Origin of the sequence: Mesorhizobium sp. LHD-90 (genome assembly GCF_030929505.1) — a bacterium.
Taxonomy (GTDB): Bacteria; Pseudomonadota; Alphaproteobacteria; order Rhizobiales; family Rhizobiaceae; genus Kumtagia.
On sequence record NZ_JAVFVV010000025.1, the window covers coordinates 1 to 57,671 of the forward strand.

44 protein-coding genes, 1 tRNA gene and 4 pseudogenes (1 of these 49 running past the window's edge) are annotated in these 57,671 nt (G+C 63.3%); 22 read left to right on the forward strand and 27 right to left on the reverse strand.

The window, feature by feature from the left end; genetic code table 11:
• The 3 genes and pseudogenes from RB623_RS26165 to RB623_RS26175 all read left to right on the forward strand — a co-directional run.
• Positions 1-739, forward strand: a pseudogene (locus RB623_RS26165) (HlyD family secretion protein); the annotation flags it as partial.
• A gap of 194 nt (positions 740-933) precedes the next feature.
• Entirely contained in the window at positions 934-2,367 is a 1,434-nt protein-coding gene (locus tag RB623_RS26170) for a DUF3300 domain-containing protein (protein WP_374121746.1), read from the forward strand.
• A gap of 22 nt (positions 2,368-2,389) precedes the next feature.
• The gene (locus RB623_RS26175) at positions 2,390-3,385 is read left to right on the forward strand and encodes a DUF2950 domain-containing protein (RefSeq protein WP_308060059.1); all 996 of its coding nucleotides are present in this window, start codon (positions 2,390-2,392) and stop codon (positions 3,383-3,385) included.
• Positions 3,386-3,606: 221 nt separating this feature from the next.
• On the opposite strand, the gene ydiK is transcribed toward RB623_RS26175, so the two are convergent.
• Complete coding sequence (gene ydiK / locus RB623_RS26180) at positions 3,607-4,677, reverse strand: AI-2E family transporter YdiK (RefSeq protein WP_308060060.1); 1,071 nt, start codon at positions 4,675-4,677, stop codon at positions 3,607-3,609.
• 104 nt (positions 4,678-4,781) lie between these two features.
• Positions 4,782-4,960 (reverse strand): annotated as a pseudogene (locus RB623_RS26185) (IS630 family transposase); the annotation flags it as partial.
• A 159-nt stretch (positions 4,961-5,119) separates the two neighbouring features.
• Between RB623_RS26185 and RB623_RS26190 the strand changes: the two are divergent.
• The 8 genes and pseudogenes from RB623_RS26190 to RB623_RS30385 all read left to right on the forward strand — a co-directional run.
• A complete protein-coding gene (locus RB623_RS26190) occupies positions 5,120-5,416 on the forward strand; it encodes a hypothetical protein (protein WP_308060061.1) in 297 nt (98 codons plus the stop codon).
• 768 nt (positions 5,417-6,184) lie between these two features.
• A pseudogene (locus tag RB623_RS26195) lies at positions 6,185-6,442 on the forward strand (transposase); the annotation flags it as partial.
• Positions 6,443-6,994: 552 nt separating this feature from the next.
• Entirely contained in the window at positions 6,995-7,591 is a 597-nt protein-coding gene (locus RB623_RS26200) for a hypothetical protein (protein ID WP_308060062.1), read from the forward strand.
• Positions 7,592-7,709: 118 nt separating this feature from the next.
• Positions 7,710-7,985, forward strand: coding sequence for a hypothetical protein (locus RB623_RS26205; protein ID WP_308060063.1), 276 nt, complete (start codon positions 7,710-7,712; stop codon positions 7,983-7,985).
• A gap of 11 nt (positions 7,986-7,996) precedes the next feature.
• Entirely contained in the window at positions 7,997-8,659 is a 663-nt protein-coding gene (locus tag RB623_RS26210; protein WP_308060064.1) for a hypothetical protein, read from the forward strand.
• 404 nt (positions 8,660-9,063) lie between these two features.
• The gene (locus tag RB623_RS26215; protein WP_308060065.1) at positions 9,064-9,423 is read left to right on the forward strand and encodes a hypothetical protein; all 360 of its coding nucleotides are present in this window, start codon (positions 9,064-9,066) and stop codon (positions 9,421-9,423) included.
• A 1-nt stretch (position 9,424) separates the two neighbouring features.
• A complete protein-coding gene (locus RB623_RS26220; protein ID WP_308060066.1) occupies positions 9,425-11,836 on the forward strand; it encodes a DUF5906 domain-containing protein in 2,412 nt (803 codons plus the stop codon).
• A 1,797-nt stretch (positions 11,837-13,633) separates the two neighbouring features.
• Positions 13,634-14,026 (forward strand): annotated as a pseudogene (locus tag RB623_RS30385) (tyrosine-type recombinase/integrase); the annotation flags it as partial.
• A gap of 165 nt (positions 14,027-14,191) precedes the next feature.
• Here the strand turns inward: RB623_RS30385 and RB623_RS26225 are convergent.
• The 9 genes from RB623_RS26225 to RB623_RS26265 form a co-directional block, all read right to left on the reverse strand.
• Positions 14,192-14,267 (reverse strand) — tRNA-Phe (locus RB623_RS26225).
• Between the two features lie 246 nt (positions 14,268-14,513).
• Positions 14,514-14,726, reverse strand: a complete 213-nt coding sequence (gene yacG, locus RB623_RS26230; RefSeq protein WP_308060067.1) for a DNA gyrase inhibitor YacG — start codon at positions 14,724-14,726, stop codon at positions 14,514-14,516.
• Positions 14,723-15,352, reverse strand: coding sequence for a Maf-like protein (locus RB623_RS26235; RefSeq protein ID WP_308060068.1), 630 nt, complete (start codon positions 15,350-15,352; stop codon positions 14,723-14,725). The genes yacG and RB623_RS26235 overlap by 4 nt, the downstream gene beginning before the upstream one ends.
• A gap of 25 nt (positions 15,353-15,377) precedes the next feature.
• Positions 15,378-15,596 (reverse strand): translation initiation factor IF-1, encoded by a 219-nt coding sequence (gene infA / locus RB623_RS26240; protein WP_308060069.1) that lies wholly within the window; start codon positions 15,594-15,596, stop codon positions 15,378-15,380.
• 115 nt (positions 15,597-15,711) lie between these two features.
• A complete protein-coding gene (locus RB623_RS26245) occupies positions 15,712-16,107 on the reverse strand; it encodes a low molecular weight phosphatase family protein (protein ID WP_308060122.1) in 396 nt (131 codons plus the stop codon).
• An 82-nt stretch (positions 16,108-16,189) separates the two neighbouring features.
• The gene (locus RB623_RS26250; protein ID WP_308060070.1) at positions 16,190-17,020 is read right to left on the reverse strand and encodes an MBL fold metallo-hydrolase; all 831 of its coding nucleotides are present in this window, start codon (positions 17,018-17,020) and stop codon (positions 16,190-16,192) included.
• A gap of 5 nt (positions 17,021-17,025) precedes the next feature.
• On the reverse strand, positions 17,026-17,511 hold the full coding sequence (locus tag RB623_RS26255; RefSeq protein WP_308060071.1) for a UPF0262 family protein: 486 nt from the start codon (positions 17,509-17,511) through the stop codon (positions 17,026-17,028).
• 6 nt (positions 17,512-17,517) lie between these two features.
• On the reverse strand, positions 17,518-18,810 hold the full coding sequence (gene hisD, locus RB623_RS26260) for a histidinol dehydrogenase (protein WP_308060072.1): 1,293 nt from the start codon (positions 18,808-18,810) through the stop codon (positions 17,518-17,520).
• A gap of 9 nt (positions 18,811-18,819) precedes the next feature.
• Positions 18,820-19,254: a DUF2948 family protein gene (locus tag RB623_RS26265; protein WP_308060073.1), complete on the reverse strand. Its 435-nt coding sequence runs from the start codon at positions 19,252-19,254 to the stop codon at positions 18,820-18,822.
• Positions 19,255-19,621: 367 nt separating this feature from the next.
• On the opposite strand from RB623_RS26265, the gene RB623_RS26270 reads away from it, so the two are divergent.
• Positions 19,622-19,897 (forward strand): hypothetical protein, encoded by a 276-nt coding sequence (locus RB623_RS26270; RefSeq protein WP_308060074.1) that lies wholly within the window; start codon positions 19,622-19,624, stop codon positions 19,895-19,897.
• Positions 19,898-20,868: 971 nt separating this feature from the next.
• The gene (locus RB623_RS26275; RefSeq protein WP_308060075.1) at positions 20,869-21,741 is read left to right on the forward strand and encodes a LysR family transcriptional regulator; all 873 of its coding nucleotides are present in this window, start codon (positions 20,869-20,871) and stop codon (positions 21,739-21,741) included.
• Positions 21,742-21,792: 51 nt separating this feature from the next.
• On the opposite strand, the gene RB623_RS26280 is transcribed toward RB623_RS26275, so the two are convergent.
• Complete coding sequence (locus tag RB623_RS26280; RefSeq protein WP_308060076.1) at positions 21,793-22,554, reverse strand: LytTR family DNA-binding domain-containing protein; 762 nt, start codon at positions 22,552-22,554, stop codon at positions 21,793-21,795.
• Positions 22,542-23,654 carry a histidine kinase gene (locus tag RB623_RS26285; RefSeq protein WP_308060077.1) on the reverse strand — a complete coding sequence of 371 codons (1,113 nt, stop codon included), beginning with the start codon at positions 23,652-23,654 and terminating at the stop codon, positions 22,542-22,544. Before RB623_RS26285 ends, RB623_RS26280 begins: the two co-directional genes overlap by 13 nt.
• A gap of 193 nt (positions 23,655-23,847) precedes the next feature.
• Here RB623_RS26285 and RB623_RS26290 point away from each other — a divergent pair, with 193 nt between their 5' ends.
• On the forward strand, positions 23,848-30,618 hold the full coding sequence (locus RB623_RS26290; protein WP_308060078.1) for an autotransporter outer membrane beta-barrel domain-containing protein: 6,771 nt from the start codon (positions 23,848-23,850) through the stop codon (positions 30,616-30,618).
• A 198-nt stretch (positions 30,619-30,816) separates the two neighbouring features.
• Here the strand turns inward: RB623_RS26290 and RB623_RS26295 are convergent, their stop codons facing one another.
• Positions 30,817-31,086, reverse strand: a complete 270-nt coding sequence (locus tag RB623_RS26295; RefSeq protein ID WP_308060079.1) for a hypothetical protein — start codon at positions 31,084-31,086, stop codon at positions 30,817-30,819.
• Between the two features lie 62 nt (positions 31,087-31,148).
• Positions 31,149-31,580, reverse strand: a complete 432-nt coding sequence (locus tag RB623_RS26300) for an Lrp/AsnC family transcriptional regulator (RefSeq protein ID WP_308060080.1) — start codon at positions 31,578-31,580, stop codon at positions 31,149-31,151.
• Between the two features lie 124 nt (positions 31,581-31,704).
• On the opposite strand from RB623_RS26300, the gene RB623_RS26305 reads away from it, so the two are divergent.
• The gene (locus RB623_RS26305; protein ID WP_308060081.1) at positions 31,705-32,805 is read left to right on the forward strand and encodes a saccharopine dehydrogenase family protein; all 1,101 of its coding nucleotides are present in this window, start codon (positions 31,705-31,707) and stop codon (positions 32,803-32,805) included.
• 202 nt (positions 32,806-33,007) lie between these two features.
• Here RB623_RS26305 and pseC read toward each other — a convergent pair whose 3' ends face one another.
• Positions 33,008-34,201 carry a UDP-4-amino-4,6-dideoxy-N-acetyl-beta-L-altrosamine transaminase gene (gene pseC / locus RB623_RS26310; protein WP_308060082.1) on the reverse strand — a complete coding sequence of 398 codons (1,194 nt, stop codon included), beginning with the start codon at positions 34,199-34,201 and terminating at the stop codon, positions 33,008-33,010.
• Between the two features lie 377 nt (positions 34,202-34,578).
• Here pseC and pseB point away from each other — a divergent pair, with 377 nt between their 5' ends.
• Positions 34,579-35,601: a UDP-N-acetylglucosamine 4,6-dehydratase (inverting) gene (gene pseB, locus RB623_RS26315; RefSeq protein WP_308060083.1), complete on the forward strand. Its 1,023-nt coding sequence runs from the start codon at positions 34,579-34,581 to the stop codon at positions 35,599-35,601.
• A 147-nt stretch (positions 35,602-35,748) separates the two neighbouring features.
• Here the strand turns inward: pseB and RB623_RS26320 are convergent, their stop codons facing one another.
• The 9 genes from RB623_RS26320 to pseF form a co-directional block, all read right to left on the reverse strand.
• Positions 35,749-36,291, reverse strand: a complete 543-nt coding sequence (locus RB623_RS26320) for a class I SAM-dependent methyltransferase (protein ID WP_308060084.1) — start codon at positions 36,289-36,291, stop codon at positions 35,749-35,751.
• A 251-nt stretch (positions 36,292-36,542) separates the two neighbouring features.
• Positions 36,543-37,751, reverse strand: a complete 1,209-nt coding sequence (locus RB623_RS26325) for a phytanoyl-CoA dioxygenase family protein (protein ID WP_308060085.1) — start codon at positions 37,749-37,751, stop codon at positions 36,543-36,545.
• Between the two features lie 18 nt (positions 37,752-37,769).
• Entirely contained in the window at positions 37,770-38,807 is a 1,038-nt protein-coding gene (locus RB623_RS26330; protein WP_308060086.1) for a GSCFA domain-containing protein, read from the reverse strand.
• Between the two features lie 149 nt (positions 38,808-38,956).
• Entirely contained in the window at positions 38,957-40,000 is a 1,044-nt protein-coding gene (locus RB623_RS26335; RefSeq protein WP_308060087.1) for a hypothetical protein, read from the reverse strand.
• Positions 40,001-40,100: 100 nt separating this feature from the next.
• A complete protein-coding gene (gene pseI / locus RB623_RS26340) occupies positions 40,101-41,162 on the reverse strand; it encodes a pseudaminic acid synthase (RefSeq protein WP_308060088.1) in 1,062 nt (353 codons plus the stop codon).
• A 58-nt stretch (positions 41,163-41,220) separates the two neighbouring features.
• On the reverse strand, positions 41,221-42,135 hold the full coding sequence (locus RB623_RS26345) for an NAD(P)-dependent oxidoreductase (RefSeq protein WP_308060089.1): 915 nt from the start codon (positions 42,133-42,135) through the stop codon (positions 41,221-41,223).
• Positions 42,136-42,219: 84 nt separating this feature from the next.
• On the reverse strand, positions 42,220-43,344 hold the full coding sequence (locus tag RB623_RS26350; protein ID WP_308060090.1) for an ATP-grasp domain-containing protein: 1,125 nt from the start codon (positions 43,342-43,344) through the stop codon (positions 42,220-42,222).
• Positions 43,341-44,393 carry a hypothetical protein gene (locus tag RB623_RS26355; RefSeq protein WP_308060091.1) on the reverse strand — a complete coding sequence of 351 codons (1,053 nt, stop codon included), beginning with the start codon at positions 44,391-44,393 and terminating at the stop codon, positions 43,341-43,343. Before RB623_RS26355 ends, RB623_RS26350 begins: the two co-directional genes overlap by 4 nt.
• Positions 44,390-45,088 carry a pseudaminic acid cytidylyltransferase gene (gene pseF, locus RB623_RS26360; RefSeq protein WP_308060092.1) on the reverse strand — a complete coding sequence of 233 codons (699 nt, stop codon included), beginning with the start codon at positions 45,086-45,088 and terminating at the stop codon, positions 44,390-44,392. Before pseF ends, RB623_RS26355 begins: the two co-directional genes overlap by 4 nt.
• Positions 45,089-45,705: 617 nt before the next feature.
• Here pseF and RB623_RS26365 point away from each other — a divergent pair.
• A complete protein-coding gene (locus tag RB623_RS26365) occupies positions 45,706-48,804 on the forward strand; it encodes a hypothetical protein (RefSeq protein ID WP_308060093.1) in 3,099 nt (1,032 codons plus the stop codon).
• Positions 48,805-48,918: 114 nt separating this feature from the next.
• Positions 48,919-50,955 carry a capsular polysaccharide biosynthesis protein gene (locus tag RB623_RS26370; protein ID WP_308060094.1) on the forward strand — a complete coding sequence of 679 codons (2,037 nt, stop codon included), beginning with the start codon at positions 48,919-48,921 and terminating at the stop codon, positions 50,953-50,955.
• Positions 50,956-50,977: 22 nt separating this feature from the next.
• Here the strand turns inward: RB623_RS26370 and RB623_RS26375 are convergent, their stop codons facing one another.
• Both RB623_RS26375 and RB623_RS26380 read right to left on the reverse strand, forming a co-directional pair.
• On the reverse strand, positions 50,978-51,616 hold the full coding sequence (locus RB623_RS26375; RefSeq protein ID WP_308060095.1) for an ABC transporter ATP-binding protein: 639 nt from the start codon (positions 51,614-51,616) through the stop codon (positions 50,978-50,980).
• Between the two features lie 127 nt (positions 51,617-51,743).
• A complete protein-coding gene (locus RB623_RS26380; RefSeq protein ID WP_308060096.1) occupies positions 51,744-53,069 on the reverse strand; it encodes a hypothetical protein in 1,326 nt (441 codons plus the stop codon).
• Between the two features lie 1,954 nt (positions 53,070-55,023).
• Between RB623_RS26380 and RB623_RS26385 the strand changes: the two genes are divergently transcribed.
• From RB623_RS26385 to RB623_RS26400, 4 genes are all read left to right on the forward strand, one after another.
• Positions 55,024-55,998, forward strand: coding sequence for an ABC transporter substrate-binding protein (locus RB623_RS26385; RefSeq protein WP_308060097.1), 975 nt, complete (start codon positions 55,024-55,026; stop codon positions 55,996-55,998).
• Positions 55,999-56,089: 91 nt separating this feature from the next.
• Positions 56,090-56,503 (forward strand): endonuclease domain-containing protein, encoded by a 414-nt coding sequence (locus RB623_RS26390; RefSeq protein WP_308060098.1) that lies wholly within the window; start codon positions 56,090-56,092, stop codon positions 56,501-56,503.
• Positions 56,500-57,513, forward strand: a complete 1,014-nt coding sequence (locus RB623_RS26395) for a glycine betaine/L-proline ABC transporter ATP-binding protein (RefSeq protein ID WP_308060099.1) — start codon at positions 56,500-56,502, stop codon at positions 57,511-57,513. The genes RB623_RS26390 and RB623_RS26395 overlap by 4 nt, the downstream gene beginning before the upstream one ends.
• Positions 57,514-57,516: 3 nt before the next feature.
• Positions 57,517-57,671, forward strand: the 5' portion of a protein-coding gene (locus RB623_RS26400; RefSeq protein ID WP_308060100.1) for an ABC transporter permease subunit. The gene runs 1,867 nt beyond the window's last position; only the first 155 of its 2,022 coding nucleotides appear in the window; the start codon lies at positions 57,517-57,519; the stop codon falls past the right edge of the window.

The following is a 57,671-nucleotide window of genomic DNA, read 5'->3' on the forward strand; positions in this document are numbered from 1 at the left end:
CAACGCCGACGTCGTCACCCGTCGCGAGCTGGAGCGGCTGAAGGTTCTCGCCGACGGCCGCGAGGGCGCAGTCAGGGAGGCATTGGCCAGCAAGGAGGTTCTGCAAACCCAGATCGCAACCCTGCTTCCGGCGCAGAAGGCAAGCGCCGAGGCAGCACTGGCGCAAGCCCAGGTGGAACTGGACAGGACGGTCGTGCGTGCCGGCGTCACCGGCGTGGTTCAGCAGTTCGCGTTGCGCGCCGGCGATGTCGTCAATCCGATGATCCGGTCCGCCGGCATCCTGGTCCCCACCGAGAACAGACGGGTCGGGCTGGTCGGCGGCTTCCTGCAGATCGAAGCGCAGGTGATGAAGGTTGGCATGATCGCGGAGGCCACCTGCGCGGCCAAGCCGCTCACCATCATCCCGATGGTCGTCACCGAAATCCAGCACGTTATCGCCTCGGGTCAGGTCCGGACGACGGACCAGCTTGTCGATGTAGCGCAACTGGCTCGTCCCGGAACGATCACCGTTTATCTCGAGCCGCTCTGGCCAGGCTTGCTTGACGGTATCCCGCCGGGAAGCAGCTGCATCGCCAATGCGTATACGAACAACCACGACGAGTTGGCATCTCCGGATATCAGCACCGGGCGCTGGCTCTACCTGCACCTGATCGACGCCGTCGGGCTTGTTCATGCGCTTATTCTCAGGTTGCAGTCGATTCTGCTCCCGATCCAGACGCTTGTTCTGGGCGATCACTGACTTGGGGCGATTGCAATGAACCTGTGTCTTCGAGTCGCTGCCATTCTCCAAGGGGTTCCGACGCTATGGCGTACTCAAAGATCGGGCTACATCGAGGTGCAGGAAACCGGGGGCGTGTGCGATGATTTCATTCTGCTACAAGGTTTCGAGCGAAACCGAACCCGCTTTGCTGCACTGAACAGGGGAGTTGAAACATGACCTTCAACACCATTTTTAGGGCGATCGGCGCTGCGGTCTGTATGGCCTTGATGATATTTGTGGCCTGTCCGACGATCGCACAGGAACAGAATATGGCGGCGGCTCCAACCGCGTCTGTGGCGCCGGCCCCGGAACCGCTAAGCGCAGACGAACTGGAGGTGCTGGTGGCGCGCATCGCGCTTTATCCAGACGAACTGATCGCGGTGATCACCGCGGCGTCGCTCTATCCGTTGCAGATCGTCGAGGCGTCGCGCTATCTCGACGCCTACGCCAAGGACAAGAATCTCAAACCGAAGGAAAGCTGGGACGGCAGCGTGATCTCGCTGCTCAACTATCCGGAGGTCGTCAAAATGATGAGCGACGATCTCGAATGGACGCAGCAGTTCGGTGATGCCATCGCCTACCAGCAGAAGGATGTACTTATCGCCATCCAGCAATTGCGCGAAGAGGCGGTCGCCAAGGATATCATCAGGACCGACGACAAGATGAAGGTCGAGACGCAGGGCGACAACATCGTCATCCAGTCGGCGAATCCGGAAGTGGTCTATGTGCCTCAGTATGAGCCGCAAATGCTCTATGAGCCGGATTATGCGCCGGTGCCGATTGCCTACTACCCGGAGCCCTATCCCAATTACTGGTATCCGGGTGCGGCCTTTTTCGCGGCGGCGACGACTGGAGCGATCTGGGCGGCGGCGGTCGACTGGGACGACTGGGGCGTGTGGGGCGGCGACTGGGACGGTGGCGACATCGACATCGACTGCGACAAGTGTTTCAACAACATCGACTTCGATGGCAAGCTCAACCTGAAGGACGTCGACTGGAAGAACATCGACCGCTCCAAGATCAATATCGACCGGGATCAACTCGCAAAATTCGATCGCACCAACATCAAGAACAAGGTCCAAGCCAACCGCAACAACTCGATCCGCGACAGGGCCGCCAACATCAAACGCGACAGGCCCACGAACGGCGCGGCCCGAGCCGCTAGGGCGAAGGACATCCGCAAGAGCACTCTGGACGGGTTAAAGAATCGGCCCGTTGGCGATCGGGCGCGAGTTGGTTCCGAAATCCCGAGGCCCACTGCTCGACCTGACGGAAACCGGCGCGACGTTTCACGACTCGACGCCAACCGGCCGGCCAAGATCAATCGCCCAGGAGGCAAGCCAAAGCCAGGCGGCAGGCTGGACAACCGCCCCAGGCAGCCCTCCGGATTGGGCAAAATCGATCGCGGCAAGCTTGCCAAAGTGCAATCCCACCGGGGTCAACGTGTGATGGGCGGAGGTCAGCACGGGGGTGGACGCTCGATGCATCGCGGCGGTGGTGGCGGGCGATCGATGCATCGCGGTGGCGGGGGCGGCAGGCAGATGCACCGTGGTGGTGGCGGCCGGCACGGCGGCGGCGGGCATCGCGGCGGCGGCCGCAGGCGTTGAACACGGGCAAGGGAGCAGGACCATGAACGCGATCCTTCATCACATGCTGCGCACCGTCTGCCTGTCTGCTCTTGCAGCGGGGCTTGCGGTTATGCCGGCGGCCTCATTGGCGCAGGCCCAATCCGACCAGCCGGCACAGGCGGCGGACGCGGACGAGGCCGGCGAAGATACCGGCATATTCGCGCTGGAAGCGGAAGAGGACCCGCCTCTGTTCGACAATGCCGATGCCGCCGTCGACGTCTTCAAGAAGGCATTGGCGGCCGATGATTTCGATGGACTTGCAAAACTGCTCGGCCTCGACGCGGCGAAGCTCCGAAAAGCTGAAGGTGTGATGGATACCTACGCGAAAATCCGCGAAGGAGCGGCCAAAAAATTGGTGGTCGTCGACATCGACAATGGCAAGATCCTGCAGATCGGCGAAAAGCTCTGGCCGTTCCCATTCCCCCTGTTGAAGGGCGAGGACGGCAAATGGGCGTTCGACAGCGAGGCGGGGCTGGAGGAGATCGTCAACCGGCGCGTCGGGGAAAACGAGTTGGAGGCAATCGCCACCATGCGCGCCTATGTCGAGGCGCAGCAGGACTATGCCGAAGCTGACCACGACGGCGACGGGGTGGAGGAGTTCGCGCAAAAACTGATCAGCAGCGAAGGCGCGACCGATGGGCTCTACTGGCCGGCCGATGCCGAACACGGCGAAAGCCCGGCTGGCGACCTCAACCCGGCGGAACTGGAGGACGCGAGTAGGGGCGAAGGTTATTTCGGCTACCGCTTCAAGATACTCACCGGCCAAGGCGAAGACATCGCCGGCGGCGCCTACGACTACGTCGTCAACGACAATATGATCGGCGGCTGCGCGCTGCTCGCCTGGCCTGCCAAATATGCCGAGACGGGAGTGCACACATTTGCCGTCAACCAGCAGGGCATCGTCTACGAGGCCGATCTCGGCCCGGCAACCGACCAGATCGTCAAATACATAGACAGATTCAATCCCGGCGAGGATTGGACGGTCGTGAAGGATTGACGCGTTGGTATCATGGGCATGAGGATAGCAGCGAACTTTCTACCGGCACCGATATTGCGTTCGTGATGGACGACACCGCCACTACGAGCTAGGCACGACCGCAGTCGAGACGTTGTAAAGAAACGCCTGTTTGTGGTCGAGGTCGGGTTTCAGGTTGGAGATGGGCCTCTTGATCCTTCCTCATCTGTCCGCTTACCTTGCAGCACGAGGCGGCCTTGTGTCTATGACGATTGCAGAGGCGGCCCATCGATCTCGGCAATCCAAGCATTTGTCAAAGTGTACGCGACAGCCAGAACCGTCGGGCCAATAAAGATGCCCAGGACGCCAAAGGCGATTAGTCCGCCTATGACCCCGGCAAGTATGAGCAACAAGGGTAGATCAGCTCCCTTCCGGATCAAAATCGGGCGGATGAATTGGTCGATCGTCATGGCGACAGCCGCGAAGCCGAGCAATACGGTGCCCCAGGTTGCGTCGCCGGAGTAGTACAGCCACACGACCGTGGGAACCAGCACGAACCCAGGCCCCAACTGAATCAGGCAAAGTACAAACATCAGTGCCGTAAGCAAAGCTGCATACGGCACTCCTACCAGTCTGAGTCCGATACCCCCTATGACACTCTGCGCCAAAGCGGTCACCACGACGCCGAGCGCCACGCTGCGGACCGCTTGGCCAGCCAAGAGCACTGCCCTCTCGCCTCGATCGCCAGCCAGGCGTCGGCCAAAACGCAATACTTTGGAGGCCGCGTGCTCGCCACCAGCATACATCACCGCGGCAATGACTGTCGTCAGCAAGAACTGGATAAACATACCGCCCACGCTGCCGGCCGCCGATGCGATCCATTGCGTCAGTGAACCAGCATAGGGCAAAAGCTTTGGTGCAAGCGCTGTCAAGCCGGACTGTCTGATCCGCTCCCATGCCTCGACCGCGCGGTCGCCAATAAGGGGAAGCTGCCTTAGCCAATCAGGCGGCGGTGGCATTCGGATGGAGAGGACGGCTCGGCCGAGATCCCCGATTACGTCGATGTGAGCCACAACGGTGCCAACGGCGAGCCAAAGCGGCACGATCACCAGCAGCAAGATCGCCATCGTCATTACGAATACGGCAATCCCGCGACGATTGCCGCTGTGTCGCTGGACCCACCGCATCAATGGCCACGTGGCCAGAACCAAAGTAGTCGCCCAAAGAATCGCAGGAAGAAAAGGCTGCAAAATCCAAAAGCTGGAAATGAGGAGCCCTCCAATGAAGATCACCAAGAGGGTTACTCGGCCGATGTCTTGCTGGGGTGGCAACATGGCGCTCCTACTCCCAAGCAGCAAGTTCACCTGTCCTGTATTGGCTCCATCCCGCTCCGGCTTGTCAAGAGCAACACTGAAAGCCGATTGTAGTGCAAGGTGCGGCCTGCAAACTCGGTCTCGGCGGTGACGGTTGTAGTCTTACAATGGCCGTGAGGCACGGCCGCCCGGCAACGCTCGTCGCGTGGCGCTCGGCCTTGCAGCCGGGCCATCTTCGCGGATGCCGCGGTCTCATCCATGAAGATCAGCCTCTCGGGGTCGAAATCAGCTGTCCGTCGAACCAGACCATGCTGCGGCAGGACATCGGAGTGTTGCTACTCGGCGGCGCACGCCGTCTTTTTTGAACGTGATGCCGCGCCATTCGAGGACAGCCAGACTGTCGACGGCGCGACCCGCACGCCGCGTTCGGTGGCAAGGCGCCGCTGATCTCGGCAAGCGTGGCGTGCGGCGCACCCTCGATGAGGCTGAAGATGAAAGCCTCGTGTGCATCGAGCTTCGAACGCGACGGCTGGCACTGCTTGCGCGTCTCGCGATAGCGGCGATACCAGTTCCCGGCCGTCGAAATCCCGACCTGGAAGCGCCGTTCAGCCTCCCGCGTCGAACCCGCTCCTCAATTGCCGCAATCCTACCTAACGAGAAGAAGACGAGCGCGACAGCCTTCATCGAGCGGACGCTCGTCTTCTGCTCGCAGCACAGCGTCCCGGTCGAGCGCATCATGACCCACAACGGATCGGCGTAAAAGCCATCTGTTCCGAAGGGCATTCGCCGACCGACGCATTCGCCACAAGCGCACCAGTCCTATAGGCCCCGCACCAATGGCAAGGCCGAGCGCTTCATCAGGCTCGCTGCGTGAATGGACTATGCCGCCCCTTTCGAGACATCCTCGCAGCGAACGGCCGTAATGCCTGCCTGGTTATGCGACTATAGCAGCCGACGACGTCACTCAGTTCTTGGCGGAAAACGTCCAATCTCAAAACTCGCGGGTGCGTTCGAAGTTCTCGCCAGCCTTCTGTATCGTCCTAGCCTGGCGAGGTCCGCTCCGCCACCCAGCGCCGTGGCAATACCTCGAAACCCGCGGTTGCAGACAAGTTGACAGTCAGCAGCATCTGGCCGCTAAGCGCCAGCGGTCGACCCTGATCAGTGGGCGAGAGCCTGCCATCCGGGTCAACCCGAGGCCAGCCTATCCAATGTCGCCTTCGAACCGCGGGCTGCATCACCTTTGATTGCGCACGTGATGCTCAGCGGCTTGGGCTTTCAGCGTTATCCTCCCGCGCGCGAGGTATGTACACCGTTCGACCGTGAGTTGTTGCGAGCCGTTTCAAATGAAAGAAGGCGTGAACAACGCAGGCTTCTGCGCTACTTCTGCGCTACTTCTGCATCACTATCTCGGAACGTGGAACAGCCGCTACGCCCTCAACCTCAGAGGTGGCTCGGGAAATTTGAACAAGGCTTATAAGTGGAATTTCTGCCTGAACACGGCATAGAAGCCGGGAACAGGAGAGAGACCATGACGAAACGACCCCGCCGAAACCACAGCGCCGAATTCAAGGCGAAGGTAGCGCTTGCCGCGATCCGGGGCGAGCGCACGCTTGTCGAGTTGTCGCAGCAGTTCGACGTGCATGCCAACCAGATCAAGCAATGGAAGGATCAGCTTCTGGAGGGTGCGTCGGGCGTGTTCGGCGCCGAGGCGAAGGCCGAGCCGGCGGTGCCGGCGGTGGACGTCAAGACGCTGCACGCCAAGATCGGCGAACTGACGCTGGAGAATGCCTTGCGCATATCACTGATATTGCTTCGTGGTCCTGGCATGCGGGATGCGCGCCCTAGGCAGCCTAGAATGGGCAAGCAAGGGTTGATCACACAAGTCGCTGTGGAACAGTCCGAACAGCATTGTCACTTACACAGGCGCCCGTCGGGGTGGCTCTGACATATCCCTTTGAGTCGTTCGGTACGCCGATTTGACGCCTGCGTAGACGGCCAACAAGCCCGCAAGGCGTCAGTTCTGTTCGTATGAGGTAATAGCACAAAAATTCCCAAAATTTTTCGAGAATTGTGTGCCGCACTATTCCCGCTTGCAAGCCTTACGCGATAAGTAAAAAGGGTATACTCCTTTGCTTGTTCCTCGCTCTACATGGACTATTCTTGGTTATCGGCAATGACCTGCCGGTGCCGGGCCAACCCCTTCGGGTGGCAACGGGGGAGGTGTGCCTACCGCCCAAGCTGCTCAATTGAGCAAGCGGCCAGCCCCGGAAGGGGAGGGGACGGGGAAGGTGTGTCGAGCGAACAACCTGCTCAATTGAGCAAAACGGAGTGAGAGAAAATGTCGGGCTACACGTTGAACGGCGTTGCCGGTCGCATCCGCGACCTTGAGAACAAGACGAACGGTGGCTACTACGTAGCGTTGTGCTGGCTCGCTATGGCGCGCAACAGTGGCAAGGGCGCTCGCAAGCTGCTGGAGACGAAAATCTTCGGGGAAGGCAAGCCGACGTCGACCTTCCGAAACGCTTGGCGCATCGCCGAGAAGAGCTTCGCCGAAGGCTTCCACGCGGGATGCCGGGCGGCGGTCGCGGAACTCGCCTTGGAAGAGGCGATCACCTATGCGGTCGACCGGCTGGATCAGCACAAGACCACGCTCGGCGTGTCCAACATGAAGGACTATGAGGACGTGTGCAAATACGCCAGCGTCGAGACCATACCGGTCGATGCACCAGAGCCTCTGCCTGTGTATTCGACGGACTTTGGTTCAGCCGTGGCCGCGAAGAGTGCCCGTATCAGTGAGCCTACGCCGCTGGAGAAGGCAGTTGTCGCCATGCAAGCGCTGTCGCTTGACGAAATGACGGAGTTTGCCAAGGCGGTTCAGGCTCGAATCGTTGATCTTGCCGTGGCGCAGGAGCGCACGCTCAAGCTGGCCGCCTGATACGTCAGGCGCTTGCGAACTGCCGGCGGCTTAGTGGACCATCGTCGGCCCCCACACATGAGCAGAGAGTTTTGAGGCGGCAGCCACTGATCGTGGCGCCGAGCTTGTGAGCTCGCACGTGCTGACCAACTTCACCCAAAAAGGAAAAGCAAAGGAAAATGGAATGAAAGAACCACCATATACATTAACGGAAGAAGACAAGAAGCTGATCGGAGATTTGCTTCTCGAACTCTGTGTTGAACTGGACATGCATTACGACGACACCGATATGCACGCGCTAAAATCGTCGTTTGAGCTGATCGGCAAAGGGGTTGCACTTCTTGGGCGACTCTCCGTCACCGCGCATCCCGACATCAATGCAATTCAGTCGCGATACAACAGATCCAATCAATGAGGACGCACGAGATGGCAACCCAAAAAGGCCGCCGCATGAACTGGCACTTCGATCCCGCTCTCTCGAGCGCGGACTATTTCGACCTCGCCTGCAAGAGGGCACGTTACGGTGACGTCCCCAAAAGCTTCGAATGGGTGAGCGAACACGGAAGCTTCGACTTCGGGGCAGCCCCGAAGCACGTCGAGTGGCTTCTAAATCAGGACAACTGGAGCGACGACATTGTGAAAGGCAATCGAAAACCGCGGGTTTTCATCGACGTCTATGTGAACCAGAGCGGGAACGTCGAGATCCGCAGCATTGGTGGCCACTACAGCATCTATTTCGATGATGATTTCACCCGCTTTTTCATCATTCACGCCACGGCCGGAAACCAGGGATCGCGAAGGAGCCTGGGCGAGATCATGTGGATGCAGGATTTTGGTAGGCTCTATTCGTATGTCGTCGGCCAGAAAAACCCGGTGGCAAAAGCGCTGCTGTTCGGCTTCAAGGCGCGGATGGATGAGCTTGTCCGTCAGATATCCGCGCAAGTGAACGTCGTTGGCGTCATGGAGATGCAGTTCCGGTACGATGACAGGAACGTGGTCGGCGTCGATTTCGTCCCCAACATCTCGAAGGACCAGATCCGGGCGCTACAGGAGGAAATGTTCGGCGACGAAGACGAGTCTGAGGAATAGGCTCATCGCTGACACTGATAGGGCTCGCCACAGTGCTTGGCGCGATCGTGGCGGCCATGGCCAAGGGCCCGAAGGGCAGGGGTATCATTCACCTCGCCCCCCACATCGGCGGCCGCACTGACAGCGTCGGCGGTCATTACAGGTGGTGGGGGCCGCCATTCTAATCGTCGGCCTTGGGCGAGAGTGGGAGGTGCTGGATGTCAGCACTGCGGGCGCCACCCGGATCCTACCCTCACTCATCAGGCGCTCGGGCGCATCTTCGTCAGCTATCTGTTTCCGGCCTGCAACTGTCTGTGCATCGTTTTGCAGCGCGGTGCAGCACACGCCATTTGCTGTCCGATTGGCTCGTCCACATCTGAGCCGAGACCGGCACAGACCGGGTTCACATCGAAAGGATGGCAATCATGCCAGAACAAAAAACCATTGACCTGTTTCAATATTTGTACAATCGCCAGGCCTTGATGGTGGACCAAAAGTTCGCACAACGGCTGAACATCCCAACGGAGGTTCTCGTTGCAATGGTTCGTGAAGGGCTCGGGCCTGAGCTCCGCCCCGCTTTGGCGTCTAATCGCTACTGGTTCTTGAAGGCCACGCTTTCCAGTTGGAAATACTGGCCGTTGAAGGCGAACGAGTTGGAACTTGAGCGTGCCGCTGAAATCGTCCGAAACGATGACCGGGCTCGACGCATTCAGGAGTTTGCCGCTTATGACAACTACGACTCGCGCTCATTTCTAACCGCCGTGTTCGCAAGGAAGCGTCGATAAGATGCTGGCCGCGCAGACTGATCGAAACGCGATCAAGGAATACATCGAGCGGCTGTTCGGGCAGGAGAACAAGGGCAACCTTGTTGTGTTCGAACGCGATAAGGCGGGCGGTCGTCCACGGCACATAGTCGTTCCGTACAGCGAACGCGAGATCGCTTTCGACCACTTGGCAGCACAGCCTGAGAACGTCCACCGCTATGTCGCGGTGGCGCTTCATGACGAGCAGGCTTACGAGGCACAAACCCGCCGACAGGACACCGCCTGTGTCATCGCATCGCTGGCGCTCGATATTGACCTGGCGACCGGGGTCCACGCGGCGCAGAACCTACCCGAGAACGAGGAGCAGGCGCTCAAGCTGCTGGAGGAAGCCGGTCTGCCCGAGCCGACCCTGATCATCCATTCTGGCGGTGGGCTCTACCCAATCTGGCAATTTCAGCAACCCTTCATCTTGGACACACCGGCAGATCGAAGTCGGATTGAGCAGCTCTGGGCGGCGTGGGAGGACCAAGCGAGAGCGACATGGGAAAAACATGGCCTCAAGCTGGACTCAATTGCGGATCTCGCGCGCGTCCTCAGAGTCCCTGGCACGTTCAACCCGAAGACGATACCGGCCAGGCCCGTCAGGATCTTGGATGCGCCGAGCGGTCGGCTCTGGACGGTGGAGCAACTGGAAGAGGTCGTCGACGCCCGGGTTTCCACGCGTTCACCAAGTGCCCACCGTTCGGGCGGTCGCACCTTGGCGGAAGCCCTTCGCGAAGAATGGCTGTCGAGCGACAACATGGATGTCCGAAAAGCTGCCGGCGGCGCCCTCTCGATGGTCACAGCCTGTAGTTTCCTTCGCGCCTGTGACGAGGCTGGTGAGCACCTCACGGAGCCCGACTGGAAGGACGCTGCGGACCTCTTTGCGCACATCGCCGAAGGTGGGCGGTATTTTCACACGCTCTCCTCGCGAGATCCGCGCTATTCCCATAGTGAAACGAAAGCAAAGCTCGATCATTCCGGCAAGTATCGACCAAAGCTTTGCGATACCATCGCAAAAAGGAGTCCGACATGTGCGGGCTGCCTGTTTCGAAATGGCAAGGCCATTCGCACACCTGTCCAACTGGCTAGGTCAGAGCCGGGGCTTACGAGACTCCAGAGCCGCTATGTGCTCGACTCGAAAACGGGACTGTTCTTCGATATCTCGAACGGCCGCGACAAGACCAAAGAGGACTTCGATCGATCGTTTACGCGGGACATTGAGGGCAAAAATCTGGCAAGCACCATGTTCCGAAATTCGATGACCTCCTGCCTCGTCGACGAACACGACTTCCTTGTCGGGTATGATGACCTGATCATCGAACGGGATGGGGTTCGTAGCCTGAACACCTGGAAGGAAGGGGGCGTGGCAGCGTCGGAAGGCGACGCTTCAATCTGGCTGGACCACCTCAGGTATCTATTGCCCTCCGACCGAGAAAGGTCTTGGGTGTTTCAATATCTCGCTCACCTCATCCAGCGGCCAGCCGTCAAAATCAAATCGGCCATCGTCCTGCAATCGAAGCAGGGGGTGGGCAAGAACCTGCTGATGCGAGCCATCAAACGTATGTTCCACGCGAACGATGTCCGCGAGGTGTACGGGAGCATTCTGGGCGAGCGCTGGCAGGCGCCACTGGGGAATGTCCGCCTGCTCGCGCTTGACGAACTGCAGATCGACGACCTCAAGGCCGCCTACAACAACCTGAAGCGATGGGCCACTGAGGAGACGCAATCCGTCGAACGAAAAGGGATTGACGCGTACTCGGTGAGAACGCCCCGTGGCATCATTATCATGACCAACAGTCATAAACCGATGGCAATCGAGCACGACGACCGGCGGCTCTTCGTCTGTAACGTGGAGGCGGCAAAGCGCGAAGACGCGTACTACAGCCAACTCGTGAAGGTCGGTCTCTCAGACGAGAGCATTGCTGCTTTCAAGCATTTCCTCTTGAATTTAGGCTTGGCGGGCTTCGACCCAAATTCCGAACCGGTGCGGACGGAGGCCAAGGAGGAGCTGATCCGCGCGAGCGCATCGGTGCCCGAACAGATTATTCTCGAGCTCCGTGACGGTGGGCATTGGCCTTTCGACCGACAGGTGTACTTGGCTGAGGAGGTCGCCAGTGCAGTGGGTGAGCGCAGCAAACGCCCGACGACAGCGCAGCAGATCGCGCCAATCCTGAAGAAGTTGGGCGACCGCAAGCGAGAGACTAAGACATCGTTTCTTCGCCCAAACGGGGCGACGCCACGTGGTTACGTGTGGGCATGGCAGGATGTGGATAAGTGGATGACCGCGACCAATGAGGATGTGAAGACCGCGCTAACCAGGAACAGCCTGTCGGCCCCGACGATGCCAGTGCCGACGACGATTGCGGCCAGCTTTGTCCAGCTGTCCAACTGACCAGGTGCGAGCGGAGCTATGACGATACCTTCCTATTCCAAATCTATCTCTCAATCTGAAGAAAAAGAGGTTGGACAGCTGGACAGCTGGACACCAAGGGGAATAGCTCAACGCATCGACGTCGACCGCTTCTTCTCGGCCGCCATGGAGACAAACCTCCCGCCCTGGCGTCCTGTACCAAGTCGGATTGCAGCGCGTATGCTGGGCATATCGTTGCAGTCACTTGCAAACTGGAGAATGAGGGATCTTGGTCCCGCCGTTGAACCTATGCGGAAAGGGTTTGGCAATCGGATATATTACAGGCCCGATCGGACAGCTGAATGGCTTTCGGGTGGGCAATGCGCGAGTTGGCAGTTTTCTGGTTACTGGCTAAGCCTAAAAGGCCTTGCTGATGAAACCGATGAAGCCGCGGTGCAGGACCGCATTGCATGTCTTGAGCGTATGAGGTTGTTCCCTTCACCACATCGCCTTTGGCGCACCTTCCGAGAGGCGGAGGTGGTGAAATAATTGTTGTGATGCCGGCCACAAGCCCCTTGGCTGATCTCAGCTAAACTTAAGTGCCGCCGTTCAAACGAACATCCGGCACAGATGAAGCGGCTCAGGGGTGCCTGGAAGGCTTTCTTCCTAGCAACTGCCCGATCATCGTCGTGCCATTGGTGCTGGAGGACGACGACGTGAAGTTTGTCGGTGGGGTCACTCTAAGGACAGACGACGGGCCCACGTTGAGGTCGTCAAGTCCGCATACAGTATCGATAATTTTGGAAAAGCGCTGTTTTCCAAGCGTCCGGCACGAGGACCCCTCGGAACTGCATTCGGCGCACTACCTACTTTTTAGGATCGTTCGGCAACGAACTGGCGACTTCGGGCGTAATGTCTTGCGGGAGCCAGTTGACGGTTGAGATATCAGTGTCACTAGCGCTCTCTCAAATAGAAGATTTCCCAGAAACAAAATCGCCCCGGAGTGCTTGATACATCGATGACAGCCGCCACGCTCAACATTAAAGTCTCACCTCGCCGGATGCTGTCCGCCGGCGAGGCTGCAGCATATTGCGGACTACCTGCGAGACGGTTCCCCCTGGACTGCAGCGTGACGCCCGTCGTTATGCCAGGGGGGCGCAAACTTTATGACATGCGGGAACTTGATGTCTGGCTGGATGGCCTGAAGGAGGGCGCCAACGACAACAGTGATCAGGCAATTTTGGACAGGTTGAGCGCATGACCCATGTTCGGATCAAAGGCTTCAAAATATTCCTAGACCGGCATGGTAGGCAGCGTTGCTATCACCGTGCCACCGGCTCCCCGATCGACCTGACCAAAAATCCAATCGGCAGCGCAGGCTTTATCGCGGAGTGCGCGCGACTGACAGCGCTCATTAATGCCACTGAGTGTGCCAAGCCGGGTACTCTGGGCCTGCTGATCACGCGCTACAAGGCGCACCCAACGTTCACTGATTTAGCTCCGCGAACAAAGGCTGACTATCTGCGCTGCCTCGACTATCTGAAGCCGATTGCGGACACGCCGCTGCCTCGGTTCACCTCGCCATTGATAGTGAACATTCGGGACAAAGCAGCCCAGAAGCACGGTCGTCGGTTCGGGAACTACGTCAAAACCGTTCTCGCTTTGGTTTTTGCATGGGGGAAGGAGCGAGGCTATGTCGCAGGCAACCCGGCCGCGGGCATCAAAGGAATACGCCGCTCGAAAGACGCACCGGACGCGAACCGGCCTTGGGGTGACGGTGAGCGCGAGGCTGTTCTTGCGGCGCTAGCTCATCATATGGTCCTTCCCGTCACGTTGATGATGTACTGTGGGCTGGACCCCCAAGACGCGCTCAAACTACCTCGCTCGGCGGTGGCAGATGGGAAGATCGACACGAAGCGGGGAAAAACAGGGGAGGCCGTGTGGCTCCCTCTTCCCCAGCCGGTTCAGAATGCGCTCGCGCGAGCCCCGACGCACTCTGCAATCACGCTTTGCGCCAACAGTCATGGACTGCCGTGGACGGTCTCCGGCTTCCGCGCATCTTGGAGGCCGCTCAAACTCCGACTAGAGCGGGAAGGGCTTGTCCATCCCGGGCTGACCTTGAAAGGTCTGCGTCATACGGTGGCTACGATCCTGGCAGAGATGGGTTACGATGAGCGCACGATCGCGGACATGCTCGGTCAGAAGACAATCGAGATGGCCAGGCACTACTCGCGTCGCGCGGACAAGAGTCAGAAGCTGACAGCGGTCATCGAAAATTTCGACGCCGAAGTGAACCGACGGCGAACAAAATTGTCAAACCTGACCCTTGAGAGTGTCAAACCTCCCGTTCCGTCTGAATTCGGAAGTGAAAACTCTTCGAAAAATCAACAAGTTAACTGGTGCCCAGGGGCGGAATCGAACCACCGACACGCGGATTTTCAGTCCGCTGCTCTACCAACTGAGCTACCTGGGCATCCGTCCCGGACCGGCGAACCGGCTTGCGGGATCGCCGGGAACGGCGAAAGCGGCTGGGTTATAGCATGGGATTTTCGGCTGTCCAGCGTCCCGTTGCGCTCCGGCACACTTAGCCGCATTTCATTGTCCGGCGCAGGGGTGAAAACAAAAAAGTGCCGGCCGTGTGTCCCGAACACAGGCGGCGGTCCGGCGGCTTGCAGGACGCATCGATGCCCTCGCCAACCGCGCCTCCACGCTCCGAACGTCAGTTTGCCTGCGGGTCGTCCGGCTTCGCGCTGCCGTCCTCCTCTTCCTCCGTCGCCGCAATGACGTAGACGCCGGAAAGCCAGCGGTTCAAGTCGATGCTCTTGCAGCGCGCCGAGCAGAACGGATAGTTTTCGCGCGAAGATGGCCGCCCGCATTCCGGGCACGGGCGTTTTGGCCTGAGTGGCGCAACTTTTCCGCCATCCGCGCTCATGCCCGGCGCCCCGCCAGCCAGTTGAAATGCACATTGAAGCCGTCCGCAGCCAGCAGGCCGACCGTCTCGTAGAGCGGCAGGCCGACGACATTGGTGTAGGAGCCGACCATTTTGACGACGAAGCTGCCCGCAAGGCCCTGGACGGCATAGGCGCCGGCCTTGCCCCGCCATTCACCGGAGGCCAGATAGCTCTCGATATCCTCCTGCGAAAACCGCTTGAATCGGACGCGCGTCTCGACCAGCCGCTGCCGCACCTTGCCTGCGGGTGTGATCAGGCAGACGCCGGAATATACCCGGTGCGCGCGACCCGACAGCAGCTTGAGACAATTGGACGCGTCTTCGGTCATCTCCGCCTTCGGCAGGATGCGGCGGCCGACAGCCACCACAGTGTCGGCGGCAAGAACAAAGGTGCCGCCGAATTCGGCATCGTCCTTCAGCACGCCGAACGCCTTCTCGGCCTTGGCGCGCGACAGGCGCTTTGCCAACGAGCGCGGATGCTCGGCGCGCTCCGGGGTCTCGTCGACGTCTGCGGGAAAGATGCGATCCGGCTCGATGCCGGCCTGCTGCAGCAGTTCGATCCTGCGCGGCGAGCCGGATGCCAACACGAGCTTCTGGAAGGCGCTCATCGTCAGGAGGAGCCGGCGGGCCCGGTCACTTGAAGCGGTAGGTGATGCGGCCCTTGGTCAAATCGTAGGGCGTCATTTCGACCAGCACCTTGTCGCCGGTCAGCACGCGGATGCGGTTCTTGCGCATACGACCCGCCGTGTGGGCGATGATTTCGTGTTCGTTTTCCAGCTTCACCCGGAACATGGCGTTCGGGAGCAGTTCTGTAACCATACCCGGAAACTCGAGGACTTCTTCCTTCGGCATTCGCTACCTTTGCTTGGATGGTGGTGCCCGGACATGCGGTCCGGAGAATTGCGCGGAACCTATATGATATTGCCTGCTTTGTGAACACGCATATTCCGCCCGCAAAACCTCTTGTTCACACGCCGAAGCGCGCCGAAATCCGCGTCTTCAGCCGTTCGCGCACGTCACGATAGGCGGCCATGATCTGCTCGCGGGTCCCCGTCGCGGTGGTCGGATCGGGCGTCGGCCAGTATTCGACGTCCACCGCCATCGATCGCGTCAGTTCCAGCGCGGCGTGGTGGGCTTCCGGCGCCAGCGTGACGATCAGGTCGAAATAGTCATCCTCCAGGTCGTCCAGTGTCTTGGCGCGGTGGCGCTCGGTCGGCAAGCCATCCTCGGCCAGCACGGCATCCACGAACGGATCGGGCTCGCCGCGGCGGATGCCGGCGGAGGCGATGTAGACTGTCGCCGGAAGCATGCGCCGCGCCTCGGCTTCCGCAATCGGCGAACGGACCGCGTTCATGCGGCACATGAACAGGATGGATCGCGGCAGTGCGTTCAACGCGTCGTCTGGGCTCCCGTGTAGCCCGTCCGGGAGACCGTCGGTTGCCGTCTCATGCATCGCGTTCCCCGGTGAAGGCGAAGCCGTCGCCGTGACGTTTCACGCGGTGGACGCCGGTGATGTGACTTCCGGCGACGAGCCAGTTTTCGCCAACCGCTGATTCCAGCGCGTGCCGCCGGCTCCGCAATGCCAACTCAGGGTCACGATCGTAGTCGAACCCGACGGCCGGATCGGCGAGCTGCAAGGTGTCGAGATGGACGACATCCCCCCAGACCAGCAGATTTTCCCGGCCGCCATGGATCAGGAAGCCGGTATGTCCTGGCGTGTGTCCCGGCAGGTCGATTGCCGAAATCCCGGGCAGCACCGGACCGGCCTCGAAAACCTCGATCCGGGTCCCGTAGATTTCGCGCAACTTGGCGACCGTCCTGAAGCTCGACCGATTCTCCTTTGGGGTAGCCTCGAGGATGGCGCTGTCGCCGTAATAGGCGAGGTCGCCGCGCGGGATGAGAAGGCGCGCATTGGGATAGCGCGCCTTTTCGCCTTCGAAGAGGCCGAGGGCATGGTCGCCATGGATGTGGGTGAGCAGCACGGCGGACACGTCCGTGGCGGAAAACCCGGCATCCCGCAACGCGGCTGGCGCCTTGCCGTAGGCCGGTCCCCAGGCCGTGCCGGCACCGGCATCGATCATCCACAGGCCGCCGGGTCCGTCGAGGGCGAAGCAGTTCACGTCTACGGAAAAATCCGGACTGGTCCAGGCATCGATCGCGGATTGCCGCGCCGGCTCGCCGCGCACATGGATCAGATCGCCGATCGGCGCGCGGTAGATGCCGTCCTTGAGGACGTGCACCTTGAAATCGCCGATCGGAAGGCTGGGAGCATCCATTCGACTCACCCTCGCCAATGCAGCACGCAGATCAGCGTGAAGACGCGCCGCGCCGTGTCGAAGTCGAGCTCGATCTTGCCTGCCAGCCGATCGAGCAGCGTCTGCGAACCGTCGTTGTGCAGGCCGCGCCGGCCCATGTCGATCGCCTCGATCTGGCTGGGCGTCGAAGTGCGGATCGCCTCGTAATAGCTCTCGCAGACCAGGAAATAATCCTTCACGATGCGGCGGAAGGGCGTCAGCGACAGGATATGGGTGACGACCGGCTCGCCGGTCTCGCGTGATATGGCGAAGACCAGCCGCGCATCGGCGAGCGCCAGTCTTAGCCGGTAGGGTCCGCTGCCGGTGTCGCCCGCCGGCTGAAAACTGTTCTCCTCGAGCAGGTCGAAAATGGCGACCGCGCGCTCGTGCTCGATGTCCGGCGTCGAGCGGCCGATCGATTCGTCGAACTCGATGTCGATCAGCCTGGCGTTGGTGCGGCCGGTGCCGGACATCGCCGCCTACATGTTCAGCCGGATAGCGACGGAGCGCGCGTGGCCGGGCAGGCCCTCGGCCTCGGCCAGCGCGATCGCCGCCGGCGCCAGCGCCTTCAACTGCTCCGGCCCGAGCTTAAGCACGGACGTCCGCTTGACGAAGTCGAGCACCGAGAGCCCGGACGAGAAACGGGCCGAGCGCGCCGTCGGCAGCACGTGGTTGGAGCCGCCGACATAGTCGCCGATGACCTCCGGCGTGTGGCGGCCGATGAAGACGGCGCCGGCATTGAGCAGCTTTCCGAAGAACTCTTCCGCGCCGTCGAAGGCGAGTTCCACATGCTCGGCGGCGATGCGGTCGGCCAGCGGCAGGGCTTCGTCCAGCCGGTCGACGACGATCAGCGCGCCGAAGTCGCGCCAACTGGCGCTCGCATGGTCGCGGCTGGCCAGCGTCGTCAACTGGACCTCGACGGCCCGCTCGACCTCCGCGGCGAAGCCGGAATCGTCGGTGATCAGGATCGACTGCGCACCCATGCCGTGCTCTGCTTGGGCGAGCAGGTCGGCGGCCAGCCATTGCGGATCGTTGTGCCTGTCGGCGACGACCAGAACCTCGGACGGTCCGGCGATCGAATCGATGCCGACCTGCCCAAAAACCTGCCGCTTGGCGACGGCGACATAGGCGTTGCCCGGCCCGACGATCTTGGCGACCGGCTGGATCGTCTCCGTGCCATAGGCAAGGGCGGCGATCGCCTGTGCGCCGCCGACGCGATAAATCTCGGAAACGCCGGCGATATCGGCCGCGACCAGCACCAGCGGGTTGATGTCGCCGCCGGTCGGCGGCACGGCCATGACGATGCGCTCGACGCCGGCGACCTGTGCCGGCACGGCGTTCATCAGCACCGAGCTGGGATAGCTGGCGAGACCGCCCGGCACGTAGAGCCCGACCGATTCGACCGCCGTCCAGCGCGAGCCCAGTTCGACGCCGATCGGATCGACATAGCGGTCGTCCTTCGGCATCTGCCGGCTGTGATGGCGCTCGATGCGGTCGCGCGCAAATTTCAGCGCATCGACGGTTTTCGTATCAGCGTTGGCATAGGCGGCGGCGATATCGTCCGGGCGTACGCGCAGGCCGATCTGGTCGAGGTCGGCGCGGTCGAACTTTTTCGTCAGTTCCTTCAGCACGGCGTCGCCCTCGGCGCGCACGCGGGCGATAATGCCGCGCACGACCTGGTCGACTTCGGGCGAATCCTCCCGCTTGGCGGCAAGCAGCGCCTGGAAACGCTGTTCGAAATCGGCGTCGGAGGTTCGGAGCATAATGGCCAAGGCGGATACTCAGGTTCTGTGCTTCGGCCGCGACGAGGCTTCCCAGGCGCCGCCGAGATCGGAAAGCCGCGCCTCGATGCACTCGACCTCGAGCCGGATGGTGGCTCCGGCCGAAAACAGCAGCTCGATCGTGCCCGCCGGCGCTTCCGCCGCAACGAACCGCAAGGCGAGCAACGACAATGTTTCGGCCAGCTTGTCGCGAGGCAGGCCGGCCGCCTTCGCGGCATTCACCCGCTCGAAATGCAACACGCTGTTGCGGCGCTCCGGCTTGCCGGGAAACAGGCCGGTCTGCGTCTCCCAGGCGAAACGGTTCATCGGCACGACGAAGCGGCGCTCGCGGGCGAAGAATTTGATGTCCCCGGCCTTCATCACCGCATCCTGCACATGGGCGGACACGATGTTCAGGTCTTCTTCGTCGAGGGCGACTAGCTTTAGCTGATCCATGGTCCGTCGCGGCGGTTCCGGCAAGGTGTTGCCTAACTATGCGCTCTTGCCGGGGCGCGCAACCTGCGGTCTTCCGCCGAAACGAGGTCTGGATGCGGCGTCGACCCGGCCCACGTCGGGCTTCGCGAAAACGCTGCCTCATGGAATCGGTCAGGCATGCGCCTTCGCCGATCCCGGACGCCCCGGCCTCGGCCGTGCCGGCTGCCAATAACCAACAGGTTGCGACCGTATGCCGTTTTCCTTCGATGGCGGTTGAGTACCGCTCCGAAATCCGCTTAGTCTTGGCGTCGCGAAACAGCAAAGAACGATGCGGATGAAGCTACTGCTCTCTGGCCTTGCATGTCTGGCGCTGACTGGATGTCAGTCCGTGCTGGGCTTCGACACCACACCCTCCGACGAGGTGCTGGTGCCCGGCGGTCTGTTCCAGGTATTCGAGCACCCCAAACGGGATCGCATCATGACGAAGCCGAGCGGCGGCGGTATCCTGACAGCTCAAAGCGACGTTGCCAGCCCGGCATCAATCCAAGCGGCTGCAGCACGGCGCTATCTGGACGGCACCGGGCGTTCGAGGTGCCCGATCACCTTCGTCCGCGAGATATCGGGACCGCAATACGAGTTCAGATTTAACTGTCTGCCCGATTGACGGGCAGGCCAAACCTTTCGGTCGGCGCCCGCCGGCCGAGTTCCGCATCGCGGACAAGCTGAATTCCGCGGAGAAGCCGACACGAATCGAGCGATAAACGTTCTCCGATTCCGATCCGCCGTCATCGAGCGCAAGCGTATCCGAGAGCCTGCGGAGCTTGGTCTATCCCCTGCCCTTCCAGCCGCGCAGGAAGTCGAACGCCTCCAACCCGTCCGGCGGGGACGCCGTTGCCGGAAACGCGCCGGGTTCTCGATACAGGTCGTTCGGCCCGGCGCGACGGACCGCGGATTTCGGGAAAAGCCTGCTCCAGAACTCCGGACGAGTTCGTGAAGCATCCATGATCCGAGCCGCCTCCGTCCTGTTTGCCATGGGGATCGCTACTCTCCTGAAAGACAATTGTTGGATGCCGAAGCGATGGCTGCCGGCAAGGCGGGACCGCATCGTCCGCTGCGCAAAAGTTTGGCGTGGAAGGCGGGACGGGATACCGCCTTCCACGCCGCGACGGGTTGCGCGCCCGTCAAATCACCACGAAATCGGCATGGGTGAGGTTGGGATTGCCGATCGGCGTGGCGAACCGGATGTTGCCGCAGACACTGCTGCCGAGAAGCGAATGTCACCGTCGAACATCAAGCTGCCGTGGCGGCAGCGAGGATGCGGATGGACTGGGCTCTTGTAATGGTGGGCTGGGGGTCAGATAGCGAGCCGCAGGGTTATGCGATGGAAGCGCCCGCAGGCATTTGTTTTTGTGATCGATAGGTCAGTCATTGTCTCTCCCGTGGTCATCACGTCTGGGCCGCGCAAATGGGACACAGCAGCCCGGTGCCGAACTTCCGGCCACGCCTGCGACAGGTTGCGCGGCGTCCGGTCGTCTCGGACACGTCAGGCGCGCGTCCGATCGGCAAGGCTTGGTTTGCGTGATTGACGTTGGGAATTCCAACGAGTAAGTGGAATGTCCAACATTAGTAGCGCTTATGGACATCGATCTCTACAAATCCTTCCTGGCGATCTATGACACGGGCAGCTTCACGCGTGCCGCCCGTGAGGTCGGCCGCACCCAGTCGGCGATCAGCCAGCAGATCAGGCGGCTGGAAGAGACGCTGGGCCGCCCGCTTTTCACCCGCGCCCCCGGAAGCGTCGAACTGACAGAATACGGCAAGTCGCTGCTGGGCTTCGCCCGCGACATCGTCGAGACACATGCCGAGGCGCTTGCCGCCTTCAGCCGCGGATCGTTCCAGGGCCTCGTCGTGCTCGGCATTCCCGACGGCTATGTGAAGCGTGTCCTGCGCGACGTGCTGCTCGAATTCACTGCTCTCTATCCCGAGGCAACCATCAACGTCGTCATCGACGACTCGCCGGGGCTGGCGCGTCGCATCGCCGACGGCTCGGTCGACCTGACCTTTCTGACGGAGGGAAACTGGCCGACGCGCGGCGAGGTCGCGTTCAACGACCGGCTGGTGATTGCCGGTCCCGCCACGGGCGACCTCCACAAGGCCGCCCCCTTGCCGCTGGCCGTGTGGGACGAGCGCGCCTTCGACCATCGCCTGATGATCGAGGCCCTTGAAGCCATGAAGCGCCGCTACCGCATCGCCTGCATCTGCCGCAGCGTCTATGGCAAGCATGCCGCGATCACCGCCGGGCTGTGCGCCTCGGTGATGGTGGAAAGCAGTCTGATCGAGGGCGAGCGGGCCTACCTGCCGGAAGACGGTTTTCCGGTGCTCGGCAATGTCAGCGTCCGGCTCGAGCGCTCGCACCTGAAGAAATCTCCGGTGGTCGACCGGCTGGAACGCCATCTGCTCGAGCATTTTTCAAGAAGAGCATTTCCCGGGGAGGCGCGCGCCGCCTGACCTGAACCGACCCGGCGTTGGGCGAAATAAACCCGCCCCAGTCAGAACGCCTTACGCCGAAACCATCCCGATCTCGTCGATGCAGCGTCTTAGCCGCTGCGCCGCGTGTCGGCCGAGCGATATCGGGGCGATGCCTTCGCCGACCGAAAAGCTGCAACGTCCCGACCCCAGCCACTGGATATTCTCCAGCCGTGCAAGATTGACGATGAACGAGCGGCTGACGCGGAAGAAGGGCGGCGTCGGCAACTGGGCCTCGAAGTGCCGCAACAGCCGGCACACCAGATGATCGCGTTCGCCGGCGACGAAGATGCGGGTGAAATCCTCTTCCGCCTTGAGCAGGGTAATCTTGTTGAGCGCCACGATCGTCGACTGGCCGCCGATGCGCAGGTGAAGGCGCTGCTCCGACAGATGCGCCGTGTCCGCGCCGTTCCCCTGCTGCTGCGCCGGCGTGGCCGTCATGATCTGGCGTTGGCGCAGCCGCTCGACCGTCACCGCCAGGCGGTCCGGGTCCACCGGTTTCAGCAGAAAATCCATCGCGGCGACGTCGAAGGCCTTCAGCGCATAGGAGTCGTGCGCGGTGACGAAAACCACCGCCGGCGGCGGCGACAACTGGTCGAGCATGTCGAAGCCCAGGCCGTCGGCCAGTTCTATGTCGAGGAACAGCGCGTCGGGGCGCAGCGCCAGCGCCATTTCGCGCGCCTGCCGCACGCTGCCGGCCTCGCCGACGATCTCGGCGTCGGCATGCGCCTGCATCAGGCGCCGCAGCCCCCGCCGCGCCGGCGGTTCGTCGTCGACAAGCATCACACGAAGCATGCCGACCCCCGCAGCGCCAGCCGGGCGACCACTCTTTCGCCGTCCTGCGTCAGCGACAATTCATGGCGCTGCGGATAGTGCAGTTCCAGCCGCCGCCTCGTGTTCGCCAGCCCCACGGCCGGCCCGGCGCCCGCCTGCGCCGACAGGCGGCCGGGATTGGTCACCTCGATGACGGTCGTGTCGCCGTCGGTCCGGCGGACGGAGACACCGACCAGCAGCGTTTCCGCGGGTGAACGCAGCCCGTGCTTGATGGCGTTCTCGACCAGGCCCTGGACGACCAGATGCGGCACCGCGACCGACCGCGCCGCCGGGTCGACCTCGATCCTGCACCGCAGGCGGTCCTCAAACCGCAATTCCTGGATGCGGACATAGGCGCGCACCGCTTCGATCTCGTCGGCGAGCGGGCAGACCTGCCGGTTTTGCTTGTCGAGCGAATAGCGCAGGTAGGCCGCGATGCGCCGGGTCATTTCCAGCGCCGCCTGCGGGCGTTCTTGTATCTCGGCCGAAAGCGTGTTCAGCGCGTTGAACAGGAAGTGCGGGTCGAGCTGCAAGCGCAGATGCTGCAATTCGGCGCGCATCGCCGCGGCCTCCGCCTCGCTGCGCTGGGCGCGTTCCGTGCGCGCCGCGATTTCCGCGCGCACCCAGAAATAGGCGAGCGACCAGGCGAGAAACACCGTCGTGTAATAGATTGCGGGGATGGACGGGTCTTCCGCCATGGCCGGCGCGGGAATCACGACGAGGTTGCTCTTGACCCACCCGGCGAGTTGCATCTGCAGCAGTCCGCCAACCACCGAATAGGCCAGCACCAGCGGAGCCATGGCCATTGGGCGAAACCCCGAGCGCCTCAGCAAGGTCGCGTGTGCCAGCGCCGTCAGCGCGAAGCCGACCGGGTCCAGCACAAGCGTCAGCGCTAGGGCCAGACCGACGCTGTCGAACGCCGCCAGACGCGAGGTGAGGCCGAACACGGCGATGAACAGCCAGGCCACCGTATGGGCCACCCAGAACGAGTCGGCGCCCACCGGCCACGGGAACAGCGACGGCCGCGGTCGCGCCTCCCGGCGGTCGCCGGAAGGCGCCGCATAGCCGGCCGAACTGTTCATCTGGACCTGTCCCGCGGTCGCCGGTCTCGTCAATACCCTGTCTCGCCCGTTATCGGTTTGTTCACTAAACAGCTCCGTTTCATCGACCGAATCGGCGGTTTCGTCGAGTATCGCGTGCTTTCCGCGGCGGCACACACGTAATAGCATACGCGGCGTTGCCGTGTGTGCGGATTCGAGGCGAGGAGAGGCGGACATGGCTAACGGGATCGGCCCGCTGGGAGCGGGTTCGTTGCGGCGGCTTGCCTCGCGGCTAGGCAGCGGCCAGGCGAAAAACCCCCACAGCCGGAATGCATTGCACCTCGTGATCGTATCGGCCCTCGGCCTTTGCGGTGCGGCCATGGCCGGCCAGGCGCAGGCAAGCTGCAACGGCGCCTCGAACCAGGACCTTTCCGCGGGCGACTACGGATATTCATGGTCCATCTGCAATGGCGCCGCGGGTACCGACAGCAAGGACGAGAAGGATGGCGCCCGGGGCGACAGCATAACGATCACCACCGAGGGAACCTACGCGACCGATGCCGGCGTTCCCCCTTACGGCTTGCCGTCGGGCGCCGTGGGCGGCGTCATCATGACCTACACGCGCGGCGGCGATGGGGTCGACGAGGGCAATGCGGGCGGCGGCGGCGGCATAGGGCTCACCAGCCATAACAGCGTCACCGTCAGCGGCACGGGAAACTCGGGCTATCTCGGCAGCCTGATCTCCGCCTACTCGTGGGGCGGCAATGGCGATTCCGACAACGACAACAACGATTCGGATGGCGGGGACGGCGGCGCGGGCAGCGCGATAAACGTCACCAACTACGGGACCTTGACCATCGACGGGACGGTTACGCCGCTGAGCGGAGGCATGTACGGCATCCTCGCGGTGAGCGGTGGCGGCACCGGCGGAGAGCAGAACAACAGTACGTCCGGCCTTGGTGATCAGATAGGCGGAGATGGCGGGTCGGCGGGCTCCGTTTTCGTGTCGAACTCGGGCACGATCAACATCGGCAGTACATCGAGCCGCATGCAGGGCATTGCCTCGGGCGCCGGCATCTATGCCGATTCGGGCGGCGGCGGCGGCGGGGTCCACAATGGCGGCGCTGGCAACGGCGGTTCGGTGACCGTCCAGCATGATGGCCAGATCAACAATGTCTGGAACAACACCACGCAGGGTGGCGGCGAGATTTTTGGAATTCATGCGCGAAGCATAGGCGGCATCGGCACGGGTTCCACGGACAATAGTGATGACGGCGGACGAGGCGGAGATGCTTCGACGGTGACCGTCACGTCGACCGGCGGTATCCTGCTTGACGTCAGCGGCGATTTTACGGGCGAAGGCGCCGCCATTGCCGCGAGGAGTGTGGGCGAACAGGGCGGAACCGGCCCTTCCAAAGATGAATCGGGAGGCAATGGCGGATCCGGCAACTCGGCCACGGTCACATTGCAGGGCCCCAACGGTCGCATCACGACCAACGGCGACAATCTCTACGGCATATTGACCCAGAGTCTGGGTGGCCAGGGCGGCGATGGCGGCGATTCGACGGCATTGGCAGGCCAAGGCGGTGGTGGCGGTTTTGGTGGCAATGCCGGCGCAGTGACGGTTACGACCGACGCCGGCACCATCATCACCACGAGCGGTGACTATTCCGCCGGTATCGCCGCGCATTCGGTCGGCGGCGGCGGCGGCACCGGCAGCGACTTCACCAGCGTGCTGGGCGGCCAGGCCGGCAATGGCGGCAATGGCGGCAATGCCGGGACCGCGACCGTGACCAGCGCCGGCGCCATCACGACTTCCGGCGATCATGCCTATGGCGTGCTGGCGCAGTCGATCGCCGGCAGCGGCGGCGCCGGCGGGGTCGAAACCGGCGGCGTGGTCGCTCTCGGCGGCGATGGCGCCGGCGGCGGCACGGCCGGCGAAGCGATTGTCCGCAACAGCGGCGACATCACCACCGATGGCTACAGCGCCCATGGCATCGTCATCCAGTCAATCGGCGGCGGCGGCGGCGCGGCGGGATCGGCCAGCGGCCTGATGAGCGTCGGCGGCGACGCAGCGGGTTCCACCAAATCCAATGGCGGCGAGATCATGGCCTCCAACACCGGCACCATCCTGACTTCCGGCGACGCGGCGATCGGCCTGGTGGCGCAGTCGGTCGGCGGCGGCGGCGGCAGCGGCGGCGACAGCGAAGGCATCGCCGGCGTTGGCGGCAAGGGCTCCGCCGGCGGCGACGGCTCGAGCGTGAACATTACCAACCTCGGCGCCATCGAGACTGCCGGAGATTACGCTTACGGCGTGCTTGCCCAGTCGGTGGGCGGCGGTGGCGGCAATGGCGGCGACGTCCTGACCATCTCGACCATCGCGTCGATCGGCATCGGCGGCAGCGCGGCCGGCGGCGGCAATGGCGGCAACGTCTGCATCGACAACACCGGCGTCAGTTGCAGCGACAGCGGCGGACCGGCTGGCGCAGCCGCAACGATCGTCACGCATGGCGACTATGCCACCGGCCTGGCGGCGCAATCGGTCGGCGGCGGCGGCGGCAATGGCGGCAGCGTCCAGAATTACAGCCTGGCCTCGTTCCTGGCGCTGCAGGTCGGCGGCAATGGCGGCGGCGGCGGCATTGGCGAGAGTGCAACCATAAGGCAGAACGATCTGCAACTGAGCACCAGCGGCGCCCACGCCATCGGCGTGCTTGCGCAGTCGATCGGCGGCGGCGGCGGCAATGGCGGCGACGCGTCCTACTTCGACGCCACGATCGGTTTCAACGCGGCGCTGATCGTCGGCGGCGGTGGTGGCGGCGGCGGCTACAGCAGCGCGGTGATGGTGGATCTCGCCAACGCGACGGTAATCACCGGGGCGCCGGACGGCAGCGACCCCGCGACCTTCGCGCCGAACGATTCCTTCGGCATCCTGGCGCAGTCGATCGGCGGGGGCGGCGGCAATGGCGGCAGCACCAGCGCCAAGGATTTTGTTCTCGCGGCCCCGACCGGGACCGGCGTGCCGGTGGCCTTCAACTACCAGGCAGCGGTGGGCGGCAATGGCGGCAATGGCGGCGACGGTTGCCAAACGACCAATTCCAACGATCCGTGTACGGTGTCCGTGTCGTTGACCGACGGCACGTCCGTCACCACGCTGGGCGACGGCTCCCATGCCGTCGTGGCCCAGGCGATCGGCGGAGGCGGCGGCAATGGCGGCGATTCCTCCGTCCTGTCAACCACGCTCGGCGACAAGGATACGGTCGAACTGACCGCCGGTGTCTCGCTGGGCGGCGGCGTCGGCAATCTGATGCCGGGCTACGAATTCTCCAGCTCGAACGGAGGCTGGGGCGGCCTGGTCGACGTGACGCTCGGCGATCCAAACGGCACGGCGGTCAGTTCTCCGCCCTCGCTGGAGGCGCCGCCCTCGGCCATCCGCACCTATGGCGACTACGCCAACGGCGTGGTGGCGCAGTCGATCGGCGGCGGTGGCGGCAATGCCGGCATCGGCAGCAGCGACGTCTATTCGCAGGGCGGCGTCGTCAGCATCAAGGCGTCGATCGGCCTCGGCGGCGTCGGTGGAGCGGGCGGTTCGTCCGAACTGGTCACCGTCACCCAGAACCGCGGCCACGCGATCCAGACCTACGGCTCCGGCTCGCGCGGCATCGTCGCGCAGTCGATCGGCGGCGGCGGCGGCGCATCGCAGGGTGGCACGCTTTATCTGGCGGCCGGCGTCGACGGTTATGACGGCCGGCTCACCGTCGGCGTCGGCATGACCGGCGGTTCGGGCGGCGACAGCGGCGGCGTGACCGCGACCACCGCCGGAACCATCGCCACCACCGGCGGCGATGCCGACGGCGTGCTCCTTCAGGCGATCGGCGGCGGCGGCGGGCTTGGCGGCTCGCTCGGCGCGGACGCCTCGTCCCATGCCATCCTCGACCGCATCGGTCTGTTCGAGGACAACAAGAACCGGCTCGGCGACGGTGGCGCCTATACGCTTACCGTCGATGTCGGCGGCAAGGGCGGCACTGGCGGTCATGGCGGCGCGATCAACCTCGATCATATCGGCCAGATCGACACCAGCGGCGACTGGGCCGACGGCATCGTGGCGCAGTCCATCGGCGGCGGCGGCGGTGCCGGGGGCTCGTCCACGGCATCCGGCAGCAAGGTCACCGCCAGCATTGCGGTCAGCGTCGGCGGTAAGGGCGGCACCGGCGGCAATGGCGGGGAGATCGACGCGAACTTCGACGGCGACGACGACAATCACATCAACACCGCGGGTTATTCGGCCAACGCCGTCGTTCTGCAGTCTATCGGCGGCGGCGGCGGTACCGGGGGCGACGGATCCGACAAGTCCAGCGGCACCATTACCGTCGGAGGCTCGGCCGGCGGCACGGGGGGAACGGCCGGCGACGGCGGCACGATCAATGTCAAGACGGCGAGCTGGCTCACCGCGCAGACGCTCGGCGACGACTCGATCGGCATTCTCGCCCAGTCGATCGGCGGCGGCGGCGGCATCGGCGGCGCCGGCAACAGCAGTGGACAGGCGGAAGTCGACAGCTACGACATCGCCGTGGTCGTCGGCGGCCAGGGCGGCGTATCGGGCAACGGCGGCACCATCGGCCTGAGCACCGGCACCAGCATGAATACCTATGGCGACCGGGCCTATGGCATCCTTGCCCAGTCGATCGGCGGCGGCGGCGGCATCGGCGGCGCGGGTTCGGCCGACAACCTCGCCAGCGTGGTGCTTGGCGGCCAGGGCGGTGTCTCCGGCAACGGAAGTTCGGTGTCGCTGGACATTGCCGCCGGCAGTTCCATGAACACGCGGGGCGCCGGCGCCCATGCGATTGTCGCGCAGTCCATCGGCGGCGGCGGTGGCATCGGCGGCGACGCTTCGGGCGGCATTCTCTCGACGTCGCCGATCCTGAATGCGCCCGGCGGTAACTCGGGCAATGGTAACTTGGTTGACGTTACGGTCGACGCCAACATCACCACCAGTGGTGCCAACGCCTTCGGCATATTGGCGCAATCGATCGGCGGCGGCGGCGGCTTCGGCGGCGACCAGTCGGGAGGCTTCGCCGGCAACACGTCGTCAAACGCTGACGGAACGGGCAGCACGGTGACCGTAAGCCAGACCGGCATGATCAATGCAACCGGCGCGGGCTCGGTCGGAATCTTCGCGCAGAGCCAGGGCACGTTGGACCAGCAAGCGGTGACCGTGGACGTCAATGGCGCGGTAGCCGGCGGCAGCGGCGACTTCGGTGCCGGCATCTGGATCGCGGCCGGCAAGAACAACGTGCTGACGGTGAACACCGGGGGCAGCGTCTCGGCAGCCTCTGGCACCGCGATCCGCTTTGACGGCGATGCGTCGACCTCCTACGGCAGCCTGCTGACCGTCAACAACTCAGGCACCATCACCGGCGACATTCTGCTGAACAACACCGACAGCAGTTCCGCCGGCACCATCAACAACCAGGGCACGATCAATCCCGCCGCGACCAAGGCTTCCGACGCCGGGGCATCGGCTGCCGCGACCGCCCCGTCCGGCGGCACGCTGGTCGGCGCCTCGCTCTACGAGGCCAATGTCGTCAACGGTGGCACTCTGGTCGTCGGCCATGGCGGCAAGACCGACAGCACCGAGATCACCGGCAATTTTGCCCAGTCCGCGGACGGCACGCTGTCGCTCGACCTCGACATGGCGTCGGGCAAGTCGGACCGGCTGACGGTGCGCGGCGACGCCGCGCTCGGCGGCACGCTCGACATCAACGCGACAAGCCTGCTGCCCCGCCGTGAACTCGTGTTCCTCAGCATCGAGGGCGCGGCCACGGGGGCGCTGGAGACTTCAGCCAACCTCGCCTTCGACATCGGCATCTCAAAGTCGGGGCAGGATTACAGCCTCTCCACCTCGGCGGATTTCGACCGGGTGGGTTTGGACAGGAGCACTGACGAGATCGCCGACCATCTTCAGGAGATCTGGGATGCCGACGGCAATGACGATTTCGGCAGCCTGTTCGCAACGCTCTATGATGGCGCCGAGCAAGGAGACGACGCCTACGTCTCCATGCTGGCCGGCCTGCTGCCGGGCGTGAGCCTCGCGCCGGCCGCGCGCTTCCAGCGGACGATCATCGGCTTCAACGATTCGCTGATGAGCTGCCCGAAAACCTCGGCCGGCGGCCTGATGCTCGGCGAGACAAGCTGCGTCTGGGCCGACATCAGCGGCGGCAGCTTCGACCAGAACGGCTCGTCGGGCTACAGCGACGACGCCATCACCTACCGCATGGGCACGCAGGTCGATCTCGCCCCCGGCTGGTTCCTCGGCCTGTCCGGCGCCTACCAGCACAGCAAGATCGATGGCGACGACGGCCTGGTCAGCGGCTCCGGCGACGCCGGCTTCCTCGGTGCCGCGCTGAAGCGCGAGGTCGGTCCCTGGCTGTTCGCCGGCGTCATCAGCGGCAGCTACGGCAGCTACGACATGCAGCGGGGTGGCATTCCGGGCGCGGCCGGCGCGGCCGAAAGCTCGCCCGACGTCTATGGCGGCGCGCTGCGCTTCCGCGTCGCCCGCACCTTTGCGAACACGGACTATTACATAAAACCCTATCTCGACCTCGACGCGGTCTACACCCGCATGTCGGGTTACACCGAAAGCGGGGCCGGGGTGGCCGGGCTTAGGGTCGAGGGCAGCGACCAGTTCGCCTTCGTCGCCTCGCCGATGATCGAGATCGGCGGGTCGGTGGCGCTCGGCGCGGACTACATGCTGCGGCCCTATGCCTATGCCGGCGCCAGCCTCTCGACCGCCGACGAATGGACGGCGGATGCTCGCCTCAGCGGCGCGCCCGCGGGCGTCGGCATGTTTGAGGCGTCGCTGCCGATGGACGACGTGCTGTTCAAGGTCGGTGCCGGGCTGCATCTGTCGAAGGTCGGCGGCATGGACATCGAGCTTCAGTACGCTGGCGCATTCTCAGACGAAACATCGAGCAATTCCGGGATGTTGCGGATCAACGTGCCGTTCTGATCGCAAGCCGGAACGGCGCTCCGCCTTCTCCCGTGAAGTCGGGAAGATGCTGGAATACCAGCGGCTTGCGTGGCGTCCGCGCCCAGGACAGCGTGACGGGCTTGACGCTGGACCGGTTTTTGCAGGCAGCGTCGACGTTTTCGCCCACAGCGCTTTCACGCGCCACGCGTTCGCGGAATTGAATCCGGCGTCTCAAGATCAGCGCATTCGGACAGCCAATGACGACGGACAGGACATCGCGCGCGCCAGTTCGTCTACAATCGCCAGTGCGTGGGCCCGCGCCTCGTAGGTTTCGCGGCACAGTTCATGGTTGAGGACGATCTCCATCAATGCATCCGTGAGAGACGCCTCGAACGCCACCGGCGATGAAGCGATCTGCGTCACTTCGGCCGCGAGTTCCTGAGCCTCCCCGCACGAGGCCGGACCGCCTCTCTGGATCATGTCGCGGATTTCCTGAAGCGTATGCATGGCCAAGCTCGCACCCGTCCAAACGCAATGCGGGCGGGCGCGGTTCCCTGCGATAGGCGCGGCTACCTGCTTATGCGCGTCGACAGGATGATCGACGACAGCGTGCGCTCGACGCCCTCGACTTCGCCGATTCGGTCGATGAGGTGATCGAGTTCGCTGATCGACTGCGCGGCGACGATGGCGATCAGATCAAAACTGCCGCTCACCGAATGCAGGGTTTTCACCTCCGGGATGGACGCCAGCTCGGCGGTGACGCGGGGCAGAGCCTTCGGCCCGACGGTGACCAGCACATGCGCTCTGACGATGTTGCGCTCGAACTCGTCGGACAGCCTGACGCCGTAGCCGACGATCACCCCTTCCCGCTCCAGCCTTTCGATCCGGGCCTGCACGGTGGTGCGCGACAGGCCGAGGCGCCGCGCCAGCTCGGAGGTGGAGGCGCGGGCATTCTCGCTGAGCAATGCCAGCAACTGGCGGTCTTTTTCGCTCGTCGTCATTTCGTTCAATTCTACCGTCGAATTGCTCGAAAAGATACGGCGATCCGATCAGCTTGGCGCTTACATCCGGCATGGCTGTGGGCGACACTGCCGTTTCTCAGGACAAGCAGCTCGCGGGGCAGACATGAAGGACGTTATCGTAATCGGGGCCGGCAAGATCGGCTCGACCATCGCCCATCTGCTTGCCGGTTCCGGCGACTATTCCGTCACCATCGTCGATCAGCAGCGGGAGCAGCTCGACCGTGTCGACCGGCACCAGGCGATCACGCCGACTGTGCTGGACATCGGCGACAAGGCCGCGCTGCAAGCCCTGATGGCCGGAAAATTCGCGGTGCTCAGCGCCGCGCCGTTCCATCTGACGACCAAGATCGCCGAAGCCGCCGCCGCGGCCGGCATCCACTATCTCGATCTCACCGAGGACGTCGAATCGACCAGGCGCGTCAAGGAAATCGCGGCCAACGCAAAAACCGCCTTCATTCCGCAATGCGGCCTGGCGCCGGGCTTCATCTCGATCGTCGCCAAGGATCTGGCGGATCGCTTCGACACGCTGGACACGGTTCGCATGCGGGTCGGCGCGCTGCCGCAATATCCGTCCAACGCGCTGAACTACAATCTCACCTGGAGCACCGACGGGGTCATCAACGAATATATCGAGCCCTGCGAGGCGATCGTCGAGGGCTACCTGACCAAGGTGCCGGCGCTGGAGGAACTGGAGGAGTTCGCGCTGGACGGCGTCACCTACGAGGCGTTCAACACCTCGGGCGGGCTCGGCACGCTGTGCGAGACGTTCGAAGGCAAGGTGCGCACGCTGAACTACCGCACCATCCGCTATCCCGGCCATGCGACGATCATGAAGGCGCTGCTCAACGACCTCGACCTGCGCCACCGCCGCGACGTGCTGAAGGACATCCTGGAAAAGGCGCTGCCGACCACCAGCCAGGACGTTGTCGTCGTCTTCGTCACCGTCACCGGCCACAAGGACGGACGGCTTACGCAGGACACCTATGCCAACAAGATCTACAGCGAGGTCGTGGGCGGAAAACTTCTCAGCGCCATCCAGATCACCACGGCCGGCAGCATCTGCGCCGTGCTCGACATGCTGGCGGACGGCACGCTGCCCGCCAAGGGTTTTGTCCGGCAGGAGGAGATCTTGCTGGACCGTTTCCTCGCCAACCGTTTTGGCCGCTACTACGCGATGCAGCCGCGGATGAAGGCCGCCGGGTGAACAGCCCGGACGCTCGTTTCCCGGTTCGAGAATAAGCCTCAAGAAGGGGGGACGCCCTCCACCGTGCACCGCACGGTGGAGGGCGAAATAATTTCGGAAGGGCCGCCAGCGCGGGGAATCGATCCTTCGTCAGCAATTCCCTGAACGAACGGGCGGCAGCGGATCGCCCGCGGGAGCGTGTAGCAGGGGCCTGCTCCGCGAATCACCCCGCGGCGACGGCCTGCAGCGTCTCCACCACCTTGTCGACGTCAGCCTCGGTCATGTCGGGATAAAGCGGCAGCGACAGGCAACGCGCATAATAACCGTCGGCGCCGGGAAGGTCCGGTGAGGCCGACGCCTCCACATAGTAGGGCTGGCGATGGATGGGGATATAGTGCACCTGCGTGCCGACGCCCCGCTCCCGCAGCCTGTTCATGAATTTCGCGCGGCTGATGCCTATGCCGTCGAAATCGACCAGCGCCACCATCAGGTGCAGCGCGGAATTGCTGCCCTTCGGCGCCTCAACCAGGCGCAGCGTGTCGCTGTTCAGTTTGGCGAACTGCTCGCGATAGCGGGCCGTCAGCGCCCGCCGGCGTTCGAGGAATTCCGGCAAGCGGCCGAGCTGCGACAGGCCGAGCGCGGCCTGAAAATCGGTCAGTCGGTAGTTGAGGCCGAGCGTGCGCAGTTCGTGATACCAGGGGTTGGTGGCGCCGTCGGCGTCGAAGGCAAGCGCGGCATTGCCAAAGCCCTCGCGCTCACGCTCGAGGCCATGGTTGCGCTCCAGCCGCATCTGGCGGGCCATCCTGTCGTCATTGGTGGTGATGGCGCCGCCTTCGCCGGTGGTGATGGTCTTGACTGGATGGAAGGAGAAGACCGCCAGATCGGAATAGGTGCAGTCGCCGACGCTCCAGGGCTCGCTCTCGCTCGATTCGGTGCCGAGCGCATGGCAGGCGTCCTCGACGATCTTCAGCCCGCGGGCGCGGGCGATCGCGGCGATTTCGGCCATGGGAACCGGATGCCCGCCCATATGGACGACGAATACCGCCTTGAGCCGCTTCGGGTCGGCGCGGGCGATCGCAGCCTCGAGCGCGGCCGGCGTGATCAGCGCGGTGTCGGGATCGACATCGGCGAAGATGATTTCGGCGCCGACGTAACGCGGTCCGTTGGCGGTGGCGACGAAGGAGATCGACGGCACGATTACCTGGTCGCCCGGCTTCAGGCCGAGTGCCAGACTGGCCAGATGCAGCGCAGCCGTGCCGTTGGCGCAGGCGACGGCGTGCTTGACGCCGATGAACTTCGCAAGCGCCTCCTCGAATATGCCGACTGCCGGGCCGGTGGTTAGGAAATCGCCGCGGAGGACATTGACGACCGCCTGGATGTCGTCCTCGCTGATGGACTGCCGGCCATAAGGTAACATTCGAAAAGACTCCGCCATAGTTGGGGCAAACTGTTTTGTTGGCTTCATAAATGTCGAGAGGATTCGCCTCGACCGATCCGACAAGGAGACGAGCGTTTGGCCGGAATTGTGGCACGCCCTGAAAGCGCGCGGACTATTGCCACACTATCGGCGTGCGTCAAGCGCCGATGGGCCGCTCAAACAACGGAACAGGCCGTAGCGCAGGGTCGGGTTTTCGACTTTCATCTTCTGCAACGCAGCATATTGACTTTGGACGCCGGTCACTGTTGAACGGCGCATCCATCTTTCAGGGGTTTGGGGCACCCTAACTCAAAGTGCAAAATCCGAGCGGAGGGACAGTGAAAACACTGCCGTCTGCCGAACCAGCGAGATAGAGAATGCAACTAATCGACCTGAACAGCCGGAACATCCTCGTGACCGGAGGCACCGGCTCTTTCGGCAAAGCCTTCATCAACCGCGTGCTTTCGACCAGCACCCCAGACCGCATCGTCGTCTATTCGCGCGACGAGCTGAAGCAGTACGAAATGCAGCAGCAGTTGCGCCAGAAGTTCTCCGCCGACAAGCTGCATGCGCTGCGTTTCTTCATCGGGGACGTGCGTGACCAGGACCGCCTGCGCATGGCCATGCGCAACATGGACTACGTCGTCCACGCAGCCGCGCTGAAGCAGGTGCCGGCCGCCGAATACAACCCGATGGAATGCATCAAGACCAACATCATGGGCGCCGAGAACGTGATCGCCGCCGCCCTCGATAACGACATCGAAAAGGTCGTCGCGCTCTCCACCGACAAGGCGTGCAATCCGATCAACCTCTACGGCGCCACCAAGCTGGCCTCGGACAAGTCGTTCGTGGCCGCCAACAACCTGGTCGGCCGCAACCGCAAGACCCGCTTTGCCGTCGTGCGCTACGGCAACGTCATCGGCTCGCGCGGCTCGGTCGTGCCGTTCTTCGCCGCGCTCGCCAAGCAGAACGCCGACATCCCGATCACCGACGAGCGCATGACCCGCTTCTGGATCACGCTGGAACAGGGCGTCGACTTCGTGCTGTCCAGCTTCCCGATCATGCAGGGCGGCGAAATCTTCGTGCCGAAGATCCCCAGCGTGAACATCATGCAGCTTGCCAACGTGATCGCGCCGAACTGCAAGACCCACACGGTCGGCATCCGCCCGGGCGAGAAGCTGCACGAAGTGATGATCTCGGTCGACGATGCCTATATCACCGTCGATCTCGGCAGCCGCTACGCGATCGAGCCGGCCTTCGACGATTTCGCCCGCAAGTCTCTGAAGGAAACGCTGGGCGCGACCTCGGTGCCGGACCGCTTCACCTACTCCAGCGACACCAACCCCGACGTGCTCGACGACAACGGCCTGCGCAAGCTGCTCGCCGAAGCCGGGTATTGATTCTTTTCAAAGTCAATCATCGACGAAAGGCGCGACCCGGCTATGTCGGGTCCGCAGCGTACGCAGCCCCACAAATCAACCCGCTCGCCGTTTTGCGTGAATGGTATCCCCACGCCTTGCTTCTGGTGGGCGTGCCACGCCATACATTTAAGCTTCGCGCTGAAACGTCAGCATGATGCTATTTAGCTTGTATCCATTTCGGACAATCGTTTTCCGAAAGCGGTCCTTCGTCAACGACAGTGGCCGCATACTTTCTTCATAGTAGCCGAGCGGCCAAGCCCAACCGGACCTTTGGTATCGTACCGTACGTTCGGCCGTGATCGCCAAGATCACAGCAGCAGAACCCGTTCGGTGCACAATCTTCTTGATGTTGTCGAAGTATTCCGGCTTCTCATCAGGATGGACGTGACTGGCGACGTCGGTCGAAAACAGAAGATCGACCCCGGCCGCCGCAACCTCATCCAGTTCAGTCGAAATCTTGCCTAAGCGCGGCCGCTTGGCAAGCAACAATTGCTCGCCGAGCAATTCCTTTCCGTATGCGATGAAATCCTCAGAGACATCTATCCCGAAATAGCTTCCCGGGGCCTGAGACGTAATGAAGTGCGCACCGATGCGCAGGCTCCCACATCCATAGTCGCACACTTTCGCCGTCTCGCTGATGGGGAACTGCTGGCGAATCTCCATGGCCATAGGTCTACCATCTTCCCACCAGTCGACGTCTCGCAGAAGCCTTGGCCCGAGAGCCTGGTGTGGGACGCCGTTTCGGATCGCAGCCGCAGCACGCGAGGCCGAAAATTCAGAGAACTTCCCCGCCGCGCTTTTCCGTCCAGCTTCGATACAAGTCGTCGTATTTCCTGAGGTCATCCTCCAACGACATACCACCCCCAAGTAATCGTCCACGATCTACCCACCGACCGAGGACGACTTCGGCTTCTTGCCCCTCAGATCATGTTCTGCATGAAGCGGACGCCCGCCAGCGCAGAGTACTTGCGCACCAGCGCCGCGGCCTCCTGTATATCCTCCCGCTTCGAGGTCTGCGCAGTCTCGACCTTGTGGTCGGCTGCCGCAAGTGGCCGTCCGAACAGCGAATTGACATATTGGACCTGCGCCATGATCCGATGGCCGGCCTCGGGTCGGAGACCCTTGTGCAGTGCGCTGGTATCGACAAGGAACACGGTTCCCGCCTTGCCGGTGATGCGCACCTCGTCCTTCGTCAGCCCGGCTTTCGCTATGGCTGCGTCATCATGGCGGCCGTCGCTCCAGAGCGGGTCGGGTCGGTTTCGATGGGTGCCGCGCACTAGCGTGTGCGGACCGGATCTGTCGTCAACGTCCGTAAGATAGATGAAGACCTTGACGAAGCCGAGCCTGTGCATGTCGTGATGATAGAGCTGTGCGTTATCGGACAGCTCGCGGGCATTCTTCGGCTTTGCCGACGAACTGATGAAGGCGACCGGCGTGTTGAAGATCGGCGGCAGGCCCATATAGGCCTGGACGATAGACAGCAGCAGCGGGTCGGCGGAAAGCTCGTACATTTCCTCGAATGTGGTCAGCCACCTAGCATCGCCCTTGATCAAACCGGGAGCGTCGTCCCGGCCTTTGATCATGGCCTCGATCTTGGCGCCGTGATCGCCTTCCAGTCGCGCCAGCGTCTTCTTTTTCAGGCTCTGGACAAGAGCGTCCGGGGCAGGAAATTTCGAAACCCAATATCCGTGCATACCGAGATGACGGGCTGCGCCGTGAACGACCTTTGCCCACAGATCGGCATTCGGATCCTCGCCATCCTCGCCATTCACCATGGAGACTGTCGTTTCAGCGCGATCGGACTTGCCGCCCGTCACATAGCCCGAAAACATGGACTTCGAGAGGTCATAGTTGGTTTTGCGCGTATGCGAGGCGAGCACGTCGCTGAATATCTTGTTGCTCCTGCCGCGCGTTTCGGAAAAAGCTGCCCGCATTTGAAGGTAGGTTTCCTCGTCGTTCTGACCACCCCGGCGTACAAAGTCCTGGTAACCCTTGAGGACGCGGTGCGCCCGCCAGTTCGGTTCCAGGTAGCGGTCGAGGTTTTCGTTCAGATCGTCCACGGCAATCTGCTCCAACTGGATGGAGTCATTGCGCGCATCGATCAAGATGCGATCAGGGAATGCATTCATAGGCTGTGTTCCTTGAACTTACTCGGCTGCGGTTTTGATGGCGCCAAAGCTCTCGTCGAAATGCGCGGCGCGGAAAGTCGAGACGATCCGGGATACTACCCAGTTCGCGACATGCCGACCGTCATCTTCCCTAAAGCTGACTGGTGAATTCGCCATGACAATCTCATAGGACGGGAAATACGTCACGTTTGCGTACTTTCTTTCAAGTGCCCCAAGAGCCCCGCGCAGTATGCTCTTGCCTTCGGTATTCGCGACCAGAATATCCTGATTGCCGAATGTCCTTGACAGCCCGACCGGGGAAACGGTCACAACAATACGCACACCCGGGCGGACCCGACTGATGATTTCAACGACCTTGCTCATGTTGTCCAAATTCTCTTCATAGGACGACATGTGGAATTCTGTCTCGTCTTCTCCAGCCCCGCCGGCATAGCCCGGCTTCTGGCACGCGATCAGGCCGGAGCGCTTGTTTCGGAACACCTCGGCCATTCCGAGCGTGATGAAGAAGACTGACGCTTCGCCAATTCCCTCGTCGATCGCATTGTCGATCAGGGACACGGCGCGCCGCAAATGCGCAGGCGTGCGGCCGAAAACCGCGCGCCGATAAGGATCCTGGTAGATCGGCCCTCCGGATTGCCAGAGATGATCCTTGGGAAGAGTCCAGTAATCGTTCTCGTCTTGGCGCCATTCGCCGATGTGGCGCTCGAATTCCTGTCGGATCGTGAAGGAATTGTAGTAGTTCATGTGGGGACGGGTCGGAAGGCTGTCGATCTTGTACCGCTCGGCATCTGTGGGTACGGATTGCAGCGGCGGACCGACCTTTACCTTTTGCTCGGTAAGCGAAATTCGTATGCGTTCGGCAAAGCAACTGCCCATCGTGAACACAACATCGTCCGGCCCGAAGATCGGCTTGATCGGTACCGTCATCAGCTTGTTAAGATGATGCGAACTCCAACGAGAATTCGGCTTCAGCCGCGCCTGAATCTTCTGGATCGGGGCATTGACGGGTACAGCTTCCGACTTGACCGGCGCCGCGTTGATCTGGTCGTCGTTCATTGAAGTGCACTCCTATCGAAAGATAGTTCGTCCGCGGGGCGTCCTGACACTGGTTCCTGGCGGCGGCTTGGATGCGATTTCAGATAACATGCCGCAACGGCATTTCACAAGACGTGGCGCAAGCCGAGAGAGCCGCCGATGCGTTCGAGCTACCAAAGCTCGACGTGGAAGAGCGAGGAAGGGTTCATGATATTGCCCACGCCGGAAAAATCATACTCACGTTTTACCAGACGCCCTTTTTTCCGACCGCAGTAGTCCTCGATGATCGAGAGAAGGTTGGTGTTGTAGCTCAAGCGCCACGACCACCACGCGGCGTTGGCCAATTGCCTCTCGACCGAAACGATATCGCCGTCGATGGTCTCGCCGATACCGCCGAAAAAGGCCGCGTCGTCGTCCGCGCGCCGCCTCATCAACTCCTGGCTGCGCTGCCATCCGACCGGTTCGATATGAACAATCGTCACCTGCGCCCGCAGGGAGCACAGATCCTCGTAGAGACTCGGATTGATGGTCTGGACCTGCTCGATCGAGTGCCGCGTGAACACCAGGATATGGCCGGTGTACTTGCGCAGAAAGGCGATGTTCGGCTTCCGATAATCGAAACTGTGCGCAAAATAGTTGATCTTGCCGTCGTGCTGGGCGAGGCGCTTGGCGCACTCCTGTCCTTCGATTGTGTATTCCGCACCATGATAACCAATCGACGCGGATCGCGTCGTGCCGTGGCCGACATATATCTGGAACAGGTTTGTGGACCAGCCGCTGCCAAACTCAACGATCGCGGTGGTGTCCTTCCTTATGCAACCCATCAGATAGCGGATCGGGCTGATCGTCGAGGTGGTGTAGCGTTCGGCACGAACATCGGGGTAGTAGAATGGGTCCTCAAGATCCTGACCGACGGCCGCCATGATCTTCTGGCCCATTGGCCGAACCAGATCGCGGGTGCGATAGAACGCACTCGGATCCTTGCGGCTGATATCGATCTCCCGGAGGTCGGCCAGAAATGTCGCAATGTGGTCTTGCGGGCGTTCGCGCACATACCGTTCGATCAATTGGCGGATCTTCCCCCAGCTAATCTCCTGGCTCTTCTTCGTGCGGCCCTTGCTTACCGTCCGCTCGCCCGAATCCGGTGGCGTCACGGGCGCCGCTACAGACGGGAGGTTGCCTTCGTTAGCTTCCAGCATAGCTTCCTTGACCATTGATCGCGCTCTACCATTCGCTTGTTTACGGGGTTTAATGCACTGACTTCGGGACTAAGGCAACATTGCCGCTGCAGTCGCGCGCGGTACACTTCATGTCTTACCCCAACAAATCCCAGCTCACCGGCGTGCCCTTCTTGACCGGCTTGGAGACGCGGCGGCCGAGCAGCGTGTCGTAGAATTTCGGCGCCAGCCCGAGGCCCGGCCGGATGCTGCGGATGTTGTCGGCGGAAATTTCGCCGCCGGCCTCGATGTCCTTGGTCACGTACAGCGAACGGCGGCGCGTGCGGCCCTTCTGCTCCGATTCCGTCGCCCCGTAGAAGATCGAGCCGAGCGCCGCCTGCGCGACCTTCACGCCGTCGACCAGCGCCGTGAACTCCTGCGGCTCCAGCGAGAACGCCGAGTCGACGCCGCCTTCGGCCCGCGACATGATGAAGTGCTTTTCAATCACCCCTGCCCCCAGCGCCGTCGCCGCCACCGCCGCGCCGATGCCCAGCGTGTGGTCGGACAGGCCCGCCTCGCAGTCGAACAGCTTTGCCAGGTGCGGGATGGTCCGCAGGTTGGAGTTTTCCGGCGAGGCCGGATAGGAGCTGGTGCACTTCAACAGCACGAGATGCTTGCACCCGGCGCCACGCGCCGCCGTCACCGCGTCGTCGATCTCGGCAATCGTCGCCATGCCGGTCGAGATGATCATCGGCTTGCCGGTCGACGCCACCTTCTTGATCAGCGGGATGTCGACGCATTCGAACGACGCCACCTTGTAGCAGGGCACGTCAAGCGTCTCGAGGAAATCGACCGACGTGTCGTCGAAGGCAGAGCTGAAGGCCAGCATGCCGTGGCTCTTGGCGCGATCGAAGATCGGCTTGTGCCATTCCCAGGGGGTGTGGGCTTCCTTGTAGAGATTGTAGAGGTCGCGGCCCGCCCACAGCGAGGACGGATTGTTGATGACGAACTCGCCTTCCTTGACGTCCAGCGTCATGGTGTCGGGCGTGTAGGTCTGCAGTTTCAGCGCATCGGCGCCCGACGCGGCCGCGGCGTCGACGATCGCCAGCGCCTTGTCGAGCGAGGCGTTATGGTTGCCGGACATTTCGGCGATGATGAAGGGCGACTGGTCGTTCGCCCTTTCGGTGCCGGCAAACAGAAGTTCTTTCAGACGGGCCATGATCTCTGTCTCTAATCGGGGGTTTTGGGGCGGTAGGAGACCGCTCGTTAAGTCGGCGTCACCTATCGCAGGCTTTGTCGCGTGTCGCAAGAAAGTCGGAAAGGCCCTCGGCCAGGCCATAGCGCGGCCGCCAGCCGAGAACGGCCGCCGCATGCGAGATGTCCATACGGTTCTTGCGCGCCGGCGCCTCGTGCGAATTTTCGGTGACGAGATTGCCGGCGTTGCCGAAGACGGAGTTCACCGTCTCGGCCATCTCGACGACGGTGTAGGCATCGCCGCAGCCGATGTTGAAAGTGCCGCCGGGATTCTTGTCGTCCAGCGCGGCGAGGATCGCTCCCACGGCGTCACGCACGTAGAGCTGGTCGACGCTGATCAGCCGGTTGCCCTGCAGCGTCAGGGTGCGTTTTTCGGTGGCCTCGTTGATGAAGCGCATCAGCGCCGGCGTACCCTTCTCGCCGTGGCCGTAGACGGCGGCGAAGCGCAGGTTGGTCAGCACGATACCGGCCGTTGGGGCATACAGGTTGGCATATTGCTCGGCCATCAGTTTCGACAGGCCGTAAGCATTGAGCGGCTGCGGCACCTCGGTCTCGCGGTAGGGCGCCTCGTTCCTTGCCGAATAGACGGCGATGGTGGAGGCGATCGCCACTTTGCTCGCGCCGGCCGCCTTGGCGGCGCGCATCAGGTTCTCGGTGGCGAGCACGTTCGGCTCGACGAAGGGGGCCAGCCGGTTCGGCTCGTCCTCGCGGGTCATGCGGCGGCCGGCGAGGTGGACGACCGCGTCGAGCCCGGCGAAGATTCCGGTCAGGCTTTGCTCCGAATAGTCGGTTTCCTCGGCGATCAGCCCGCCGCCCGCCTGGGCAGGCTTGCCGGAGCCGGCGCGGCCGAGCGCCACCACCTGGTGTCCATCGGCGAGCAGGGCCTCGACCAGGTAGCGGCCGATGAAGCCGGACGCGCCCGTCACTGCAATCTTCATTGTCGCCTCCGATCGTTCAGACAAACCAGATGCTGCCCAGGCGGATGCAGGAACCGCCGAAGCTGGGCGAATTTGCGACCGCCCTTACCGTTTTCTGACGTAATAGCCGACGACCTCGAGCCGTCCGTTGACCGGCACGACCGGCTGGCCCTGCTGGTAGCGGTATTCGTGGTAGAGGGCGTCCGCCGGGACCGGGAACTGGCTCTTGTCGAACGGCTTTCCGGGCGGCATCTGCTGGAACATCAGTTCGTAGACGGCGCCCGGCTCGTCGCGGCCGTCCTGCCTGGGCACCGCCGCCCCAGTCAGGCGCTTCACCGCTCCGTCGAGGAAGTCGATGCCGCGCGAATGCTTGATCAGCCGCCACATGTGGCAGCCGTCGAGGCGCGGCGCGATCTCGACGATGCGCGGGCCCTCGGACGTGACGATCATCTGGTAATAAAGCGTGCCGTTCTTGATACCCAGCGCGCGCGTCACGTCCTCGACCAGCTTGCCGGCTTCCGCCACGAAATGCTCCGGCACATGGACGATCGGGATCAGATGGCCGATCGGGATGCCGAAATTGGCGCCGGTGTGGACGAGGCGCTCGGAAAGCTCGGAGACGACCATCTCGCCGTCGCTGACCAGCACGTTGCAGGAAATCTCCACGCCCTCGAGAAAAGCCTCAATGATGGCGCTTTTCGGTTCCCTGCAATTGGCGATCGCCTCTTCGATCGCGCCGGCCAGATGCGCCTTGTCGAACACCTTTTGAACGCCGCGCTGGCCCTGGGCGTCGGTCGGCTTGACCACGCAGGGGAACACCGCCCAGTCATCGGCCTGATCGGCCGAGGTGACTTCCGCGAAGGCGACAGGGCTGAGTCCGCGGCTGTTCAAGAACTCGCGCAGCAGCGGCTTCTTGTTGAAGACGTCGACAAGTCCGCTGTCGAAGAAATGTGGCAGGCCGAGTTTCTCCGAAACCTCGGTGGCGGCGGTGATGGCGACATCGGAGGAGATCGAATAGACGATCTCCGCCTTCTTCTTGCGGGCAAGGTCGCAGACCGCGTCGACATCGCGGATGTCGAGTTTGACGAATTCATTCGCCAGCGTCTCGCCGGGGTCGCCGACCTGCCGGCCGGACACGGCGGTGACGTGCCAGTTGCGTTCCTTCAGATAGCGGATCAAATCGGCCTGGCCGGCATTGGCGCCGAGCACGATGGCTGTGCCATTGGTCATTTCGTTCGGTCCTTCAGCAAATGGTCGGCAAGCCGCCGGGCGCCCTGGCCGTCGACGGCATTCCTGCCGATGCGCGTCATCTGGGCGCGGCGCGCCGGATCGGCAATCAGCGGCACGGCGCGGTCCGCGAGCAGGTCGGGAGTGACGTCCCTGAGCGGCCCGAGGAAGATCGCAGCGCCGAGCTTTTCCCAGGCATCGCATTGGCGGAGCTGGTTGTCGGCGAGCGCCGTCACCAGCATCGGCAGTCCGCAGGCGGCCGCCTCGTAGATGCTGATGCCGCCGCCGAGAATGGCAAGGTCGCAACCGGCGAACAGCCCGGCGATGTCCGTCGGTTCGACATGGAGCGTGACGCGATCCGCGGCATTGTCGTCGATCCAATCCTGGATGGCCGGGATATTGGGATTGCGTGACCCGGACATGACGGCGAAGCGGATGTTCGGTGCGGTGCGGCCGATCAGCGCCTTGAGCGTGAGCAGAACCGCGCCCTGGTCGTTGCCGCCGCCGAAGGAAACGAGGATCGTCTCGACGTCTCGCTCGTCCGGGCGCAGGTTCGGCGGCGGGAATTCCGGCCGCAGCACCGAATAGGCGGGGCCGAACAGCATTTCGGCATCTTTGTTGAGCAGATGCGGGCCCCAGCGCTCGGCCGTCTCGGACGGGCTGCCATGGACGATCATGTCGGCCCAGAAACGATGTTCCTTGCTGGCGTCGAAATGCTGCATCCAGACCAGGCCTTCGTCCCGCAGCACCTGCTGAAACTTTTCGTCGGCGCGATAGTCGTCGACCACCGCGCGCTTCGCGCCATGCGCGCGCGCCACGGCGGCGAAGGTTTTTGCGTCGCTCTCGCCGCTTTGCCAATCGAGGACCGGCACCCAGTCGTCGAACAACGCTTCGTCCCGGCCGCTGCGATAATCGGCGGAGGGGCCGACCATGACGCAGCGCTGCCCTCGTTCCCGCAGCACCGCGGCGAAGGTGCGCGAGCGCATCAGATGGCCCATGCCGATCTTCGGGCTCACCTCGCAGCGGAAGACGATCGCCGGCCCGTCTGTCACGCCACCGTTCCCTTGCCGAGGGCTGAAAACATCATCTCGGCGCGCTTCCAGTCGTCCTCGTTGTCGATGTCGTGGACCCGCCAGTTGGGGATCATCACCGGCGCGGCCTGCGGACCGAACATCGGCTCGTCGCTCAGAAAGGCGTCGCGCTTGCCCCAGTAGAACTGGCCGGCATCGTGAAACACCTCTTCCAGATCCTGGGTGCGGGTCAGCCGATGCTCGGGCTGGCACATCTCGACGCCGCCATCCGCCGTTTGGCGCAACGCGCGCTGGATCGGATAGGCATAGGCGGTGGCGGAGAAGGCAAACAGGCGGCCATCCTCAACCAGGCGTTCGAGCCCCTGGCGAAGATCGTCCGGCTCGACGAAGGCGGCGGTGGCGTAGATGCAGCAAGCCGCGTCGACCGGACCGAAAGCGCGCTCCGCCTCATGAATGGCGTGCTGGATGACTTTTCGGGTGCCGGTATGGTCGTCGGACAGTTCGGCCGGGCGCAGGAACGGCGCCTCGGCGCCGGCCGCTACTGCCGTGTCGCGAATCTCGACATCGTCGGTGGAGACGAGGATGCGGTCGAACACGCCGGAATCGGCAGCCGCCTTGATCGCCCAGGCGATCATCGGCCTGCCTGCGAAAACACGGACGTTCTTGCGCGGAACCCGCTTGCTGCCGCCGCGCGCCGGAATGACAGCAACTCTCAAAGGCCACTTCTCCTGCCTGCTGGACGCCCGCCGGATCGGGGGCAGCGGCGCCGTCGCCAAACTGTCGCAAGCACCGGAAAGCCCGGCCGCGACGGCGCGGCAGTCATAGTCCGCGCTCAATCGGGCCGTCAAGTTCCTCAGGAGCCCTATCGCGCGGAAGTGGAAGTGTTGGCAGAGGCTAATCCTTGGGTATTTGCGTCAGCACTGAAGGCATTCAGGCTGGCGCGGGCTGCAAATGGCGCTTTTCTGCGCTTCGGGTGCTCGTCTAATTGCACAAACTTCCGGCACATGGCCGCGCGACCTCGAAAAGATACCGCCGTCGCCCTGCCCGGACCTCAATCTCGACATATGCGCGACCGAGCATTGTTTGACTTTCGGCGAGATATCACTAAGCAGTCGCCGCCGGGACGCGGGAAGGGTAGGATGACTGCCGGAAACCGTTCCGCTGGAAGACCCCAGGGCCGCAACGGGGCTTCCGCGTGGAATGACAGGTCATGAGGCTTGAGGGTGCGGCGACGAATAGCCACCTTGCTCGATGATAAGAGGGCGTATCGGGCAACGGCGACACGCCAGCGGCGCGGCTTCAGCAAAGCTGCCACCGCCAGGCAGGGAACCAGATGGTAGCCACGGACGCCAGAACGAGACCCGCAAAGCTGCGACGCGACTGGCGCTACCGGTTTGTCACGGCCAGGGACCGGCTGCTCATCGAACTGGGCATCGAAAACCACGCGCTGGCGATCTATGACGGCTGGCGGTCGATGCATGAGCGTGTTGTCCAAGGCCTTGCCGAACGAACCGCTTCGCATTCCGCAGTCCAGTCGGCAGCCCGCTTCTCGCTCGGGCTGCTGCCGTTGGCGCGCACGCGCAAGCTCTACAAAGCCAGCCTCACCGCAATTCACGCCCGCAGCGACCGCGACGCCTTGCCGGAACTGCTGGCGGCGATGGTCGAGTTCGAGACGATCTCCCGTGCTGCTCCGCTCTCGGCGGGGTTCAAGATTCTCGAGCTGCTTTCCTCGGAAAAGGGCCGCCAGGAACTGGCGGCGGCAGCGGGACGCGTGCTGACGAAACATCCGAACAGTCCGTTTCTAATCTATCTGCGCGCCGCGTCCCTGGCGAAGAACGGCAACATAACCGAGGCGCACGATCTCGTCATGGCCGCAATTCAGCGTTGCCAGGAGGCCGCCACCTCCGGAGTGCTCACCGAAAGAAACAAGCGGCGCTACAACCAGCTCAACAAGGTCTGGCGAGTCATCGATACGATCTCGCGGGACGCCGCCGCCTGGTCCGACGGCAGCAACGGCGACATGCCTGCCTGGGCGAAGCCGGAAGGCCCGTCTGCCGATACGGCCGTGCCAGACGCCGCGGAATCGGTTCGCGGCGAGGCGGGCCAATCCCCGCTCGTGTTCTCCGAGCAGTTGCTCCAAGGCCGGCAGTACGACCGCTACCTGGAGGTCTGCAAGAACGAGTTCGATGATGCCGAGGGCCTGCACGAGAAGTTCGGCGCCTTGCGGGACATGCTGCGGGAGGGCCTGCGGCGGACCGCCGACTACCATGCGCCCTACAGTCTCGCCTCCGCCTGTTTCGAAGAGATCAAGCCCCGATGGGCGAAGCTGGCCGATCCATCGCATATCGACAGCCGGACCAGTTGGACCGCGATGCGGGCCACCGCGAAGCTGCTTTCCGAGGCCCTGCAAATCGCGCGACAGTTGCGGCGGGCCGACGACGTCGCCCGGCTGGAGCGGTCCCTGCTCTATCTGGCCGGCAAGCCGGCCGCGGCCACTGCCATCTGGACGGCCTGTTTCGCGCTCGTCGAAGACAGTTCCGACGCCTATGTCAAAGAGACGATCGATCTGGTGACCCGCGCGCGCCGCGATCCCGAAGGCGACGCGGACCTTCGCGAGTATTTCATGTGGGCGCGCAGGGTCCAGCGCTACGATCTCGCCGATGCTCTCTATGATCGGCTTCCGGCAAGGCGCAAGATCTCGAAAGGCGTGCTGCACTATGCGGCGGTGCTTCAGCAGGAAGGCCGATTCGCGGAGGCGGCGAACCTGATCCGGACGATGAATGCGAATTTGCTGAGGCAGCCCGGGTCGCTCGACGCCAACTTCAACTGGTCGCAGATCCGCCGTGCGGGCGAACTGGAGTTCGCGGCCGAAACAGCACAGCTCTACAGCAGCGTTCCGCAACCCCGCTCGCCGCAGGGCGTCATTTTCCTGGCGCCGCGCGGCATCGTGCAGATGCGGCTGTTTCCGCTGGTCGTCCTGATGGAGATGAAGAAACGGGGCTGGGCCGTCGTTCCGTTGACGAAGGGCGCGCTTCCGCTGGAGCCGACCGGCGTCGCCGAAATCGACCGTTTCCTGGGTTGCATGACGCTGGAGGGAAAGCTCGATCGCAAAATCGCCGGGCACTTTCCGGAGGTTTCGGGTTTCGAGGGCGACGTCGTCAACGGGCACTTGCGCTGGAACGGCGTCAATCTCGATCATGTCCTGTGGGAAGACGCCGCAATCAACCGCCGCCGCTACCACGTCGACTACACATGCCCGTCGCTGCGCGGCGTCCTCGACCGTCTCGCGCGGTGGACCAAGGTCTACTGTTCGGTGCTGGAGGCGGCCAACGGGGCAATCGTCGGTCAAGGAATGCGCTGCGGTTTCCTGGTGCTTCAACAATCGCGCTTGCCCGACGCCGTGGTGAGGCTTCGCCTCCAGGAAATCGGCGACGCCGACAAATTCTTCTGCGTGCACTCCGCCAACGGCTACGAGAACTATTTCGTCAACTTCAAGTCGGCCGTTTCGACCAAGACCGCCCTGCGCAACCTGACCCGCCACGCCGAAATGCGGACCGCGAGCTTCCCCGTGCCGGAAGAGTTCGAGGCGTTCTATCGCGACAATCGCGCGAGCGCGCCGGAGATGCTGCGTTCGGTCCAGGACATTACGCGCACGCGGCGCTCGACCGCCGGACAAACCGAGCGCGCGCAGGAGGCGCGATCCTGCATGGAGCAGATCGTTGCCTGGCGAAAGCGCGGCGGCAAGGTCGCATGCCTGTTCGGCAAGGTCGTATGCGACTCCGGCGTACCGTTCGATGGGGGGACTGCCCATTCGAGCTTGAAGGACTGGCTGAACCACGCGATCGATTGCGTGCGGGGAAGCGATACGCTGCTGCTGATCAAGCCTCATCCTCACGAGACTCGCAACGAGATCGGCGTGTTCCTGACGGAATGGTTCGTCGACCTCATCGAAGGGGAGTTGCCGGAGAATGTCGTCGTGCTCGGCCATCGCTGGTTCGACCTGCACGACCTGGAAGGCCTGATCGATCTCGGCGTGATATACAACGGCACGAGCGCCGCCGAACTCGGCGTGCTAGGCATTCCCGCAGTGCTCGGCAATCATTTCGCGCCGATCGACTATCCGATCGGCCATGCCGTGCCCAGGGACCGGGCGCATTTCCGGGCCTTGCTGCGCTTCGAGGAAGCAGCGGCCGTGGCGCCGGACCTGCAGGAGCGCGCCGCCGCATGGCTGACCTTCATGAGCAGCGGCGGCGTTTCGCGCGACTACCGCTATCACGCGCGTCCGATCACCAACAAGATCGTCTATCCGCCATGGTGGTTCGCCGAGGATCTCGAGCGTTATGACGCGCAGGGCGACCGCGACGTGGAACTGCTTGCCGAGGAGATCGTGGCCACAGGCCACGGCGACCCCAGCCTGAAAGCCGCAGAGTAGGTGACGTTGGGCTCCGGCTTGCAGTCACGAAGCGCCGAAACGTCGGGCTCGCTCCCTCCGCGAGATGACGGCGGACCGGATGTTCGCGAAGTCAACCCGTCTGCGACGGAGGAAATGACTGACGGGCGGATGTCGACCGTCGGGCTCGCCTCGCGCCGCCTGAGCCGGCTTGCCAGGATATCGGAGTTCCTCGGCGCCAGCACCGTCCAACTCAAGCGTTTCAGCACGCCGTTCTGGCGCCGGAACGTCGAGACATGCGATCAGATCGCCGGATGGGGGAGGAAGCCGACGTCGCTCAAGGCGCGGCGGGCGGCTGTGGCCGCCGGGCTGCCGTTCCTTTGCCTGGAGGACGGTTTCCTGCGCTCCGTCGGAAGCGGCGGCGAGGAGCCGCCGCTCTCAATCGTCGTCGACGACACCGGCATCTACTACGACGCGACCACGCCTTCCGCGCTGGAACGGCTGATCGCGGCGCCGCTCACCGACAGTCAGATTGCGCGCACGCGGCGGTTGATGGCGGCATGGCGGACGGGCCGCGTCTCCAAATACAACAAGACCCGCGACTATTCCGGTCTCCTGCCAGAACGTTTCGTGCTGGTCGTCGACCAGACCTTCAACGACGATTCCATTCGCTGCGGGCTTGCCGACGTGTCCAGCTTCCAGCGGATGCTCGAGGCCGCGATCCGCGAGAACCCGGACTGCACAGTGCTGGTGAAGACGCATCCCGACGCGCTCGCCCGACGCCGCAAGGGCCATTTCGACCTCAAGCGCATCGCCGGCCTTCCGCGCGTCGAGATCCTGTCGGCCGACTGTCACGCCGCCTCGATCCTCGAAAAGGCCGAAGCCGTCTATACGGTGACCTCGCAGATGGGGTTCGAGGCGCTGATCTGGGGCAAGCCGGTGCGCTGCTTCGGCGTTCCGTTCTATGCGGGCTGGGGGCTGACGCAGGACGAGGCGCGGACGCCGGAGCGCCGGCGCGGCGCCAGCCTGGAACAACTGGTGCACGCGGCTCTCGTCGCCTACCCGCGCTACATAGACCCCGAGACCGGCAGGCGCTGCGAGGCCGAGACGGTCCTCGAGCATATCGCGTTGCAGCGCCGGATGCGGTCCCGCTTCCCGACGCCGCTCTACTGCTTCGGATTCTCCGTCTGGAAAAACCCGATGATCCGCGATTTCCTGGCGGGCTCGAAGCTTCATTTCCACACGCGCTTCCGCCGCGTTCCCGAAGGCCGGACGACGGTCATCTGGGGCAATACGTTCAAGGATCGCATCCACAACGACACGCCGGCCCTCCGCGTCGAGGACGGGTTCATACGCTCGATCGGGCTGGGCGCCGAGCGGCGACGGCCGCTCTCGCTGGCGATCGATCCGGCCGGCATCTATTATGACTCCAGCAAGCCGTCGGCGCTGGAAGCCATTCTGCAGTCGACCGCCTTCGACCCGGTGCTGATCGCCCGAGCGGCGGCGCTGCGCGAGCGGCTCGTCGCGGAGCGGTTGAGCAAATACAATCTGCGGGCGGAGCACTGGTCCAGGCCGGACACGGAACGGCTGGTCGTGCTGGTTCCGGGACAGGTCGAGACCGACGCCTCTATCCAGTTCGGCGCGCCCGGCGTGCGGCGCAACATCGACCTGCTGCGCGCGGTGCGCGAGGCACTGCCCGATGCCCATGTCGTCTACAAGCCGCATCCAGACGTCGTCGCCGGCCTGCGCGAACCCGGAACGGACGAAGCCCGCGCGGCGGAATTCTGCGACGAGGTGGTGACCGGCGCCTCGATCGTGCAGATGATCGATCAGGTCGATGAGGTGCATGTGCTGACCTCGTTGGCCGGGTTCGAGGCGCTGATCCGCGCCAAGGGAGTGACCTGCTACGGCCAGCCCTTTTATGCCGGCTGGGGGCTGACGCGCGACGTGCTGCCGATCGCCCGGCGCAGCCGCCGTCTCACAATAGACGAACTGGTGGCTGGCGCGCTGATCCTTTATCCAACCTATGTCAGCCGCGTCAGCGGCCGCTTCATCACGCCGGAGCAGGCGGTGGACGACCTGCTTGCCTGGCGCGAGAAGGGGGACGAGCACGAAACGTCGGCCGGCCGGGCATGGCGGCTGTTGAAGAAGGTCGAAAGGCTGCTGCAGACCGCCCTGCCGCGCTTGCGGTGACGGCAAAGCCATCTGGACCGGATCAGTCCGCCATGGCTTCGGACGCGATTTTCGGAGCCTTTACGGAATCGCCCGCGGATTCGTAATATTTGATCGCCCTGTTGAGGCTGGAGAATTCGAGCAGCCGGCCGTTTTCCAGCACGACGCCGTGCTGGCAGAACTCCTTCATGATCGAAGCGCTGTGGGAGATCAACAGGACGGTGGCGTTCTTCAGCCTTTCCTCCAGGACGAGCTTGCTCTTGCGTTTGAACGACGGGTCGCCCACCGCGATGACCTCGTCGATCAGATAGTAGTCGAACTGGATGGACATCGAGATGCCAAAAGCCAGCCGCGCCCTCATGCCGCTGGAATAGGTCTTGACCGGCTGCTTTATGGCGTCGCCGATCTCGGCGAAGTCCTCCACGAAATCCAGCAGTTCCGAATAATTCCTGCCGTAGATGCGGGAGACGAAGGCAAGATTCTCGCGGCCGGTCAACGAGCCGTGCAGGCCGCCGTTGAAACCCAGCGGCCAGGAGACGCGCGAGGACCGCTCCACGGTGCCGGAATCCGGCATCTCGGCGCCCGACAGCAACCGCATCAGCGTGGACTTGCCCGCGCCGTTGCTGCCCATGATGGCGATGTTCTTGCCGGGCAGGAAGTCGGTCGTGATGTCTTTGATCACGACCTTGCGACCCCTCCAGGAGGGGTAGGACTTCACCACGTTCTTCAGTCGAATCATGACTTCACCGCTGCGGTTCGATCGGCGTCGACCGATCGAGCCAAGGACATCCGGGGTCGGGAGACCGCGATCACACCGTGTGGTCGCGGATCGCCTGAGCGACGAGATAGCCGATCAGCCACACAACGCAGAGGCCGAAGAAGGCCACAAGCGTGTTGATCAAGCCCAGCGGATAGAGCGGTATCTCCGGCAGGTTCGGCTCGACCGCGATGGCGAAATAGCGGTCCTGACGACGCGCCTCCGCCTGAGACGTCTCCAGCGAGGAGAGCGCGGCGGTATAGGCTTTCTCCGCGAATTCCTGCTCCAGCGCCAACACGTTGTATTCGGTCAACTTGTTGGTCAGCGTCCGGTTGTCGCCGGTCTTGCCCTCGCCTCCCGATCCGATGACTTGCCGCCTGGCATCGAGTTCGGCCTGGTCGGCGTCGATCTGGCGGTTGAGCACCAGCACCGAGGGCGAATCCGGGCTGGCAGTACGCAACAACACCGCGCGCCGTGATTTGGCGTCGATGATCTTGGCTTCCAACCCCTGGACAAGGGCCAGTTCCGCTTGTCCCAGAGCGAGAGGGTCGGTGATCTGCGTCGTATCCCGGAACTGTGCCATGCCTTGCCGTGCGGCGACCAGCCGGTCCTCGGTGCGGGTGACCTCGGTCTGGGCGTTGGTGATCAACTGCTCGCGCGCCTTGGTCGACAAATCGTTGACGAGTTCGGTTGAAACCTTGAGCACGGCGTTCGCTATCGCCGCCGAATCCTCGCCGCTGAAGGCGTTCACCTGGAACGTGGTGATCGAGGTGGTCGAATTGTAGCTGGCGTCGATCATCCAGCGCCAATAGTCGATGAATTTCTCCAGCGGCATGTTCGGATCGATGCGATAGACGAAATCGACGTCCGGCTTCGAAAAGAACTGACGCATGTCGATGCCGAGCTTCTCCTGGATATCGAGCAGGATCTGCTTGGAGTGGATGTAGTCGATGACGATATAGGCGTCGCCCGCCTTCTCCGTGGCTCCTGGGATCGCATTGAGTCCGAGATTCTCCAGCGTGGAGCGTTCGGTGCCACGTACGGCGAAACGCATCTCGGAACGGTACTGGTCCGAGGCGATGAACAGATAATAGAGGCCGACCAGCAGCGCCGGCACGATTACCGCCGCCAGGAAGGAGAGTTGCGCCCAACTGACCGACTTGCGGAGCCGCCCGATCCAACCGGCGGGGACGGAAACTTCCGGCACAGGTACTTCCGGCAGCGGCTTGAGTTCCGGAACCGTCACAGGCTTGGGTGCGGCCGGCGCCTTGGCGACAGCCGGCGCGGGAGCCTTGGCGACGGCCGGCGCCGCGGCTTTGGCGACGGCTGGCGTGGCGGACTTGTCCGGCTCGGGAACTGAAGGCTTAACAACCGTCAAGGACGCTGTTTTGGCGGGTATCGGAGCGGCAGCCGTCGCAGCGGCAGGCGCTGCGGGCTGAGGGGCCTTGGCAGGCGGAGTGCTGGCGGCCGGCGCCGCGCTCTTCACCAGCGACAGAGCCGGTGGCCCGCCTGGGGCCTGCTCCCCCGCAGAGGCCGGTGCCGGCCCTTTCGGCGCCGGAATCCCGCTCGCCGGCGAAGGGGACTGCGTGGTGGCGGTCGTCGGATCCGATGCGGGCTTGCTTTCGACGATTCCCCTGAGCACTATCCTGGCGCGCTTCCAGGCAATCTCTGCCTTCCTGAGCGCGACTTCGGCCCGCTTGACAGACCTCGGATCGGCATCCTCATTGGCCGCCTTGGCGTCATTGCGAGCTTCCTCGAGCGCGATCACGGACCTTTTGACATCCGCCTTGGCCTGCGCCTCAGCCACGGGGCTGTAAGCGCTTTCCGAAGCGGCAGGCGGCTCCGCCGCGGTGCTGGCTACCGGCGGATTGAGGGAAGGGGCTTGAAGGTTGGCGACATCGGACGTCGCCGCATCGGACTTGCGATCAGACACAGCCGGTCGCGTTTCCGCAGATGCGGATGGCGTAGGCATCTTGGCGACGACCCGCGCCAAGGCGGCCTCGGCGGCGATGCTTGCAAGGCGAGAGACTCCTGCGGCGGTCCTTGAAATGTCGGCCTTCTCCATGGACGTGGTCACGGAGGGTTTCGACGGGGACCCACGCTGATCGAGAACCTTGGGCTGATCCATGCTCTTCTCCACGACTGGCTTTGCCGGAATCGCTGCAGGCATTTGAGCCGACATCGGCCGCACAGACGGTGTAACAATGTTGCCCGGTTGGGGAACTCCAGCTCCCGGCTGGGACTGCGGCCGCGGGGGCGTTGCGAGCGGCGCGGGATTCACCCTGTCACCGGGGAGTGGCGAATTCGTGACCGAATGCCCGGATGACGGTCGCGCCTGGCTCAATCCGTCGGCCAATGGGTGGAACGCCCTCGGCGCGGCGCTCTCGCTCGGCCGGATCGCAGCGGAAGGAACAGGCCGCGATTGTACCGGTGCAACCGGGGAAACGGGCGCGGGATTGCTGGCCGCCGCCGGCGCGGCAGGCCTTTGCGCCGCCAGACCCGGCACGATCCGCAGGGAGTCGGGCGCAGGTGCCGGCGGCCGCGACCGTTCAGAGATCGGCAACGTCGGCGTTGTCAGCGGCCACGCCGGCCGCGGCAGAGCCGGTGCGGGGTCATTGGCCGGCGGGCTCCTCCGCTCGGCCAGCGGAATGGCGGCCGCAAGCCCGGCAAAGATGTCCGCAGCCGGTCTCGGCGTGGCAGGCTGCGCAACGGGGAAGACGGGTCCAGCGTCCGGCCTGGCCAGCGGCGCGACCTGTGGCGGCGGCCCGCCGGCCGGAGGGCTCGGCGGCTGTGCACTCGGCGGCTGTGCAAAGGCGTCGCCGAAGTCCGGATCAAGCCGTAACGCTTCGACGATTGCGTTGACCGTATCGTTCTCGTTCACTCGCCCAGTCCCCGCTTCTTAGGCCTTGAGCCGTTGGCGCAACGCCAAGTATCCGCCGAATTTGTCATAATCTCGGCGAGTAGAACATTTGGGCCGCACCGCCGACGGTTGTGGCGGACGACCCGGCAAATCAACGCCCTTATACGACAAAATGCAGTCCGGCGCATCCCCGTCGGCTTTGCCAGGCAAGCCAGCATCCAATTACGCGCGACCAAGCCGGATTCCGGAACGCAAGACTATCGTACCGAAGGCTCGAGATGCCCGTATCCGTGGAATTTTGCAAGAAACCCCGAAATACTTCGGTCAAAAGGGCAGAAAAAGCCACAGCCATTGGTTGACAATCCGCCGCAGCCTGACGGAAAGTATCGGATGGGCAGCGGTTCCTCCTCGCCAGCGCGACGGCGGCCGGATGCTCCAGAAAAACAAGCCAGAGGGTGGCAGGAGATACGAGATGTTGCACGAGAGACGCGTGACCAGATCCGTTGTGGGAGCGCTCGCGCTCTCGGCCGCAATGTTCGTTTCGGCGCCGCGCACGGCAACCGCGCAGGAATCGGCCGATCCGATCAAGCTGACGCTGCACGACTGGACGGGTCAGTTGATCACAACCGAGATCATGGGCGAGGTGCTGAAGAAGGCAGGCTACAGTGTCGAATATGTGCAGGCCGACTATCTGGCGCAGTTCGCTGGGCTGGAGACGGGCGATCTGCACGTCGCCATGGAAATGTGGGAAACCACGGGCCGCGACGCGATGGACGCCTCCACCGCCACCGGCAAGACCGAAGTGTTCGGGCCGACCGGCATGCAGGCCAAGGAAGAGTGGTGGTTTCCTGAATACATGAAGGAAAAGTGCCCCGGCCTGCCCAACTGGGAAGCGCTGAAGGATGAAAAATGCGCCGAGGCGTTTTCCACCGCAGAGACCGCGCCAAAAGGCCGCTATCTCGGCGGGCCGGTGACCTGGGGCGGCTTCGACGACGAGCGGGTCGAGTCGCTCAGCCTGCCCTTCGAGGTGGTGCATGCCGGCACCGACGCGGCGCTGTTCGCGGAACTTGAGTCCGCCTACCAGCGCAAGGCGCCGATCATGCTGTGGATCTACGCGCCGCACTGGGCCCCCGCCAAATACAAGGGCGAGTGGGTGGCATTTCCCGAATACACCAAGGAGTGCTACGGCGACCCGAAATGGGGTTCAAATACCGACGCCGCCTATGATTGCGGCAAGCCGCACGGAGAGATCTGGAAGGTCGGCTGGGTCGGCGTGAAGGACAAGTGGCCGGGCGCCTACAAGGCGATCAAGGCGTTTTCGCTCAGCAACGACGAGATGGGCGCGATGATCACCGAGGTCGATCTCAACGGTAAGAAGGTCAGCGAGGTCGTTACCGAGTGGATGGGCAAGAACGAGCCCCGCTGGTCGGAGTGGATCAAGAAGTAGCAGCGCAATCCCTCCCCCTTGAGGGGAGGGTGGCCGCCCGCAGGGCGGCCGGGTGGGGTCTTGGCCGATTAGCGACACTCAGTCCAGTATCATGACGAATACACGCGTCACTTCTGAGCTTCGCGACAAGGCGCGATCGTTGAGACACGGCCTGACCAAAGCCGAGGTTCTGCTGTGGCTTGAGCTGCGCGAGTTGAAGCGCGACGGCCTACGCTTTCGCAAGCAGTCGCCGATCGGCCCCTATATCGTCGATTTTGTCTGTTTCGGCTCGAAGCTGATCGTGGAGATCGATGGTGATCTACACGAAACCGCAGAACGAAAGCACCACGACAGGAACCGTGACCACTATCTGCGCTCCCTGGGATATGAGGTCATTCGATTTGACCATCCCGATGTCATGGCCAGCGTCTGGCATGTCGGGCAGGAAATAAGAAAGGCCGCGCTCGGCCGCAACGACCCCACCCGGCCGCTTCGCGGCCACCCTCCCCTCAAGGGGGAGGGATGACCGTGCCCAAACTCGTCTGCCGCAACGTCTGGAAGCTGTTCGGCTCCGGCGCTGCGGCGTTTTTCGCCGGCGGGCGGGTATCCGCCACATCTGAAGAGATCGCCGCGGCCAAATTGGTCGCGGCGGTGCGCGCCGTAGACCTCGAAGTCCGCGAGGGCGAGATCTTCGTCATCATGGGCCTGTCAGGCTCGGGCAAGTCGACGCTGGTGCGCTGCCTGTCGCGGCTGGTCGAGCCGACGGCGGGCGAAATCCTCTTCAACGGCGAGAACCTGCTGGCCGCCAGCGACAAGCGCATGGTCGAAATCCGCCGCCACCAGATGGGCATGGTGTTCCAGAATTTCGCCCTGCTGCCGCATCTCACCGTGCTCGCCAATGTCGCCTTCCCGTTGGAAGTCCAGGGCATGGAGCGGGCGGCCCGCGAGTCACGGGCGAAAAAAATGGTCGAACTGGTCGGGCTTTCGGGCAAGGAGGCGTTTTTCCCGCGCGAACTGTCCGGCGGCCAGCAGCAGCGCGTCGGCATCGCCCGCTCGCTCGCCGTCGAGCCGGAACTGTGGTTCCTCGACGAGCCGTTTTCCGCCCTCGACCCGCTGATCCGCCGCGAGATGCAGGACGAATTCATGCGCCTGCAATCGGTGCTGAAGAAGACCATCGTCTTCATCACCCACGATTTCGACGAGGCGATCCGGCTGGCCGACCGCATCGCCATCATGAAGGACGGGGCGATCGTCCAGGCCGGGACGCCCGAGGACCTCGTGCTCAATCCGGCCACACCCTATGTCGCCGAATTCACCCGCAACGTGCCGCGCGCCAAGGTGGTCAAGGTGGGATCGGTGATGAAGGCGGCGCCGGCGGGGCTGAACGGCGCCGCCATCCCGGCGCGGGCGACCGTCGCCGAAGCCGCGCCGCGCTTCGGCGCCGGCGTCGACCTGCTGCGCGTCGAGGACGGCGACGGGCATACGGCCGGCGCGCTGCACCGCGCCGACGTCGTCGACATCATGATGCGGGGGTGAGGGATGAGTGCTCCCGCCCACGCTTCGCTCACCTCACCCCGCGAGGGTTTTAGCGCCTTCACCCCTTCGGCAATGGCCTGGCTCATCGCGCTGGCGGCCTTCGTCGTCCTTTGGCAGTTCGGAGAACCCCTCGCGAAATGGGCCTTCGACTATCCGAA

Excerpts from the sequence above, each read along its gene's own strand:
- RB623_RS26250 (WP_308060070.1), bottom strand. The coding sequence starts at position 17,020 with ATGGATGCTCCCAGCCTTCCGATCGGCGATTTCAAGGTGCACGTCCTC.
- RB623_RS26330 (WP_308060086.1), bottom strand. The coding sequence starts at position 38,807 with ATGAACGACGACCAGATCAACGCGGCGCCGGTCAAGTCGGAAGCTGTA.
- RB623_RS26320 (WP_308060084.1), bottom strand. The coding sequence starts at position 36,291 with ATGGCCATGGAGATTCGCCAGCAGTTCCCCATCAGCGAGACGGCGAAA.
- RB623_RS26390 (WP_308060098.1), top strand. The coding sequence starts at position 56,090 with ATGACGAATACACGCGTCACTTCTGAGCTTCGCGACAAGGCGCGATCG.
- RB623_RS26265 (WP_308060073.1), bottom strand. The coding sequence starts at position 19,254 with ATGGATCAGCTAAAGCTAGTCGCCCTCGACGAAGAAGACCTGAACATC.
- RB623_RS26370 (WP_308060094.1), top strand. The coding sequence starts at position 48,919 with ATGACTGACGGGCGGATGTCGACCGTCGGGCTCGCCTCGCGCCGCCTG.
- pseB (WP_308060083.1), top strand. The coding sequence starts at position 34,579 with ATGCAACTAATCGACCTGAACAGCCGGAACATCCTCGTGACCGGAGGC.
- RB623_RS26210 (WP_308060064.1), top strand. The coding sequence starts at position 7,997 with ATGGCAACCCAAAAAGGCCGCCGCATGAACTGGCACTTCGATCCCGCT.
- RB623_RS26365 (WP_308060093.1), top strand. The coding sequence starts at position 45,706 with ATGGTAGCCACGGACGCCAGAACGAGACCCGCAAAGCTGCGACGCGAC.
- ydiK (WP_308060060.1), bottom strand. The coding sequence starts at position 4,677 with ATGTTGCCACCCCAGCAAGACATCGGCCGAGTAACCCTCTTGGTGATC.
- RB623_RS26280 (WP_308060076.1), bottom strand. The coding sequence starts at position 22,554 with ATGCTTCGTGTGATGCTTGTCGACGACGAACCGCCGGCGCGGCGGGGG.
- RB623_RS26220 (WP_308060066.1), top strand. The coding sequence starts at position 9,425 with ATGCTGGCCGCGCAGACTGATCGAAACGCGATCAAGGAATACATCGAG.
- RB623_RS26300 (WP_308060080.1), bottom strand. The coding sequence starts at position 31,580 with ATGACGACGAGCGAAAAAGACCGCCAGTTGCTGGCATTGCTCAGCGAG.
- RB623_RS26275 (WP_308060075.1), top strand. The coding sequence starts at position 20,869 with ATGGACATCGATCTCTACAAATCCTTCCTGGCGATCTATGACACGGGC.
- pseI (WP_308060088.1), bottom strand. The coding sequence starts at position 41,162 with ATGGCCCGTCTGAAAGAACTTCTGTTTGCCGGCACCGAAAGGGCGAAC.
- RB623_RS26285 (WP_308060077.1), bottom strand. The coding sequence starts at position 23,654 with ATGAACAGTTCGGCCGGCTATGCGGCGCCTTCCGGCGACCGCCGGGAG.
- RB623_RS26255 (WP_308060071.1), bottom strand. The coding sequence starts at position 17,511 with ATGTCCGGCACCGGCCGCACCAACGCCAGGCTGATCGACATCGAGTTC.
- RB623_RS26345 (WP_308060089.1), bottom strand. The coding sequence starts at position 42,135 with ATGAAGATTGCAGTGACGGGCGCGTCCGGCTTCATCGGCCGCTACCTG.
- yacG (WP_308060067.1), bottom strand. The coding sequence starts at position 14,726 with ATGAGCGCGGATGGCGGAAAAGTTGCGCCACTCAGGCCAAAACGCCCG.
- pseC (WP_308060082.1), bottom strand. The coding sequence starts at position 34,201 with ATGTTACCTTATGGCCGGCAGTCCATCAGCGAGGACGACATCCAGGCG.
- RB623_RS26295 (WP_308060079.1), bottom strand. The coding sequence starts at position 31,086 with ATGCATACGCTTCAGGAAATCCGCGACATGATCCAGAGAGGCGGTCCG.
- RB623_RS26290 (WP_308060078.1), top strand. The coding sequence starts at position 23,848 with ATGGCTAACGGGATCGGCCCGCTGGGAGCGGGTTCGTTGCGGCGGCTT.
- infA (WP_308060069.1), bottom strand. The coding sequence starts at position 15,596 with ATGCCGAAGGAAGAAGTCCTCGAGTTTCCGGGTATGGTTACAGAACTG.
- RB623_RS26175 (WP_308060059.1), top strand. The coding sequence starts at position 2,390 with ATGAACGCGATCCTTCATCACATGCTGCGCACCGTCTGCCTGTCTGCT.
- RB623_RS26305 (WP_308060081.1), top strand. The coding sequence starts at position 31,705 with ATGAAGGACGTTATCGTAATCGGGGCCGGCAAGATCGGCTCGACCATC.
- RB623_RS26350 (WP_308060090.1), bottom strand. The coding sequence starts at position 43,344 with ATGACCAATGGCACAGCCATCGTGCTCGGCGCCAATGCCGGCCAGGCC.
- RB623_RS26170 (WP_374121746.1), top strand. The coding sequence starts at position 934 with ATGACCTTCAACACCATTTTTAGGGCGATCGGCGCTGCGGTCTGTATG.
- RB623_RS26200 (WP_308060062.1), top strand. The coding sequence starts at position 6,995 with ATGTCGGGCTACACGTTGAACGGCGTTGCCGGTCGCATCCGCGACCTT.
- RB623_RS26335 (WP_308060087.1), bottom strand. The coding sequence starts at position 40,000 with ATGGTCAAGGAAGCTATGCTGGAAGCTAACGAAGGCAACCTCCCGTCT.
- RB623_RS26245 (WP_308060122.1), bottom strand. The coding sequence starts at position 16,107 with ATGTGCCGCATGAACGCGGTCCGTTCGCCGATTGCGGAAGCCGAGGCG.
- RB623_RS26235 (WP_308060068.1), bottom strand. The coding sequence starts at position 15,352 with ATGAGCGCCTTCCAGAAGCTCGTGTTGGCATCCGGCTCGCCGCGCAGG.
- RB623_RS26385 (WP_308060097.1), top strand. The coding sequence starts at position 55,024 with ATGTTGCACGAGAGACGCGTGACCAGATCCGTTGTGGGAGCGCTCGCG.
- RB623_RS26395 (WP_308060099.1), top strand. The coding sequence starts at position 56,500 with ATGACCGTGCCCAAACTCGTCTGCCGCAACGTCTGGAAGCTGTTCGGC.
- RB623_RS26325 (WP_308060085.1), bottom strand. The coding sequence starts at position 37,751 with ATGAATGCATTCCCTGATCGCATCTTGATCGATGCGCGCAATGACTCC.
- RB623_RS26215 (WP_308060065.1), top strand. The coding sequence starts at position 9,064 with ATGCCAGAACAAAAAACCATTGACCTGTTTCAATATTTGTACAATCGC.